We start from the raw sequence: 57,671 nt of genomic DNA on the forward strand, positions 1-57,671 counted from the left end.
AAAGCGCAATGATTTGAGAATTAGGCATATATTTATTGCCTGCTTTTCTCTTTATGCTGTGTACAATTTGGCGACAAATCCCCTCAACATTTGTGCTTTCAGTATCTAGATCAAAGTTGATGGCTTTTGGTCTTGGTATTCCCCATTCTTTAAACCAGTCATAAGTCACCGTTCCATCAGCATCTAGGACAGCTCCTTTAATGGCTCCTAATTGCATGTTTTCCCAAGTCATCTCAATTTCGCGAACGAGTTTATTTTGATATAAGCTTATAAGATTTATAGCTGTCTGTAATTCATTCGGTTTACCAAACGCTCGCATATTTTGAATTTCTGAGGCGTGGAGCGTTGCAGATTTTGCTATGCGCACCGTTTCAAAATTTCGCAAATTGCGTTTACCGACTTTAAGTGGAGTGCCTCTAGGAGAAGTTTTAATTAACTCCAACCCTATATCACGACGTTCAACAGTGGCTATAGTGGTGTCTGTTTCAACGTTTTCAAATATATTTAACGAACCGATCAAGTCTGGCTGAAATTCATAAAGCTCTAAGGCTTTAGTCATAGATGTATTGGAAAACGCTTCATTTTTAAAAATACTGAAATTCATAAAAAGCTTCCTTATCGCAAAATAATTTGACGTTCTGCCAAATCATTAATGGCTTTAATTTTTTGTTCAGGAGTTATATCTCTTGGGCAAATTAATGCTTCTGTACTGACAGCAGATATACGTGCTGTTAAGTGGCTGGCGTGTCATTTTCGCAAGAATCGACATTATCGTAGCAAATTGCACAAGCAACATCTGATCCGTCGCTTTTAGATGGTTCATCGTCCTTTGATGATTTTACTGATGGTTTAAGAGCTATATATTTTCCAGTAGTATGAAGCCGTGCCAACACGGTTTCTGCTTCTAATTCTTGTCCCTTTGCAATGATTACTTCTTCGCGAGAAATTGCAATAGAGTCTTCAATTAGATATTCGGCAATCCAAGATCCTTCAGTATATACATGCGACATTTTATTTTTTCCTTTTGGCTTTAGCCCACATATTGTTAATTTTAGAAGCACTTACAGACTGAGATGATGAAAAACGATCGCTCCTCTGTGGGGGAATGTTGGTAAGTGCGTAGCTTCCTCTGTTTTCACGAGCAGCCCGCATAATCGCTTTTGCAGCATTTTGTACACTCAACCCATCTGCAACAGCTTGCTTTACATTAAATGATACACCCATCCTGTTAGCGATTTTGCTAATATGGGTGAGTTTAAGGCATCGTTTCCGCTCTTTTAGCGTCGCATTTTTTGCCAAACTTTTTTTCAATTTGGCATCTTTTTTGCTTTTTGTCTGTTTTCTTTGTGGTTCGTCGTCATCGTCATTGTCAGTGTCTGTGGCTAAAATTTCTTCATCATCTTTCACGTTTATGTTTTCATTATCTTCGACCTCACTGGCTTCTTCATCATTATCGGAGTGACTCGCATCATCTATATCGGCTTCAGCTGCAATGCTCTTTAGCTCTTCTTCATTTTCGTCAAGTTCTTCGACGAATTCATCTTCGTTTTCATCGTCTTCTGCATTGATGTATGGATTGCTTTCGTCTTTTCTCTCGTCTTCTTCGAGGCGTTTTTTTCGTGCGTATTTGTTTTCTGCCATTTTGGATTATCCTCTTTATGTTGGTTTTTATTTATGAGCTTCATTAAGGCATGAAGCGCCATCATTTTGGTGCCAATACGGTCACATAGTCCAATATTTAGGGCTTCTTCACCCATAAAAATTTGTGCTTGGGTAGCGCGAATTTTGTTAGCTGTTAGCGGACGACAGCTTGCTACTAACTCAACAAATTTTTGATAAAGCGTGTCACAATTAGCTTGAATTTTTGAACGAGCATCATCAGACAAGGGTTGATGAGGGTTGGCATCAACTTTATTGGAGCCTGAGTAAATATATGTCCAATTTAAGCCAGCCTTTTCATCAGCTTTAGATTGGTCAACATGAGCAGATACTACACCAATAGAACCAAGATCAGCTGTTTGTGTTGCCCAAATTTCTTGTCCAATACAAGCAATTGCATAGGCTGCGGAACAGGCCTGTTCATTAGCAAGGGAGAAAACTGGTTTTTGATATTTTTGAGCCATAGTACGCAAATCAGTAACGAGATCGAATACACCGCCAGCTTCACCACCACCACTATCAACCTCTAATAGAACGCCTTTGACATCTTCATCGCGCGTAGCTTTGTAAAATCCTGCACGTAAATTTTGATAAGAAGTCAAACCTGATTGTGCCGCTAAAAAGCTATGTCGACGCACCAGTGTGCCAAATACGGGAATAACAGCGATACAGTGAGCCTTTTTGTATAGAACCGTGATTTTTTGTTCAATTTTATCAAATTTATGTTCTCCCAAAATGCGAGAACTCAAACTTGCTAAAACAACATCTAGCTTTGCTCTTGTTACCATGAGCGGATGATTAAACAGCATTTGATAAAGGTGAGGTACATCAATCATCTTTATCTCCGGTATTTTCTAGCTTTTTTTGTTCTTTATTTTTCCTATCATCTTCATTATTATTAGATATTGAGAAGGTTGGTGCAGTAAGCATATGTGGTGAAAAATCTAATCCTAAACGGTGTTCATTTTCCCTATCTGATGCTATTTGACTATCAATGTCGCTAATATCCATGCCTTGTTCGCTTAACAGCTTTCTACGACTGGTAAGACCAAGACGCAGAGCCATTTCATTTGCTGCCATGTCTTTAGATGGATCAATCATTTCTAAGGGAGGTGCATGACTTTCAGATTGTAACCAGGGCGTTGGATTTTCATAAAAATTAGGCAAATTAATAACGTTTGCCATCTGTGCTAATAGGACAAACCGCTCCCATACAATACGATTGAGCTGAAAAATCAAAACGTTAGCGCGCCATTGTCCAACGCGTCGTCTAAATTGAATAATAGATGTTCGCACATTTGAGAAATTACCACGTGTAACATCACCCGTGACAACAGAATAGGGGACTCCAAGCGCTGAGCAAATCTTTAACAAATTGCAATATTGGAAGGCATCATAAGAGCCCCCCACTTCTGCGGGATTTGAAAATTTAATATCACGGTCAGCTCCAACATCTGTTATTGTTCCTGGCTTCCAATTCGGAATGGACTTTTCATGATTTTCGCCTTTTTCTTTTTTTGCAGCATCTGAAAATGGACTTACGGTATCATGTGAAGGTTCGACTAAAAAACCAGCCAACAACGCTACTGTTTTTTTACGCTCTAATTCAGCTTCATCATAAAAATCGAGATTAAAGATTTTTGTAAGTACACGTGTTACCCTTGGAATGCCGCGCAATTGTCCGCTTTGGCGCATTTCTTTTATGTGGATTATATGATTTGCTGGAATCCTTACGCGTTCATTACTATTAAAATTTAATTTAAAGATTCCTGTTTCATCATAGGGATGTTCTTTAAAGAAATGATAAGCAACTCGATGCCCTTTTTGGTTAAACTCTATACCCATCCGGATATAATTTCCTGACTTTTCTGCGGGGCAATCATACTCGACATCAAGCATTTCGCAGGCTAAGACTTCAAGTTTTAGTGGAACATAATCTAAAGTTAAAGTACTTTGGTCGCTGTCTATTTTGTCTTGAGGAACCATCAACAAATGGATAAAACATTCACCTGTTAAAAATACTTCACGCGCGACCTCTTCTTGGATACCGTAAAAATCGTAATTTTGACGGTAATCGGCTTTATCACACCACTGCCACCATAAATCGTTCAAACGGTTGGTTTGCTTTGTAAATCCTTGGATGCGTGGGGAAGGCTTGACACCATCACCCACTGTGGCAGAAACCCACTCATCAACTGCGGATGAGTAAATAGGATCATTATCGTAAAGCCAGCGTGATCGAGCAACAACAGTAGCTCCTGCAGCTTCAATGACACGATTAAGATGCTCTTGTGGCGTTTCAAGTCCAGAGAGGCGCTCACTATGACTATCTGCACGTAATCGTGCTTCTTGGTCATTTGATTGTTTGGCAAATGGATTAAATTTATTAAAAAAAAATGCCATTAATAGCCACTTCTTATTTTAGGAGAGAAGTAGCGAGGATAACCACCTGTGTTATTCAAGGTAGCAATCTCTTCATCCAAAACGCAAAGTGCTTTTTTGAGATCATCAATAGAACGGTACATTACTTGTGTTTCACCGTGGCGAACCATCAGTTCGCCAGAAAAAATGGTTTCTTCAAGTTTTTTGCGTTTTTCTAATAATGTCGTCAGCTTTTCCTTAATAGAGTCTGCCATTTTTTCGATTTTCCCCATTTTTTATGAAAGAACTGACCCTTGACGGGTAGGGGTTCTTCTGTTTTTTCGTCGATACTTTATCAACTATAGCAGGGTTAATCGGGAGATGCCTTTGACTATTGTCCATTTCTTTTAATCTGTTTTCGAGCTTTTCTGCATCTCGGTTTAAATCTAATCCTAGAGCAATTAAGCCTTGCAGAGCAGCATAAGCGTATACGCGGCAATCAAGTGCTTCATTGCGATCTTTGGCTGCTTTTTCCCAACCAACGGTTTTGAGTCCTTTGTGATAACGGACAACTTTATATTCACTGGTCAATTGAGCAAAATATTCAAGATCACGATCTATATGGAAATGGCATGCACCAGATCCACTTACATTGGAACCCACTTTTTTGAGGCGTGCAGTTATAATCTCTTTTGCAGAGTCTACACCAACGATATAAAGATTAATTCCACCTTTGTTGTTTAACGAGGGAGCCTTTGGCCAAACAGGTTTTGACCCAGGGTTACCTTTAATTCCCCATATGGGATAATTTCGCTCACGCGCTGCTACGTATTTATAAACAGATTGGGTGTTTAGTCCTCCTGTATCAATGCAGGTAGCTGATACGGGAAATCCGTTTTTAAAAGCAGGATGAGGCCAAAGTCTTTTTAAATAAATATCTAATCTTTCCCATACCTCTTCACTTGAAGCATCTCCTTCAATGACTTGGTAATCAATATTCCAGCTTTCTTCACCAGCGCCCCATGCCACTAACTCTAATTCTAGACGATTTGGTTGGACATCTACACCACATGTTAATGCTAGCGTTTGTGGCGGTAAAATAGGGTATTCTTAGTGCAAAGCGTGAAGTGTGTCGGGTGGGATTGCTTCATCTTCACGTTCTGACCAGACTTCACCAAGAACGGTATTTACAAATGGCTGAATAAGGGCAGGGTCATGGCGCGCACTAAGAAAATCTCGTGCACATTCACTCCATTTAAACCAAGGGGAGTAAAGCGCTGAAATATGATAAGATCGTAAATTAGGGCGGCTGGATTCCTGTGTTGCTATCCAACAAGCACCATTCTCTTCCTTCATTAAGTGTCTTTTGCGATGTTCGGGATGCTCGTGTCCGCATTCACGGCAAACAAATACAGCTTTTTCAGGGTTTCCTTTTGGCCACTTGATACTCGTCCACACAATAGGCTGGAGTACTCCACATCCTTCACAGACAACATGATAAAGCCTCTTATCGCCTTTGTTGTATTCAGCATTAATACGACTAGTAGCTTGATTTGCTGGCGTTGAGAGAAGAAATATTTTTCGTCCAATAAAGTTTGCTGTACGCTTAATAGCAAGCTGAACGGGATCGCCTTCGTTATCGACGTTTGTTGGATAAGCATCAACTTCATCAAGGATCAAATATCTAATTGGCATAGAACGTAAGCCAGCAGCTGAATTTGCACCCGTTAAGAGCAATACACCGCCGTCAAATTCTTTAGACAACATGGTATTGCCTGAGTCACGCGAGCGGGGTGGTGCAATCCGTTCTGACAAAACTGGACTGTTTCGTATCATTGGCTCAAGTCGGGTTTTTGAGAGTTTTTTGACTGTATCAACGGTTGGCATCACATAGAGTGCAGAACCAGGTGCATGATGAATTGCATAGCCACAAAAATTCATTCCTGCTTCTGACATTCCAATTTGTGCACCTTTCATTACTACTGTCGTTTCAACAGGTGAATAGACAGACAAATTGTCCATGATCTCACGCAAATAAGGCGTCCGTGATGTTCTCCAGAGTCCAGGTTCAGGTGACGATACTGTAGCCAAATGACGGTTCTTGTCAGACCATTGCGATACTGTCCATGGTGGGTTTGGTTTTCTTGCCTCCAGCGCATATTCTAAAAATATATTATAGCCATCAGCTGTAATAGCGTCTAAACCGTCTACTTCCATTTAATCTTCCTCGTTCTCACGATCAAGAAATGGTTCAGGAATATTAAGTGCTTCCGTCAAAGATGAGCGCACAAATTTCTCTAAAACTGGAATTAAAATTGCAGGATCAATACTAACCTCGGCAGCAATCTCAGCACCATAACGGGCAGGGAAGGCTAATGCAGCATCACGATGACTACGAGCAAAGCTACGAGCCGCTTTTCGCACATCAGCAAGTTTTACAGTAGTTCTCTGTTTTTCGGTTAACTCAACTTTTGCTAATGCTATATCGATAAGCTTCTTTTTAAGATTAGCTGAACTAATAGTATTTTGGTCAAGCTCTTGATCAATAACACTATCAGTAGTGATAAGGTTAGGATTTGCGCGTTTTGCTTTAGCAATTGCATCAACAGAAGAGATTTGAAGCCATACTTTAGTGGCTATATCTTCATTGAGAGAACCGTCTGGATAAAGCGCTTCATCTAAGTAGCCTTTCTCAACACGTGAACGTACTGCATTAAAATGAACTCCCATCTTTTTGGCAAACGCATTGGTTGAAATACCTTTACGATCTTTAAGTTTTTTACCAGTTGTCCCTGAGCTTTTTTTCCGACCTATCATGTTTAAACTACTTAGGAGTGATGCTTATAGCTCTTTGATTTTATCTGGTCTAAATCCCGCCCAATGTTGAGATTCTGTTACAACAACAGGGAGGCGTGAATAACCAAGAGATTGGATATATTCGTAAGCCTTTTCATCCTTTGTTATGTCAATTATTTCAGAAGTTAGTTTACGTGCATTCAATGCCTTATAAGTCATCGTGCATTGCACACAATCTGGCTTACTATAGATTTTTATCATTTATTGCCCCTTTATTTTTTGGCAAAAATTCGAGCCAAAAAAATCAATAAAATAAATATTTTAGCAATATAAAAAATTTCTAAAGGTAGAAGAATATCGCGCTGCTCAACCGTGTTCGACCCTACCCCCTCGAGGAAGTACCTTTTTATTAAAAACTCTAAATAAAAATTGAAATTTATCGCTTTTCATACTTTATCGATTGCCTTATTCAGCTTGTTAACAACATTACGTTCAAGTATATTATAAGTATAATTACTTAGTTTTTCTTGTGATGTAATTTTTTCAAGTACATTAGTCACAGAAATTCCTTTAACTTTTCTTATACCATATCCTAAATATGTTCCATTTTTACTTTTAATTCTTCTAGTTTTACTTTCAGATTTCTTAAAAATATTTCCTCCTCCAACTTTAAGTGGCACTCTGTTTGGGAATTTTCCGCCCATATGGAAAGCCCCCCTATACATACGATCCTCTCCTGAAATTTTTATAATGGTACCGCTTTGGAGTTGTTCTTGATGCGGGAATATTCGCAATGGCAATCTGTTGGTATCACCGGTAACCGTGGCATTCATTTTATTGGCTGTGGCTTTTTTCGTTACACTGATTTCTTTTGCCACACGATATTTGTTTTCTTTAGGCACACCAAGTTTTTCAGCAACAAGGTTCGTAGATTTGCACTTTAAAGCGGTTGCAGTTGCATTAACAGCGTTAATCAACGTGTGTTGAAGTCTAGGTGTTTGAAGTTGGTACATCAAATCCTGAATGTCGTCATCATCGATTGTGAGAGTAATTTCCATACAGTGATCTCAGTCATGATTTCAAATAAGTAATTAATTTACGATATTGATAACAAAAAGTCAACAAAATAACCAAATGTATGAAATTTTTTTGTTGTATGAAACCAAAATCAATTTCATACACATTTCCATACATCAAAAAAATCCGGGTTTTATAGGTTTCTAGCCCTATATGTATAAAAATATATAAAATAAATAATATATATGAAAATGCGTATGAGATAAAATGTATAAAAATTTTAGCTATAATAGGGGGATAATAAAGATACTATGGGTAATAATTATCTTTATATGATATGAAATATAAAATAGGTAAAAATTTTGATTGCTAATTTTGTTATTAAATAGTAATCATTATATATGAAAAGATTACTTGAATTTATTCCATACCCTGATGTAGCAAATTGGTTTGCCTTTGATAATGAAGCCGAATGGTTAGAAAATCGTGCACACCATATTACTGCGACTGCAAGTTCTGCGCTGTTTGGTGTTTCACCTTATATGACGGAATTTGATTTATATCATCAGCTTGCTGGAAATGTGTTACCAAAATTTGTTGAAAATGAACGCATGTTATGGGGAAAGCGCTTACAAAAGGCCATTGCTCAAGGTATTTGTGATGATAATGATTGGATAATTGTTGGTGATGATCCCTTTCTTTATGCTGAAAGTATTGCACATCCGCGTGTTGCTTGCTCACCTGATTACATTATTTGGGATGACAAAAATCTAGAGCGTGGTTATGGATGCTTAGAAATAAAAAACGTCGATAATTTTATTGCCTATCAACAATGGGAAGATGAAGAAGCGCCAGCTCATATTGAATTCCAATTACAACATCAAATGGGGGTCTGTGGGTTTTCGTGGGGAGCTATTGGTGGATTAATTGGTGGCAATAAAGCAAGAGTGCTTATTCGTGAAGCAGACGAGGAGGCAATAGAGGCTATTTTTTTTCTGCATGTAATGCTATGTTGACGAGAGTAAAAGTCAGAAATCCTCCGTTGGCAGATTACTTAGCGGATCACGATACTATCCGTAACATTTATCGTCATAGCGAAAAAGGCAGATCAATTGATCTAGATATACCAGCCCAAAATATTGACGTTGATGAAATAGAAATATTGATAGCAAAAAAATATCAAGCAGATGCAGCTCTTAAGCTAGCAAAAAATGAACAAAAACACGCTAATGCCGCTTTGCTTAATGCCATTGAAGATGCTGAAACGGTTGTTGGGCGGGGGTGGAAAGTCAGCGCCCCAACGATATCCAAAGCTGTATATACAGTGAATTACCCAGAAACAACTTGTCGTTATTTACGTGTCTCTAAACTTAAGAAAAAAGGAATTTACGCATAATGAGTGTACAATCACGATCTGTCACTCTAATTTCACAAAATGAAGTTCAAACAATTGATCCCTTAGCTCCACCACAATTGAAAGGAGCAGGCATTTTTTCAGATATGCAATTTTTTGAAGATGCACAACGCATATGTAAAATGCTTGTAACTTCAGCTTTAGTTCCGAAGCAATATCAAGGAGCTGATAATCTTGGAAACGCCATGATTGCGCTTGATATAGCCAAACGTATAGGCATTTCGCCTCTTATGGTTATGCAGAATTTGCATATCATCAACGGTCGACCAAGTTGGTCATCAAGCTTTATTGTATCTGTCCTTAATGTTTCAGGACTTTTTTCGCCACTTCGTTTTCGAGTAAAGGATATTTGGGCATTTAAAAGTCATCAAGCTCAAAAAATTGCTCATGCAACCAATAAATCATACGTTGCTTATGCTGTTGAAAAAAGTACAGGTCGAGTTCTGGAGGGAACAGAAGTTACCCTAGAGATGGCTATTATGGAAGGGTGGTACGGTAAAGATGGTTCTAAATGGAAGACAATGCCAGATCAAATGGGCTGTTATCGTGCCGCAGCATTCTTTGGGCGTCTTTACGCACCGCATCTTCTAAATGGAGTATATGCAGAAGATGAAGTATTGGATATCTCAGATGATACATACCAGGTTGTTACAGTGGAAACGGAAGAAAATCACAAAAACAGTCAGCAGATAATTAAACGTTCTAAGGGTGTGCAGGCAGCTTTAAAAAAGAAAGATGCTTCCCAATATACACCGTCTATCCCATAAAATATTGTAGAAGCAACGGTGGAAGAGATTCTCCCCATTCAAAAACAGATTGCGCCTGAAGTATCTGTAACAGTGGTGAAAGATATCAACGATGACAAAAATGATATTTCATCTGATTTCATCATTGATGACTACTAGCTCTATAATGCTGATATTCTTTTTTAAGATATTAATACTGAATAAGAGATTTAAAAAGGCTAAAAGAGAAGGTTAATTGCAGCAGCAGTAAACTTGTCTACATTAAGCAATTACCAAATTCTATATTTAATTTTTTTAAAATGATGTTAAGAGAGCAAAATTTGAATAATCTTTCCATTAAAAATGAAAAGAGTTTTCAAGCATCATTAATCCAGCCAGTTTCACTAGTACCATTTTCTGATGTAAAAGAAATTAAACTGACTGATCGCCATGAAATTATGAAAGCCATTATGCAGGCACGCATCGAAAAGAGAATGACGCTTATAGATGTCGCGTGGACTTCAGGTGTATCATGGGATGCAGTACGCAGTTGGTATCATGGGCGCCGCGAGCCTAAAATGGGAAATCTCGTTGCAGTTGCGCAAACTCTTGGTTTGGAAATTATCTTACGCAAAAAACTTGAAGAAACTATTCTTTCTAAAATAACTTAACCATTATAACGAATCAAAGTCACAAATGATTATGCTCATCCTCATAACTATTGCCTAAAATTAGATATTGATTTGATACCTTAGTGAATCGACTATTCAGATATAGCCATCTTTATACACTTTCCAACAACCTTGCTCGGGTGACCCGTAGGGTACCCCGCAGCTAAAAAATCTTTTTTCATAATTGAAGAAAAGCCGCTAAGTCATTGATTTTATTGGTGCCCCCAGAGAGACTCGAACTCCCGACCCCCTGATTACAAATCAGGTGCTCTACCAACTGAGCTATAAGGGCACTCCCACACGGGAGATAACACAAACTTACAAAAAGGAAAATAAAAAATTATTAATTTTAATAGATATTTCAAAAAATATATGACAAATTAACAAAATAATCAGTTTCTTTATCATCTTATTATTTTTGCAGCCGTATTAATACCATTTCCGTAGAGTTATTTAATAAAAATGTTTTATTTGGTTTATCAAGCTATGCATCTGGAGAAAAAGATTGATCAGAAATATATTTTTCCAGCCAGTGAATGTTATAGTTACCATCTGCAATATCCTTATTGTTAATGAGATCTCGAAATAAAGGTAACGTAGTTTTAATTCCATCGACTACAAATTCATCTAAAGCACGCCGTAAACGCATCATGCACTCTAAGCGTGTACGCCCATGAACAATAAGTTTTCCAATCAAACTATCATAATAAGGGGGGATACGGTAACCTGAATAAGCACCTGAATCAATACGAACTCCTAAACCGCCAGGCGTATGAAAATGTGTAATAGTCCCTGGTGATGGCATAAAACTAACAGGATCTTCAGCATTAATACGGCATTCAATAGCATGACCAGAAAAGCATATATCGTCTTGTTTCACTGAAAGCCCTTGACCAGATGCAATATGAATTTGTTCATGTACTAAATCTATGCCAGTAATTGCTTCAGTTATAGGATGCTCGACTTGTAAACGAGTATTCATTTCGATGAAATAGAATTCACCATTTTCATAAAGAAATTCAACGGTTCCTGCTCCACGATACCCAAGTTTAGCACAAGAGCTCGCAACGATATTACCAATTTTTTCCCGTTCTATTTCATTGAGTGCAGGCGAACTAGCTTCTTCCCACACTTTTTGATGGCGTCGCTGTAGTGAACAATCACGTTCTCCTAAGTGGATAGCGTTTCCTTCTCCATCACCTACAACTTGAATTTCAATATGGCGTGGTTTCTCTAAATATTTTTCAATATAAACTGCATTATTTCCAAAAGCTGCTTCAGCTTCTGAACGGGTTATTTTTAAAGCTTTCGCAAATTCTTTTTCAGAGTAAACGACTTTCATACCGCGTCCACCGCCGCCTGCAGAAGCTTTAATAATAATGGGGTAACCAATTTCACTAACAACACGTAAAGCATCTGCTTCTTCAGTGATTTCTCCATCTGAGCCTGGTACTGTTGGAATTCCAAGCTTTTTAGCAGTTTTCTTTGCTTCAATTTTATCGCCCATCATTCGAATATGTGCAGCTGTTGGGCCTATAAATGTAATATCATGAGCTTCTAAAACATCTACAAATTTTGCATTTTCAGAAAGAAAACCATAGCCTGGATGAACAGCATCCGCTCCTGTAATTTCACAAGCAGCAATAATTTGATGGATACTTAAATAAGAATCGCGAGTTTCTGGGGGGCCAATACAGACACTTTCATCAGCAAGACGAACATGCATCGCATCTGCGTCAGCAGTTGAATGAACGGCTACAGTTTTTATCCCAAGTTCTTTGCAAGCTCGCAGAATGCGAAGAGCAATTTCTCCTCGATTAGCAATGAGAATTTTTTGAATCATAGCTGCGCCTCACTTTATTCAACAATGACAAGTGGTTCACCAAACTCAACTGGTTGACCATCTTGAACTAAAACAGCTGTCACTTTACCTGAGCGCGGTGATGGAATTTGATTCATCATTTTCATTGCTTCAATGATAAGTAATGTTTGTCCTTCAGAAACATTTTGGCCGACTTCTACAAAAAGTTGTGCACCTGGTGAAGGTGCAAGATATGCTGTACCAACCATTGGAGATGTTATCGCATTTTTTGATTTATCTTCTTGTCTAAGAGCTTCAGTTGTTGGGGTTGAAAGAGAAGTTAAATCTACGGAAACAGGAGGAGTGTAAATTGTTTGTTCAGAAGGAGTGATGGAGGTGTTTTGACGTGACACACAAATGCGCAGTTCACCTTGTTCAAGTTCAATATTGGTTAAATTTGTATCGTTTAAAATTTCAGCAAGGTCGCGAATGATCTTTGTGTCTATTGTCGTATGTTTTGTCGCGTCCATTTTTTTTGTGGTCATTTTATTTTTAACTCCCTGATCAATGAAGATCACCATTATTTTATTTTATGATTCAACATTTTTAGATTACCGATAACCTTATTTTGAAGCTTTTATGAAGACCTATTTATTTTCTGATAAGCTTACACTCACTAATGTAAATCCCCCAACCTAAACCAATTAATTGCTATAAAAATTGCACTTATAAGTCTATTAATAAAAAAGAGAAAGAAAAAAATAATTCATTCTGCACCATTTTTTATATGATACAATAGAGAAAATATTTTACTGCATATTTTGTATTTCCTCTTTCAGAACATCTTCACCCACAGCTCCAATAAATAATTTGTTTCCAATAATATAAGAAGGGGTGCCCGTCATATTTAGCATAGAAGCAATCTGAATATTTTGTTTAAAGGAGTTTTGCAGATTAGGATCTTTCATAGCATTGCGTAGTTTTTTTTCATCTGCTCCTAATGAAACCGCTATTTTTATAGCTGTAGATTCGTTTGCACGACTTTTATTTGTTAAAAGCATTTTATAAAATTGGGAATATTTTTCTGGAAATTGTTTTCTAAAAGCGTAGGCAACAGTGTGTGCTGCTGTAGAATCATGTCCCAAAATTGGCAAATCTTTAATAACTACTCGCAAATCTGGATATTCTTTTATTAAATTTTCTATGTGTGAATAAGATCTTTTACAGTAGCTGCAATTGTAATCAAAAAAATTAACAAGTACTATCTTTCCCTTTGGATTTCCCAAAACAACATCATGAGGAGATTGAAAAATTTCCTTTTGCAATGAGTTAATAATAAAAGCTTCTTCTTGAGCTTTTTTCTTTCTCTGTTCTTCTATTTTTTCTTGAAGAACAATCTGCATTTGAATCATAATTTCTGGGTTAGTAAGTAAATAGTCTCTTACAATGTTCCGAATATCATTATCATTGATATGCGGTGTAATTTTTTCTTTAAGTTTCGATAAAAAGACAGGATCCTCTAAGAGTTGTATTTTAAGGTTTTCTGAGTTCGAATAAGTTGGCGTATTTTCATTTGATAAAGAAGGAAAGCAGACTAAAATACTCAATACGGCTGCAGCTGAGAATTTTACAATTGACATTGTTTTTGAATATGGAGGCTGATAGGTCATCTGTATGCCTTCGTATTTTTATTGTGAGGTCGATTAAACTGGTTAGTTGATAAAATATATGAAAACCATTGCATATATGCAACAAAGCATTTAGCTGTAGTTGTAAATTTAGTTAATTACAGAAAAAACATCAATTTTATAAAACAAATTATGTAACGTATACTATGAGATGATTATGTTTTCTATGTATTTGAATTTTTTTCTTTGTTTATAAAGTATTGTTATAATTTATAATTATATAAAGTGTGTTTTTATGTGCATTTACTGTAAAAAAAACGATTTAATAATAAAGTTGATAACATTGATATTTATTTTTAGCTATAGCTTTATTAAGGACATAGGAAAAATAATAAACTTAATATGAAAAGTAAAATTATGAAAACCACAAAGCATTATGATCTGTTTATTATAGGAGGGGGAATAAATGGGTGTGGATTAGCAAGAGATGCATCTGGACGTGGGTTTAAAGTGGGGTTGGCTGAGATGAATGATCTTGCATCAGGTACGTCAAGTGCATCGACAAAACTTATCCATGGTGGTCTTCGTTATCTTGAATACTATGAATTTAGGCTTGTTCGTGAAGCATTGAAAGAACGAGAAATCATTTGGCGTATGGCGCCCCATATCGTACGTCCTTTGCGTTTTATACTTCCTTATCATAAAAAAATGCGTCCTGCTTGGATGTTACGGTTTGGACTTTTCATTTATGATTATCTCGGTGACTGGAATCAGAAATTATGGCGTAGTAAAACTGTTAATTTTTCAAGAAATTTTAAGAATACACTTAAAAAAAAGTATCATAAAGGTTTCGAATATTCCGATGCAAGAGTAGATGATGCACGTTTAGTAATTGCTAACGCACGCGATGCTCAAAAATTGGGTGCTGATATAAAAGTACGGACAGAGGTTCTATTCTTAAAGAGGAAAGAAAAAAAATGGTTTGTAACTCTTCGAGATAAATTAACTGGAAAGGAATATTGTATTACAGCTTCTTATATTGTGAATATGACGGGTCCTTGGATTAATCATGTTTTGACAAATTTATTAGATTGTAAAGAGTATTCACCAGTACGCCTTGTCAGAGGTTCTCATATTATAGTTCCTAAGCTTTATATCCATGATCGTGCTTACATTTTTCAAAATGGTGATGGGCGTATAATATTTTCTATTCCTTATCAAGAAGAATTCACACTGCTTGGAACAACAGATTGTGGCTACCAAGGTGATCCTGCTAATGTTCATATTACGGATGCGGAGATTGATTATATTTGTGCAGCAGCGAGTGAATATTTTATACAGCCGGTATTACGTGAAAATATTGTCTGGGCTTATTCTGGTGTTCGTCCGCTTTATGATGATGGAGCTACAAAAATACAAAAAATTACACGTGATTACGTTCTGAAAGAAATGGGTGAAGAAGATGAGCCTCGAGTTCTGAATCTTTATGGCGGTAAGATTACAATTTATCGTAAACTGGCTGAAGATGTGATGAAGTTTGTTGAAAAAACTCTTGGAAGGAAGGGAAGTCCGTGGACAGCTCATTCAACCCTTCCTGGAGGGGATTTTCCATATAATAAGCTAGATGTAATTGAAAATGAGATTGCTCTTTTGATTTCAGGTTTAGATACTTTTACGCATCGCAGGCTTGCTCGATCTTATGGTTCTGAAGCATTGGTGATATTTGAGAATGGTAAGGCAGATAAGGGACAAAATTTTGGGCATGGGCTTTATGAGATAGAAGTACAATGGTTAATGAAGAATGAATGGGCTAAGACGTGTGAAGATGTTTTATGGCGCCGTTCAAAACTTGGACTTTTGTTTAGTCAGGAAGAAGTTGATGTTCTTGCTGCTTATATGCAAAGTAAAAAAGAAACTGGACAAACTTTATAATGACGCGCTCTTTATGAAATCTATATTGGTTCATTACGGTGTTTATTCATATAATACATTGAAAGAGTTAGAAAAATATAAGCCATAATTTTACGATTGGTATATGTATTTATAGTTAATAGTATTCCAGTGATATGTTTGGTAAGTTTATACAATGTTAAAAGAGAAATATGATGAAAGTTAATATTTGTTTTAGTAAATAATTTATATTTATATTTGAATTTTATAAAGTATATTTAAAAGTAAGTTATTAAAATAGAATATTTATGCTTTTTTATTATTTAATTTTAGAGTAACTAAAAACAATTAAATATAAATTGTATTTTTATGTCCTCAATTTTTAACAAAAGCGAATAAAATTTTCTGTGAAATAAAAATATGGATCGTAGTATGTATGTATGGAAAACTATTAATAAAAATGTAGTGTTAATAATCCTATGATATCCTATAGTTTGCCATCACATGTAAAGTTTGCAGTAGCACCAATGTTGGATTGGACTGATAGACACTGTAGATTTTTTTATCGACTTTTAACAAAAAAAGCACTGCTTTACACTGAAATGATTGTAGCTGATGCTGTAATTCATGGTGTTCGAGAACAGCTATTAGCTTTAAATTCCAATGAGCATCCAATTGCACTGCAGTTAGGTGGATCAGATCCTCAAAAATTGGCAGAGGCTGCACGAATTGCAGAGGATTTTGGTTATGATGAAATAAATCTCAATGTTGGTTGTCCATCAAATCGTGTTCAGGCAGGTATATTTGGTGCTTGTTTAATGCACGATCCTGGTATCGTGGCAAATGCTGTGGAAGCGATAAAACGAGCTGTTACTGTATCTGTAACTGTAAAATGTCGAATTGGTGTGGATGATCAAGATGAAGAGTTAGCTTTAGATTTTTTTGCTGATCAAGTTTGGAATGCTGGCTGTGATGCACTTTGGGTACATGCGCGCAAAGCATGGTTACAAGGATTGAGTCCGAAAGAAAATCGCGATATTCCTCCACTTAATTACGAAAGAGTTTATAAATTAAAACAGAGATATTATAATAAATTTATAGGAATAAATGGTGGCATTAAATCTCTCAATGAGGTCAAAGAGCATCTGGGTTTTTGTGATGCTGTCATGATTGGTCGGCAAGTTTATCATAATCCCACCTTATTAATGCATATTGATTCTGAAATATATGGTGAAACACAGAATGACTTGAACTACTATGATCTTATTCAGGTCATGTGTGATTATGCTGCACAACATATAGCATCAGGAGGGAGGCTTTCTCACGTGACGCGTCATATGATTGGTTTGTTTTATGGTAAGGATGGAGCACGTAGATGGCGTCAAATCTTATCAAATGATGCCATAAAAAAAGATGCAGATGTGCATGTTTTGAAGGAAGCTTTTTCTGCTCTTATGTGACAGCAGCTTTACTACATTCATACACCCAAGTTAGAATTTCTTAAAGTTTGATTTTAAAAAACTTTAAAATAATTCAGATTTTATAAATTTCAGTAAGTTTTTACCTCGATCATGAATAAAATGTTCATTACATAAAAATAATATGCGGGTCAATGTTTATTCAATATAAAATGTAGATAAGCAATTGATAATATTGCTCATTTTAAATAAGTGAAAATGATAATTTTATTTTAAAATTTAATACACAAATAATTTTGTTAATAATCTTTAACCTGTTAACGTGTTAAAGGTTCTTAAAAAATAATGAATTATTTATATGACCAGGTTTTAATTATGCATTGTAGATTTAAAAGGTGTCTTAATGACCGTTAGTCCATTTGATGATTTTCGTGCTTTACTCACAAATTTACCTGTCGCTGATGAGTTCTCTATAATTTTGGCAAAAAAAAGACAAGAGGACTTACAAAAAGTGCGAGGATCGCTAGGAAGATTGGGAGATATTGCAGTTTGGTATGCAGGATGGAGGGGAGGAGAAAAGCCTATCGTAACGCGGCCTTTGGTTGCTATTTTTGCGGGGAATCACGGAATTACAGACGAGAGTGTTACACCATTTTTACAATCTATGACACAAAAGATGGTGCAAAATTTTACAGCTGGTGGTGCTGCTATTAATCAAATTTGCATGGCTTATGATCTTGGATTAAAAATATTTGATTTGGCACTGGAATATCCAACAATGAATATTACCAGAGATGCAGCAATGGATGAGCGTAGTGCTGCTGCTACAATGGCATTTGGAATGGAATCTATTGCCGGTGGAACAGATCTCCTATGTATAGGTGAAATGGGAATTGGAAATACAGCTATAGCTTCAGCTTTATGTTTAGCATTGTTTGGTGGAGAAGTTGAAGAGTGGCTGGAGAGTGGCGGTGTAGAATCTGAAAAAAAATTTTATGAACGTAGAATAAAAGCAGTGAAGACAGCCGTTTCTTTACATAAGGATCGTTTTGATGATCCTTTTGAAATAATGCGTTGCTTAGGAGGACGTGAAATTGCTGCTATCATAGGTGCTATTTTAGCTGCAAGAATGGAAAAAATTCCGGTTATTTTAGATGGTTTTGTGGCAACAGCAGCAGCAGCAATACTTTATAAAATGCATCCAAATGCTCTTGATCATACTATTGCTGGGCATGTTTCTTCTGAATTAGCACATCATAAACTTTTAAAAAAAATTGGGAAAAAACCGCTCTTAGATTTTGGGATGAATCTTGGTGAAGGAGCAGGTGCAGCTGTGGCTGCTGGTATTGTCAAGGCTGCTGTTTTAACTCATGCACAAATAGCTCCTCTTAAACAAGAAGATTTGATCGTTTAAAATAATGGCATAATGATAAAAGATTAAAAGTATTGTTAATTTGGTCTTTTTGTGCGGTTTATATCACTTAATCTATTGCATTGTAAAAGATGGGTGAGACGTTACGTAGGTCAGTTTTATGGTAATTTATTTTGTAAAAAGATTACAAATTAAGTATTGGGAATGCTAAGAAGCAGTAAATATTTTATACATCTATTTATTCGATAAAATTTTATTATTTTATGAAATTTCTGCATAATTTTTGAAAAGTGCTTAAATTATTTATGCTTTTATGTTGTGTAAGTGAAATAATATAAAAAATATAATGAGTATTGTAAAAAATGACGGTAATACATTGTTAAACGGCACTATTCTTATAAGTTTTTAGTTTATTGGTATTCTAAAAAAAATATTTTTTATTGAAATGGTTTTTAGTATAATTCGAAGCGGAACTCAAAACAGAATAGCAAAGATGGTTTTGTTTAATAAGATAAAGCTTATAGTTTAGTTGGGACTAAACAACTACTCTTTTAGACAATTACACAGTAATTGATAGCTCTGACAAAGGCACCTCTTGCCACAATGTGGATTGTTAGCTACATTTGGCTGATTACTGGCGAAAGGGGAATGTTGGCAGTCATGGATATAGCAAAGCAAAATTATCCAATGGATTGATATAAAAATCTTGGATGCATAGCTTAACAGATCTATCGCGATGCAAATAAAATTATCTCCTGAAGATATAGTTGAACTTGTCGCTGAGCTTTCTGAAAAGTTGCAAGAGCTCGCTCAAAGTGTCAACCAATGGAAGACGTTGAAGGGTACTACTTTATCCCTTGTAAAGTAAAGCTGCATTTGAAATGTCAAATTGAATCCGACAAAGTATGCCTAGACACTAGATAAGATATGATTGAACAATCTTCGCTAAAATAAAAAACGGAATGTGCAAATTTTTTACATTAAAAAAAACATTGAAGATCTTGATTTATATTTATAAAGTTACAATAGAAATAGATTATCATCAACAGCAAAAATTTTTTGTTTTATTTTAGCTTTACTCTTTTCTAATTTTAAAAAACACCTTTCAGAGCTAGCTTTCCGGGATTTTAAAAATTTTCAAAGACCCTTTCTTTTTTATTACCAAACTATCATGTTTATTGCTTTTAACATTTTTTTAATTTTGGTGCCGAAATCGTATTGGATAAAATGCTCATTGAATGGTAAAAATTGTTCATAAGACATGAAAAATTGATAGTATTTCATAACTTTACCTTTTCATACAGCATTTAATATAAAACATTGCCTTAAACTACATTTACTGTAAAAAAGCCATAAAAATTCAAACTTTTAACTCTTTCAACAATAGAAAATATTATACTTTTTGCAAAAGTTGAAAAAGAAAATTACTCCAAAATTTTTAGATTTAAACATCTATATTTTTCTTTTTTAATATTTAGTTGATAACAATTTACGCACTAGAATGCGAAGATAGATAATAAGCTCATCATTAAACCATGGATTTTTTTGTAACCAAGAAGTGTTCCTCCATGATGGATGGGGTAAAGGCATGACATTGTAGCCTCGAGGCTGACGTACGGAAAGAATGTTTTTCCAGTCACTGACGGTTTCTGAAACGGTTCTATGTTTTAATTTCGTGATATGCCATTTTTGTGCATAACTTCCAATAGCAAGAACAAGTTTTATCTGTGGCATAGCTCGAAATATATGTTCATGCCATATTTCTTGACATTCACGTCTTGGTGGTAAATCAGATTTATTTTTATCATAGCCTGGAAAACAAAATCCCATAGGAACAATGGCAAATAGAGATTTATTATAAAACTCATCACTCGTTACGTTGAGCCAACTACGCAACCTTTCTCCAGAGCGGTCATTAAAAGGGATAGAACTTTCATGCACACGCAACCCTGGTGCTTGGCCGGCAATCGCAATTGAAGCCGTATTGGATAAATAAACTACAGGTCTCGGTTCATGAAGAAGAGGGGGAAGATAATGGGGATGTTCATTACAAACACGACAAAAACAAATCTCTTTCTCAAGTCTAGCAATATTGTCCTCTTGTTTCATGAAAAAATAATAAACTCTAAAATACCTATAGAGGGGAAATATTCATCTTTTTAGATTCATTCTCCGCCATTCTCTCGGTTGTTGAAACTCTGATCGCCATATACCATTTTTTCTTTTTTTAGCTTCTTGCTCTTCTTTCGAATAATCATAATAACTTACAGCCCAGCCCTCTCGTACCATAGTTGCATTGATATTATGTACTTCCTTTGTTTGGCATGTTGCAAGAAGACGATTATACCTGTCTCTCTTTTCCCAATAACATGTAACAGGTTGGTTTGCTATAAGTTGTGTTAAATATTTTTTTGCCTCAAGTCCGCACGCATATTGCTCTTTTTTCGTTCCACAGAGTTGGCGAGTCTCAGGAGCATCAATTCCTATAAGCCGGATCTTAACAAAAGAAATCACTATTGTATCACCATCAGTAATTGATGCCTGTCCCCTGATGGATGCATGACCTTTAATAGATGTTTGAGATAAAGAGTCTCCTTCTTGAGAATATGCTTGAATACACTGAAAGTAAATTGCGCCAAAAACGAAAAGAGTAACAGATCTAAAAATGTTAAACTTAACCGTCTTTGTTTTAATTAGATCAAAATGAAAAAATTTTTTTGTCATGATATGTTGCTTTTTAATACCGAATGATAAAAACACACCTTGCGTGAGAAAATTCACCACCTCAATCCTTAATTCATCCCCCAAAAGCTCACATAGTGTGACATATAATGACGAAAATAGAATTGTGGAAAAACTAACCTCACAACCTCATTATGTTACGCATAACTTACGTACATATCTGCATAACAATGTGATAGATATATGACAAAAATACGGTATTATACTTAATTTTAAAAAGCAAAAAACGCCTTATGAAAGCAATCTTATGACAAAGCTATCTTCGGAAATATAATCTATTAAGTAAAGATAACTTATTATATCAATTATTTAATTTTTGTTTCTTTAAACTCAACATGCTTTTTTACAATTGGATCGTATTTGCGCTTGCTCATTTTATCCGTCATTGTACGACTATTTTTCTTTGTTACATAAAAAAAACCAGTATCCGCAGTCGATAAAAGCTTGATTTTAATGGTTGCTGCTTTGGCCATAATTAAGGAGTCCTATTTATGCTTTAAATGATATCATTTCACTATTAAAATTTCCGATACGATCAGACTTTATCGCACACTACGGATGTTCTAAAAAAAGTCAAGAGCTGATTAACCTGTTCGTGAACTGAACATGTGTAATAATGATCGATAAGTCAAAAAAAATTATTTTAGATTAAAAACTAAATAATTTAAAAATATCAACATCTTATATAAAAACATTTGTTTATATGATTAAATTAATTTTTCGTCAAAGATAAAGGAAGAACTAAATGTAGAAAATAAATATACTTTAACTGTGTAAGTTTTATCGTATAAAGGTAGGTTAAGCAACCTTTTAAGGGGAAACAAATGTTTAGTTAGTGCTGTATCATAAGAGTTTCAATTCAGCTTAAGATACACACTTCATAAGTGGATAGAATTGATCGTTTGAGCTTATTATAAAAATGAAAATATAAAATCATCCAGCATAAGCGTTATCATGAATGTGTTGTTTTATTTATATGCAAGAATCAGCTAAGGGGTATGAGTATTAATGTTTTCATTTAAAAGCGTTTTGAATATACTGCATCTCGTGATGGAGATGGTCAGAACAATAACGGGAGAGAAAATAGCGCGCTTTGGCTATTACAGTTTGGGTTATTTTATGCTTTGTGAATTTTGTATGGTGTAAATACACTATAGATGAGATAGCATAAAGTATATTTTGATATTGACAATAATTTTGTCTTCTTATTTACCAGCAAAAAACTTAAAAAATTAAATATACAATCATAATAAACAATATTGATTTAAATATATAAATAATTAATTGTTTAAATTAAACATTTGTTTATAATTATTTTATGAATTTTGCTAGTTAAGTGCATAATAAAAGTAATATTCTTTAAAAGATTTTTATAAATTACTGATATAATAATAAATTTTTATAATTTAAAAAGTATTTTTATTATATTATAAATTAATACATATAAAATAATTATAAAATATTACAATATGAGTTATTTATATCTATAATCATTTTATGAATATAAATTATAATATAAGAAAACCTTAAATATCTTAAACTAACTTTAAAGACATAAACAAAATTATTTTTGCTTATAGCAAAAAATTTCTGATAGAGTAGTAATTAATGATAAAAAACAAAAAGTTTAATATCTAGGTAAAAAAATGTGAAGCGAACGTTAGAGGAAAGGGTTTTGGTTAAGTTTATAGAAAAAAAATTTTATCAAACAGAAAGTATATCCAAATTTATCTCTTTCAAAAACAGACAACGTTTTCATCATACACGGCGGTGATTTTTATGGCAACATGGTTAGCTATCATTGAAACTCTGGAATTTACAGATTAGCTAGATAGGGTTTGATATCGTGCTTTCACTTGATGATGTTACTCGTTTTAAGAATAGAATTATTAACTTATGATATATGTGAAAAATGCTATTGTGGAAGAGAGATAAATTCTTTACATTTTTTAAGTATATATATTAAGTATATATATGCTGTTCACTTTAACTTTAGTTGGTATATAAATAGTTTTATTAGATTAAATTACCACTTATATTTAAATAAATAATTATCTATAATGTTGTTTTAATATTTTATATCGTAATAAAATTGTGATAATTAGTTTAAATTTACATAATTATTTCATATTATTTTTAATAATACTTCTTTTATAGCGTTTTTTTGTTATAAGTTTATTTTTATGATGCGATAAAGACGAAAAAGTTATTGGGCGAGGCTCTGTTAATATTTCAAAGCACAGAGATCCAGAAAAAGACTGTGCTTTTATAAGTTTTATTTCTACTGCATCACTGAGTTGATAACCTTTATGGCTACGGTTTCCTATGAGAGTGTGTTGTGCTTCATCATAGTAATAATAGTCATTTTTTAATTTAGAAATAGGCACAAAACCATCTGCACCTAATTTATCAAGTGAAATAAAAAGCCCTGCTTTTGTAACTCCGGAAATTCGACCTGTAAAGGTATAGCCAATTTTGTTCATTAAATATTGGGCAACAATACGATCAATAGTTTCTCTTTCAGCTATCATTGCACGACGTTCATATAAAGAAATTTGTTTAGAGATTTCTACAAGATTTTGTTCTTGTGCATCTATTAATTGGTCATTTCCTAATTTGAGTGCTTTAATGAGAGCTCGATGAATAATCAGATCAGCATAACGGCGGATTGGTGATGTGAAATGTGTATAATTACGCAGATTTAGACCAAAGTGACCGATATTTTTAGGATTATACTCCGCTTGAGATTGTGAGCGTAGAATTACTTGGTTAACTAATTCTTGTTGTTGGGTATTCGTAACTTTTGCTAAAATACTATTAAGATGTGCAGATGTAAGTTTTATTCCTCGAGAAAGTGATATTCCCAAACTTTTAAGAAAAGTTCGCAATATTTCTTGTTTTGCAAGGGAAGGTTGATCATGAACACGATAAATGAGAGGCTGATGATGTTCTTTTAATGTTTCAGAAGCTGCAATATTAGCTTGTATCATGAACTCTTCAATTAAGCGATGTGCTTCTAGGTGTGCTTCTATCACAACATCTTTGATACAACCATTTTTATCAAGAATAATCTTTTTTTCTGCTATTTCCAATTCTAGTGGTTGTCTACGATTACGTGCAGGTTTAAGGGTAAAGTAGGCACCCCACAATGGTTGTAAAACGGTTTTAAGAAGGGGAGCCATTTTTTCATTTATATTTCCATCAATGGCTGACTGTACTTCTTGATAAGATAATTTTGCTACTACGTGCACCATAACACGGTGAAAGCTATGTTTTTGTTTATTACCATTTGCATCAAAAATCATACGAACAGCTAAAGCTGGTCTGTCTTTTCCTTCACGCATAGAACATAAATTATTAGAAATACGTTCTGGAAGCATTGGTACAACGTAATCGGGAAAATAAACAGAATTTCCTCGTTTGAACGCTTCTTTATCTAAGGGACTACCCGTTTTAACATAGTAAGAAACATCTGCAATTGCTACGATAACAATCCACCCACCACTATTTGCAGGGTCTTCATCTCTTGTTGCATAAACCGCGTCATCGTGATCCTTTGCTTCTGGTGGGTCAATTGTAACAAGTGGTAATTGCCGCCAATCTTCACGATTGTCTATATTGGCAGGTTTTGTATTTTTTACCTGTTCAAGAACATCTTCAGGGAAAACATAAGGAATTCCTTTAGAAAGAAGAGCAATCAGTGAGAGTGTTTTTTCGTTATCAATATGTCCTAAAACATTCTTTATTTTTGCACTGCTCGGTTTATAACCAGTGTTTTTTTTAATTTCAACTTCAACGAGATCACCAGATTTTATATCAAATTCTAAAGGTGTATCAATAATCAGTTCGTTAATTTTACGTTCTATGGGTTCAAGCCTCCATTGGCCATTTTCTAATTTTTTGACTACACCAATTGTATTTTTGGGGGGTACATCGATTTTGCGAATAATCTGTCCTGTATAAAGAGCGTCTTGAGGAGATTTATTTCTAATAATTTTTGCAAGGATGTGATCTCCAACACCAATTTTTATTTCTTTTCCACGGGAGAAAGGGAGTATTTCAATTTTTGGTTTTGGCTCAGTTTTCCATTCAAGAGGTTGTGCAATAAGACTGCCATCTTTATCGCGTCCGCTAATTTTTACCAATGCAACAGGAGGTAACTTTTCTTTAGTTATTGTTTTCTTACGCTTTTTAGGGATTAAGCCATCATTTTTTAAATTGCGCAATATATCTTTTAACCAGATACGAGAATTGCTTTTTAAGTTAAAAGCTTTGGCAATTTCACGCTTATTTGAGCGGTCAGGGTTATCATTGATAAAGGCAAGAATCTCTGCTTTATCAGGTAGATATTCTATATTACGCAATTGAAAATATTTTGTTTTTTTTTCGCCTTTAGCCAAAACCTATGTCTCTTTTGTTTTAGAAGAATCTTTTTTCAAAGTAGCTTTTTTATCGGATGCTTTAGCTAATATAAGTCCTAATGCTTCTGAAAGAGTAAAACTAACGGGATCTCTATCTTTTGGCAATGTTACATTAATTTTATTCCAATTAATATACGGGCCGTAACGTCCATTACGTATAGTAATAGTTCCTCCATTTGGATGTTCTCCTAATGTTACTAATGCTGCAGATGCAGTCTTACTCCGCTTTGTTTTAGTTTCTTGTTTTTCGGCAAGCACTGTCACAGCTCTATTAATGCCAATATCAAAAATCTCATCCACATGAACAAGAGGTGCATATTGCCCATCATGACTAAGGTATGGACCATAGCGCCCAATTGTGGCTGTGATTATTTTACCTGTCTCAGTATGAATTCCAATTTCACGAGGCAGAGATATTAAGGCTAAAGCTTTATTAAAAGTGATATTTTCTGCTTGCCATTCTTTTGGTAATCCTGCACGCTTCGCTTCTTTTCCTTCACCAAGTTGAATATAGGGTCCAAATCGGCCACTACGAAGAGAGATATCCTTTCCTGTTTTAGGATCGACACCAAGTATGATAGGTTCATCATTACGAATGGCTTCATTCTCTTCTTCTGTATCTGTGCCAAGTTGGCGTGTATATTTGCAGTTGGGATAATTGGAACAGCCAACAAATGCACCATAACGACCTAGCTTTAATGATAGCTGCCCATCTGAGCAAAGAGGGCAAGAACGAGCATCACTTTTATCTTCACGTGAGGGAAATACAAGAGGTGCTAATGTCACATTTAAAACGTCAAGAACGTTTGTGATACGTAATTCTTGGATGTTAGCAATAGATGCATTAAACTCATCCCAAAAATCACGTAAAACATCTTTCCAGGAAAGCTTTCCATCCGATATAAGATCTAATTTTTCTTCGAGATCTGCTGTAAAACTATATTCTACATAACGATTAAAGAAATTTTCGAGAAATGCTGTGACAATACGTCCTTTTACATCAGGAATAAGCTTTCTTTTATCAATCATGATATACCCACGATCACAAAGCGTTGCCAATGTGGACGCATAAGTTGAAGGTCGGCCAATTCCTAATTCTTCGAGCTTTTTAATTAATGAGGCTTCAGAATAACGAGGAGGGGGTTCTGTGGTATGTTGTGTAGCTTCAACCTTATTTTTTTCAAGTGATTCGCCAGTATTAATTTGTGGTAGATGTGTTGATTCATTTTCTTCATCTTTTTCTTCATCTTTTTGGTCAGTATAGACAGAAATGAATCCATCAAAACGAATCACAGAGCCTATTGCACGTAAATTTGCGTGATTGTCTTCTTGTTGTGCTTCAATTTCTATAGTTGTACGTTCAATTTCAGCAGAACGCATCTGGCTAGCAATAGCTCGCTTCCATATCAATTCATACAGTTTTGCTTGATCGCTATCAAGAAAACTGCCTATTTCATTAGGTGTACGTTGAAAGTCTGTTGGGCGTATGGCTTCATGTGCTTCTTGTGCGTTCTTTGCTTTTGATGAATAAAAACGTGGTTTTTCAGGAACATAATTACTACCAAAAAATTCATTTATCATTTTTCGTGCTGAATCAATGGCCTCTGGTGCTATTTGTACACCATCCGTACGCATATAAGTAATAAGCCCTGCCATTTCTCCATTAATTTCTACCCCTTCATAAAGTTTTTGGGCAATCTGCATGGTACGAGAGGCAGAAAAACCTAATTTTGAAGAGGCTGCTTGCTGTAAAGTAGAGGTTGTAAATGGAGGAGCCGGATTTCTCTTTGTAGGCTTTGATTCAACGCTTAATATGCGATATTTCGCCTTCTCCAACGCAAGCAGAATCTGATCTGCTTGTTCTTGAGATTTAATATCAAGTCTGCCAATCTTTTTTTGATTGAACATTGTTAGTTTTGCTTGGAATCCGTCATTTCGAATAGTTTTTAAGTGTGCTATAAGCGACCAATAATCTTCTTTGATAAAGTGCTCTATTTCTAATTCACGGTCACAAATAATGCGTAAAGCAACTGATTGAACGCGGCCAGCTGAACGTGCACCAGGAAGTTTGCGCCATAAAACAGGTGAGAGCGTAAAGCCGACAAGATAATCGAGCGCGCGACGCGCAAGGTAAGCATCGACAAGTGATATATCAATATCACGTGGATTATTCATGGCATCAAGTACGGATTTTTTGGTGATTGCATTGAATACAACCCGTTTGACGGGTTTATCATTGAGAACTTTTTTTTGGTTAAGAACATCTAAAATATGCCATGAAATAGCTTCTCCCTCGCGGTCGGGGTCTGTTGCTAAGATAAGGCTATCAGCCTCTTTAACTGCTTTTGCTATTTCATTCAAACGTTTAGCAGCAGCAGTATTAATATCCCATTTCATAGCAAAGTTTTTATCAGGCAAAACGGAGCCATTTTTCGCAGATAAGTCACGCACATGTCCAAATGATGCAACTACCTTATATTTAGATCCAAGGTATTTATTAATTGTTTTTGCTTTTGCTGGCGATTCAACGATAACGATATTCATAATTTTACCTGAATGTTGAAATATAAACTTACTCTATAAATTCCTTTCACAGGAATAGCTAATAGCAATTGGTTAAGAGTACGTAATATTATACAACTTTTTGTTGTTATTATTTAAATACGCCCTATATGAGACTGTATAATTTATTTTCCACGGTTAATACAAAAAATACGGCGAAATAATAAGATGACGTCTATTGAGAGGTGGGGGGAAAATACTCAAGGATAGAGGATTATGTTTGTAAATCATTTAAAAGTTATCCAATATATCACGGATATGTCAAAACAAATGAACTTGATGGCACGTCAAACTCGTAGTCCACTTCTAGCGCTGCTTTTAGATATGGTGGCTAAAGAAGGACAGAGCATTATTAATAGTGCTGAGGCTCTTAGGGAGGATCCGAATTCGACAATGACACATAACCACCAGAGTGTCGAGTAAGCTTACCAGCGAGATCGAGTTCAACCAATAGGAGATAAAGGTTTTGTAATGAAACACCTGAATGGGTACTGAGTGTATCTAAATCTATTGGAGTTGTTGATAGGGATGAGAGGATAGCCGCGCGTTCTGCTTCATTGCCAATTGAGGAAGGATTATTGGTTTTTTGGTCGTGTGATTCCAAGTTCGCATTTTGAAGCTGAAACGGGGTTGATTCTGCAAAAAAATTGAGCTGAGGATTCACAGAATTTGGAATAAGTGGTGTAAGTGCTTCTACAATATCAGAGGGATGAGTTGTCAGAGAAGCACCATCTTTGATGAGGTTATTTGTTCCGACTGATCTTGGGTCAAGTGGAGAGCCGGGAATAGCGAAAATTAATCGTCCTATTTCGGCGGCTTGGCGCGCTGTGATTAAGGATCCTGATTTCATAGCAGCTTCTACAACTAAAAGACCAAGTGATAAACCTGCGATAATACGATTTCTTCTCGGAAAGTCGATTGCGCGCGGCTTCCAATTAATCGGCATTTCACTGATAATTGCTCCATCATTTGCGATAATATCTTCGTATAATTTTTTGTTTTCAGGAGGATAGATTTGATCAACTCCACCAGCCATAACTGCAACTGTACCTGTTGGCAGACTTGCTTGATGAGCAATGCTATCGATTCCACGAGCTAATCCAGAAATAATAGCAAAGCCGGCATTCCCAAGAAAATGAGCAAATTGAGCAGTTAATTTTTTACCAGCGGCTGAAGCGTTCCGAGAACCAACAATTCCAACAGAAGGTTTTTGAAAAGCTGAGACATTACCTTTTATGGCAATAAGTGGTGGTGAAGCTTCTGTTACCTTGAGAAGTGGTGGATAATCTGGTTCTCCTATACAGACAAATCGAATACCTAATCTTTCGGCTTCTTGCATTTCTTTTTCAGCGTCTTCTAATGTTGCGATGCGGATAGGTGTAGAAAGACCGCCATTTTTACTAAGCTCAGGAAGTGCAATTAGAGCATTTTCTGCTGTTTTATAATGATCAATTAAATTACGAAAACTAACTGCCCCAATATTTTGGCTACGCAACAATCTTAACCAATTTAGGCGTTGACGATCAGTGAGCAAGATCCCCTTCTTTATCCCCATTTCAAATGCCAATCTTACTTTCTTTTCCAGTTAATAACCTGCCAATATTAGCGTAATGTTTTATAATGACGAGCACACTCATCACTATCATCATACAACAGGTATAAAAATGAGTATAGGAAAAATAAAAAAATACGGGAGTTATAATAACCGCAACGAGTGCAGATAGTGAAGAATAGCGTGTAAGTAGAAAAAGCATCATCCACGTAATGACGAAAACAACTGCTGCTGGCCAGTAAATTCCCAAACACACGCCCAAATAAGTAGCAACACCTTTGCCACCTTTAAATTTAAGCCATATTGGAAAAATGTGTCCCAAAAAAGCACAAAATCCAGCTAAAATAATAAAGATATCATATTTTGCTGGATAAATTAAAGATTTTGCAATGAAAATAACAACAGTTCCCTTCAATACATCACAAATAAGAGTAAGAGCAGCTGCTTTTTTATTTTTTGTTCGCAAGACATTTGTTGCTCCAATATTTCCAGAACCAATTGTTCTCACATCGCCAAGTTTGCAAAACCGTGTAACAAGTAACCCAGATGGAATAGATCCAATGCAATAAGATATCAAAAAGATTAACCATATATTAGACTGAAAAAAGGTTATTGCTTCATTCATTAAAAATCTCATTTAATTTTATTGATCCAATTTAAAAACTGACTGCCCTTTAACAAAGGTTTGAAGAACTTTTCCCTGAAAGCGTGCATTATCAAAAGGTGTATTTTTTGAATGTGAATAAAGTTTATCTGCAGAGACTACCCATGGCTCATCAAGATCAACTAAAATAAGATCTGCATAAGCACCTTTTTTCAGTGTTCCTGCATTGAGTCCAAAAAGCTTTGCAGGTGCTGTTGACAAAAGTTCGGTTAATCGTAGCAAAGATATGCTTGTATCATGATAAAGGCGTAAGGCTGCACTCAATAAAGTTTCCATGCCAATAGCGCCTGTGGTTGTTTCACTAAACGGTAAATTTTTTTTATCAGCATTTTGAGGGTCATGGGAAGAAACGATAATATCTATCGTTCCATCTTTTATCGCTTCAATCATTGCGATACGATCTTCTTCTGCGCGTAATGGAGGCATTAAACGAAAAAGAGTACGGTATTCACCAATATCGTTTTCATTAAGAGATAAGTGGTTAATCGATACAGCTGCAGAAATTTTTGCATTACGTTTCTTTCCTAAACGAATGGCATCCGCAGACATAGCTGTCGATATTTGGGCAGCATGATAGCGCGTCTGTGTTAGTGCTGCCAGTCGCAAATCTCTTTCAAGAGGAATGACTTCTGCTTCACGAGGTATTCCAGAAAAACCAAGCCAGCTCGCTAACAAACCTTCATTCATAACACCTTGCCCTGTAAGGTCACTATCTTGCGTTTCGTGTATTAATGTAACGTCAAAATCGCGCGCATAAGTCATCGCACGTCGCATAACAGATGAACTTTGAAGTGTTTTCTTTCCTTCACTAAAAGCAATTGCTCCTGCGTCTTTTAATAATCCAAATTCGTTTATTTGCTGTCCATTAAAACCTTGAGTGATAGCAGCAGTAGGGTAAACATTGACCAATGATTTTTCATTTGCTGTGTAGGTAATGAATTTAATAAATGCAACATCATCTGTGATAGGATATGTATCTGGCATTATGAGGAAGGAAGTAATTCCGCCTGCTGCTGCAGATTGGCTTGCTGATGCAATTGCTTCACTGGGGTTTCCGCCTCCTTGCCCAATAAAGACGCGGGCATCAACAAGTCCAGGTAAAATTGCTTTGTTTTGTGCATTAACAACCTCTGCTCCTTCTGGAGCTCCTTGATTTTGGGCTTCTTTTCCAGCGGCTGTTATCAGTCCATTTTCAACAATAACTGTACCGATTTCATCAATTGTACGAGAAGGATCAACGATACGAGCATTTTTAAAAACGATTGGCTTGGTCATTTTTTTCTCTACTTCCGTTAAGGCGTGAATCCAATAAAGCTTCTATGACAGCCATACGCATAGAAACTCCCATCTCTACTTGAGTATGAATCATGCTTTGCAATCCATCTGCTATATCAGATGAGATTTCTACACCACGATTTATTGGGCCAGGGTGCAGAATAATGCAATCACTTTTAGCATAAGCTAAATTTTTTTTATGTAAGCCAAAATAATGGAAATATTCACGAATAGATGGAATAAAGGCTCCTGTCATGCGCTCATGTTGTAAACGCAACATCATAACGACATCAGCATCTTTAAGGCCTTCTTTCATTGTATTAAAAACTTCAACACTCATATTTTCGATTCCTGCAGGTAAAAGTGTTGAGGGAGCTACAACGCGTACACGTGCTCCTAAAGTATTGAGACAGAGGATATTGGAACGCGCGACACGTGAATGTAAAATATCACCACAAATTGCAACAGTTAGTCCTGCAAGATAACCCTTTGTTCTCTCAATGGTCAAAGCATCTAATAAAGCCTGTGTTGGATGTTCATGTGCACCATCACCAGCATTAATTACGCAACAATCAACTTTTTGAGTTAACAAAGCAGCTGCTCCAGCACAACTATGACGAATGACAAGTATGTCTGGCTTCATTGCATTGAGGGTTGTTGCTGTATCAATTAATGTTTCTCCTTTGTTTACAGATGAGTTGCTAATAGCAATATTTATAACGTTTATTCCTAACTGTTTTCCAGCTAATTCAAAAGAAGATTGTGTTCGCGTGGAAGCTTCAAAGAAAAGGTTAATTTGTGTGCGCCCACGTAGTGTAGATTTTCTTTTATCACTTTCTGTAGAAAGGATGACATTTGCATTTGCACGATCTAGTAATATGCGAAGATCTTGCACATTTAGATCTTTAATGCCTAAAAGGTGTTGGTAGGGAAAAATCGGAAAAAAATTATTTTGAGTCATAGCAGTCTTTTCTATCTCTGTTTAAAGAGATTAAGCAACATTTATCACATTGTTTGAGTGTGATAAATGTTTTTTAATTGCAAAAAAATGAATAATCTATGATATACGAATGATTTAAATAATAGGAATATGCCTATGAGTGCCGCGTCTGCGCAAAATATCCGCCGAAAAAATGCATTTCTTAGTGATACGCTTATGTTTCGTATTGCCTCTACTTTACCTTCATTTTTATTAGCAAGCTTTGAAGAAATGGGAGACTTTGTAGCTAGTCATGAAGCACGAGATCTTTCATATTTGGCAAATCGTTATCGGCCAATATTGCGTTATAATGATGGGTGGGGAAAGCTGACAGAACAATTGGAGATACACTCTTCTTATCGAGCACTACAACAATATTCCAGACAAGCTGGTTTAATCACTTCACTTTGGGAAAATACGGCATCAGAAAATGGGGTACGCTATCAAGCCCGTGCTATTCGTTTGGCTTTATCTGCTAGTTTAGAAACAGGGCATTTGAATGAGGCGATTATAACAAGTGCAGCTATTGCAGTATTAATTAGTGATGTTGAGTTATTCAAAAAGTGGCAAAATTCACTCCTATCACGTGAATATGATGTATCACCAAAACCTATTAATGACAAAAAGGCAGCTTCGCTTACCTGTGCTTTTGATAATGTTGAGAAGCATGAAAAATATTTTTTCAATTTTCCAAGTGTTCAAAAGGTTTCTTTTGATGAAAAAATGGGACGCGATCTATATCGTTTGAATGTCATAAAAACTAATGTTATTAACCCTATAGTTGATGGATATCTTGTTAGCGCGGAGTTAAAAGGTCATTTAAGCTGCTTTCTAGTTCCACGTTTTCAGGAAAATGGTGCATTAAATGGTGCCATATCGGTTCGCCATTTATTACAGCGTTCTGGAGAAACCTCAATGCCAGAAGGTGTTGTTGATTTTCAGGGAAGTTATGGCTGGCTTTTGGGGAATGCTGGAGAGGGCACTAAGGTCATTAAAGATATCGAAACTATGATGCGTTTTGATCAATCAGTAATATCAGCAGGTGTTTTGCGAGCAGCTTTACAATTTGGCATAGATTTTTTTCGACAAAAGATGCAGGATCAGCCTTTACCACCATTAACAGAACGTATTTTTGCAGATATTGCACTTGATATTGCCGCTTCACAAGCATTAGTTTTTCGTTTGGCGCGGGCGTTTGATAATGCTGCAAATGATCGATTTGAAGCGGCTTTTGCACGCATTATGACGCCTATCATTGCTTATCATGTGAGTCAGTTAGTTATACCTATTATTGGTGAAATTATTGCCCAGCTTGGGACAGAGGGCTTTATAGAGGGCAATCCGTTATCACAAATGTTGTGTAGTGGGCCTGCACGAATTGTTAGAAATAGCTCTGCTAATCAATTGGTAAAGGATGCAATCCTAATAGCTGAAAAAGCACCTGGGTTGTTCCAGAAATTATTAGAAAAAATTGCACTTGATATTGGACCAGCAGGGCCTCGGGCAATTGAAATTATCAAGTCTGCAGTAAATATGGCATCGACAAATGAGGGAGCAGGCAGGTTTTTTGTTGAACAAGTTGCGTACGCAGCTGCAGCTGCGTCGTTAAATAATGTCGATATAGAGCATGTTGCAAATGCCTATATGGAAAGTCGCCTTGGAGGGCAATGGAGATCTTCTTACGGTATGCTCATTGCACGATATAATGCAGGGCATTTGCTGAATGTCCTTTATCCTTCCGTTTGATGAATGGCTTTGATTCTATGAAGAGCACCCTGTAATATAAAAGCAGCTGCCGCTGAGTCTATACGGGCTGCTCTTTTTCTGCGCGATACATCCATTTCTAAAAGGTAGCGTTGTGCAGCAATCGTTGATAAGCGTTCGTCCCAAAAAATAAATGGAACTTTTGTGTAAGCAGCCATGTTACTGACAAACGTCTTGGTTGCTTGAACACGAGAACCGCTACTTCCATCCATGTTAAGGGGTAAACCAATAACAGCAACACCCACATTTTCTTTATTAAAAATTTGTACAAGTGCGTGAGCATCCAGTGTAAATTTTTTTCTGTGGAATGTAGGACGTGGATTTGAAAAAGTTAAACTGATATCAGAAATTGCAATTCCAATAGTCTTTGTGCCCAAATCCAAGCCTGCTATTGTTTGTTTAGGCAAAAGATATGTAGTAGCTTCATCTATGTTAATAATGGTCATGTGATTTATAATTTAAGTTTTTTAATATTGAAGATTTGAATTTATATTTTTTATTTGAGATATCAATGTTCTTGCGCTTGCAAACACAGCCTTGTATAGCCAAAGCATGAATATATAAACGTCGAAATAAGAAAGAAGAAAGGCGTAGTATGTCTGTTAATCAAGAAACAGTCAAGCGAGTGGCACATTTAGCACGTATTGCTGTCCATGATGATGAAGTAGAACGTATGACAAAGGAGTTCAATGTTCTGCTAGATTTTGTAAAACAACTTAATGAAGTTGATGTTAGTGGAGTTGAGCCGTTAATATCAATGATTCCGATGGTTTTGCGAATGCGTGAAGATAGTGTCACAGATGGTAATAAAGCGGAGGATATCGTGGCAAATGCGCCTGTTACCGAAGAACACTTCTTTCTCGTCTCAAAAGTTGTCGAGTAACTTTATTATATTTTAAAAATTTGAGAATCAATATGACTGATTTAACAACCTTAACAATTGCACAAGCCCGTGATTCTTTAACAAAAAAAGATTTTAAAGCAACTGAATTAACAGAGGCTTATTTAAAGGCTATTGATTTGGCCAACCCGACTTTGAATGCGTATGTGGCGATAACAGCAGAACAAGCAATAAAAATGGCTACCGAATCAGATAACCGCTTGACTAAAGGGCAGGGTGGTATCTTAGAGGGAATCCCATTGGGAATTAAGGATCTTTTTGCAACAAAAGGTGTTCATACTCAAGCCTGTTCATATATTCTTGATAATTTTAAACCAAAATATGAATCAACCGTGACTGCTAATTTATGGAAAGATGGAGCAGTTATGTTAGGTAAGCTCAATATGGATGAGTTTGCTATGGGCTCTGCCAATAAAACATCATGTTATGGTTCAGTTATTAATCCATGGAGAAAAAAAGGATCCGATGATAAGCTTGTTCCAGGTGGTTCTTCAGGAGGGTCTTCAGCTGCTGTTGCGGCGCGACTTTGTGCAGGTGCAACAGGAACTGATACTGGAGGATCAATCCGTCAGCCAGCAGCTTTCACTGGCAGTGTTGGGATAAAGCCAACCTATGGGCGGTGTTCACGATGGGGAATTGTAGCTTATGCTTCCTCACTTGATCAGGCAGGTCCTATAGGGCGTGATGTACGTGATTGTGCAATTATGCTTAAATCAATGGCATCTTTTGATGAAAAAGATTCAACTTCCGTTAATTTGCCAGTCCCTGATTATGAAAGTTATATTGGCCAATCTATCAAAGGAATGAAAATTGGTATTCCAAAAGAATGTTATATTGAAGGAATATCAAATGAAATTCTTGATCTGTGGAAAACAGGTATGAATTGGCTGAAAGAAGCAGGAGCAGAGATCGTCAATATTTCATTACCCTATATAAAATATGCTTTGCCCGCTTATCATATAGTAGCTTCTGCAGAAGCGTCTTCTAATTTAGCGCGCTATGATGGTGTTCGTTTTGGACTCCGTGTTCCAGGAAAAGATATCACTGAAATGTATGAAAATACTCGTTCGGTAGGTTTTGGTGATGAAGTTAAGCGGCGTATTTTAATTGGCACTTATGTTCTTTCGGAAGGGTGCTATGATGCATATTATCTTCAAGCTCAGAAAGTACGAACATTAATAAAACGTGACTTTGATCAATGTTTTGCAGATGGTATCGATGTTATTTTAACACCTATAACACCAACGCCAGCTTTTGGTATTTTTGATGAAAAAGTAAAAAATGGTACTGTAACAATGTATCTTAGTGATATTTTTACTGTGCCAGTTAATATGGCAGGTTTACCAGGAATTTCTGTTCCTGCAGGTTTGTCATTAGATGATTTACCCCTAGGATTACAATTAATTGGGAAGCCTTTTGCAGAGGAAGTTCTTTTCCAAATGGCTTATGTTATAGAACAGGCAGCAGGTACGTTAAGTGCTAAAAACTGGTGGGGATAAATTAAAAAGTCTGGTTTTTTGTCTTAAACAACTTGGTTTTGAGGAAGTATTTCCTTGAAAGTGCGAGGAGATGATGAATTAAAATCCTTAAATAAAATCCACGCTGCAATTTAATAAAAGCTTATTAGAATGTCATTTAGGTGCGTGATCCCTTATAAACTAATGCTGCACGCACATAAACTTTATGAAAATCATCAACCACCAAGATAAGCTTCTTTGACACGTGGATCAGAAAGCATGGCTTTTCCTTCGCCATGAAATAGAACTTGTCCGACCTCTAGAACATAGGCATAATCAGCAATGGAAAGTGCTGCAAATGCATTTTGTTCAATAAGAAGAACCGTCTTCCCCATATCATTAATTTTTCGAATAATTGAAAAAAGTTCCTGTACAAGAAGTGGTGCTAAACCGAGGGATGGTTCGTCTAAGATTACAGTATCAGGATTACTCATAAGTGCACGCCCTACAGCTAGCATTTGCTGCTCACCACCTGACATTGTTCCACTTAACTGCTTAGATCTCTCGCGCAAACGTGGAAACATATCAAATACCCATTCTATATCGCGAGCAATACCTTCTTTATCATTACGAATATAAGCTCCTAATTGCAAATTCTCCAAGACAGTAAAGTAAGGTATAATACGTCGTCCTTCAGGACTAAGGGCAATGCCTAATCTCAAAATTTCTTCTGACTTTTTTTTGATAATAGACTGATTTTTATATATGATGTCTCCAGTAACAGATCGGTTAAGTCCTACAATAGAGCGTGCAATACTACTTTTCCCAGCTCCATTAGCCCCGATTAAAGTGACTATGCTTCCCTTTTTGATGGACATAGAAAGATCATAAACAGCTTGAATGCTACCATAATGAACATGAAGGTTTTTTATTTCAAGAATATTCATGTATATCTCCACCAAGATAAGCTTCAATAACTTTAGGTTCATTGCGAATTTCATCGGGTGTTCCACCAGCTATGCAGCGTCCATAGTCTAGCACATAAATATACTCGCAAAGCCCCATAACAACTTTCATATCATGTTCAATGATTAGAATGGTAAGATTAAATTTTTCTCTTATTTTTTCTATAAATTGTCTTAATTCTTCGCTTTCTTGCGGATTCATACCTGCAGCAGGCTCATCAAGAAGAAGGAGTTTTGGTTTTGTTGCTAAAGCACGAGCAATTTCTAAACGCCGTTGCGCACCATAAGGCAGAGTAGTTGCTAACTGGTTAGAAAGGTGATCAAGTTGAAACCATTCAAGAAGTTCCATTGAGCTTTTATAAATCTCATTTTTCTCCTTAACAGCATTTGGTAAAAATAAGGCTGCAGCAAACCATGGCTGTTTTTGCCTAACGTGGGCACTCACCATAATATTTTGTAATACTGTTAATCCTGAAAAAAGCCGAATATTTTGAAATGTTCGTGCAATGCGGCGTTTACAAATGACATGCGGCGAAAGTCCACAAACCTCTTGTCCATTTAAAAGAATTTTTCCACTTGTAGGTACATAAAAACCAGAAATCATATTAAAAACAGTAGTTTTTCCTGCACCATTTGGACCAATTAACCCAGTAATTGTTCCTTGTTCAATTTTCATATTAACATTATTTACAGCAATTAATCCATCAAAATTCATTACGATATCATGAAGAGAAAGGATAGTATTTTTCATGGCTTTTCCTTATTAAGAATTTTTCTCTTTGTTAAAAAACAGTAAATCCCATTCCATGAAAATTCACGTTGACCTAATAACCCCTTTCGCCAAAATAAGATAATTGCTAACAACAAAAGTGAAAAAATAACCATACGCAGACCTGGAACTCCCGGAATATGTATGAAGCCTAAGTCTATTGGGTTTTCGATGGCGCGAAACCATTCAAGCGTTATTGTAATAACAATACTTCCTATAACACTGCCTGTGATAGAACCAAGGCCACCAGCAACGACAATCATCAAAATATTAAAAGTTAATAAGAAATTAAACATTTTAGGATCTATAGATGAAATAAGGGCAGCCATCAATGCGCCCCCGACACCTGCAAAGAACGCACCAACAGTAAAAGACATGATACGATAGAAAAAAGCATTGATTCCCATTGTTTTTGCAGCAATTTCATCATCGCGAATAGCACATAATACATTGCCAGTATTACTTCGTAATAAAAGAACAATAAAAACGATTGTAAATGCCAACCAACCATAGTTCCACCATAGTGTAGCGCTTTGAGGTATACCCTTGACCCCCAAGGCACCATTCGTTAGGGAAGCAGCATTGACAATAACGATACGAATAATTTCCGCAAAGCCTAATGTTGCAATTGCGAGATAATCACCACCGAGACGTAATATTGGGAGAGCAATTAATAAACTTACAACTGCTGCACATAAACCGCTTACAATAACAGCGGCAAAAAACGGTAATTGCATATAATGCAATGGTGCAGCTATAGGCTCGAGAATCCACATTATCTCTTTTTGCTCAGGAGAGAGAAGTAAAATTGCACATGTGTAAGCGCCGATAGCAATAAAGCCAGCATGTCCAAGAGAAAGCATGCCTGTAAAGCCATAAATCAAATTAAGTGAAATAGCGAGTATAGCATTGATAGCTATAAGATTGATGATACGAAGCGTATAGTCATTGAAATGACTATCAGCATAAAATAAAAAACCTATAAATGCTACAATACTGATAAATGATAAAAAAATCTCTGCTGACTTGGGCATCAAACTTTCTCCTGATTTTTTTTGCCCATTAAACCATTAGGCATAAACAATAGGATAAGAATTAATAAAACGAAAGCGAAAGCATCTCTATATCCGGATAAAACGGGAAAGAAGGCAACAATCATAATTTCAATAAAGCCTAACAGTAGCCCTCCAAACATTGCTCCTGGAATTGATCCAATGCCTCCGACAACAGCAGCTATAAACGCCTTCAATCCAGGAAAAACACCCATATAAGGCTGAACCTGAGGATAGCGTAAAGCCCACATAATTCCAGCAACAGCTGCCAACCCTGAACCTATAGCAAATGTGAACGCAATAACCTTATCGACTGAAACACCCATTAAGCGAGTAACTTCAATGTTATGAGAGATCGCTCGCATGGCAAGACCGGGCTTTGTATTATTAACAATCCATAATAATAAAGCAACAAGAATGAATGAAACAATAGGAACAATAATAGACATGGGAACGATACGAACTATACTATCTGGATCTTGCCCTAAATGCCATTCAATTGGTATTACAAAAAAACTTGGCTGTTTCACACTCTTAGGAACACCGCTAAAGAGAACTGTTGCTAAATTTTCAATGAGGAAAGAAACACCAATGCTACCAACAAGCGCTGAAATACGAGGGGCATCACGTAAAGGTTTATAAGCAAATCGATCTATAGAAATACCTATCGCACTTGTAATAAAAACTGAAAAACAAACTGCCACAATCCAAATAGGCGCAAAATCTTGAGGGGAGATTTTAAAATAATAAATAAACCCCAAAATAAGAATAAGAAAAACACCAACCCAATGAATTTGGGGGCGTTTTTTGAATCCTATAAATATCGAATAATAAATGAGAACGGCCAATGATAGAAGAAGGACAGCAGTCCACGCAGGCATAAAGCTAACTGTAGAGAAAAAAACAAAATATGCGCCTAGCATAAAAATATCGCCATGGGCAAAGTTAATGAGCCTCAAGATACCATAAACCATGGTATAACCAATTGCAATAAGCCCATAAAGCGATCCTAATGCAAGCGCATTAAAAAAATACTGGATGAACATTTCAGTGCTCATCTCTCATCCTTCCATATTTCACATTATCAAGATGGAATGCTATGTTTTTGCTTAATTTGTTTTTTTATAATTCTTAAAATACATAGCATGTTTTTATCTAAATGATTGTTTTCCCAAAATATCTTTTAGCCGTCAGATTCCACTTCGCCTAAATAGACACGTTTTCCACCTTTTATTTCAATCACACCAACAGGCATTATAGGATTGTGGTTTTTATCAATAGATATTTTACCAAAAGGTGTTTGAAAATCTTTCAATTTTGCAAGTTCCCTAGTAATGTCTTCCCGATTAGCACTGCCTGCATTTTCAATGGCCTTCATAATCATCGTATAGCTTACATAGCCAGCAACGGAATTCATATTTGTTTTTTGATTAGGGTAAAGCTCTTTCCATGCTTCAGTAAATTCTTGTGCGGCTTTCGACATATTTGGCATATCCTCATCGTAGGCGAGTGTTGTGTGTAAAAAACCTTCTGCAGAATCCCCCGCTATTGTAACAGTTTCCGGATTATCCATAGCGTCGGCTCCCATAATACGGAATTTCACTCCCAATTCACGTGCTTGCTTCAAGATAATAGCACCCTCAGAAAAATAAGATGTGATAAATAAGATATCGGGTTTTTGTGCTATAATTTGCATCAGAGCGGCTGAGAAATCTTGATCTCCAGAATTATAGTTTAAATTTGCTACAATTTCTCCACCCAATTGTTTGAATGATTTACTGAAGTAATTCGCTAGACCAACACCATAATCACTCGATATATCTTTTAGTATAGCTGCTTTCTTTGCATGCAAAGTCCGAATCGCATAAGTTGCAGCACTTTCACCTTGGTAAGTATCAGTGAAAGATGCTCTAAAATAATACTTTTTACCTAATGTTATTAATGGGTTTGTTGCTGAAGATGCAACAACGGGAGTCTTAGCCTTTTCAGCTACTTCTCCACCAGCTAAAGATAATGAAGAGCCATAACTTCCGATGATAGCGCTAACTTTATCATTAGCAGTTAAACGCATGATGGCATTAGCAGCTTCTACCTTATCAGATTTGTTATCAACTACAATGAGTTCAACCTTACGTCCTAATACTTCTGGAATTTTTCTGTGTGCTACCTCTATACCTGCACCTTCAAGTTCTCCTCCAAACGCAAACGGACCCGTTAAAGGCAAGTAAACGCCAATTTTAATAGGCTCATTTGTTTTAACAGACTCACTCGCATGAACATTTGCTCCAAGTATCATTATAGCAGCGACTATAGAAAAAAATTTCCTCAATTGCATTGAACGCTTCCCTTATTAGTTGCATTTTTTTCACTTTATCTTGAACTTATTCATTATGCAAGTTTCATTCATGAAAATATCACAGTGTAAAAATATTTCGTATCATCTCTCTGTTAATAAGAATGTAAAACATATTCTAAAATGTTTTTATGGATCTATATAAATATTCGAGATGATTAAACACACGAGATGCGACAATATGGGGAAATCTTATCTTGGGACTTGCGTGTTAATGTAGGAACGATATTTACTTACACGAAAGAATCAATGTGGTGTAATTTAGACCTAACAGGATCACGTTTTATTATGACGAGTAAGGATGCATTAAAAGATCATTTCATGTCCGAAGACAGCTTAGGCGCTTGTGGTGAAATTATTGAGATTAGTGGCGTCATTAAGTGGTTTGATGGAAGTAAAGGCTATGGGTTTATTTTACCTGATTTGCCTGGATTCTCAGATATATTATTGCATGTTACTGTGATGCGAAGAGATGGCTTTCAGACAGCATTGGAAGGGGCGAAGATTGTTTGTGCTGTTGAAAAAACTGAGCGAGGGTTGAAGTGTGTTCAAGTGAAGTCTATAGATTGCTCATCAGCTGTTCATCCATCAGAAATTCCAGCACGTACGCATGTTATTGTGACTCCAGAGAGTGGTTTAGAGCGTGCAATTGTTAAGTGGTTTAATCGCGATAAAGGATTCGGTTTTCTTAGCCGAGGACAAGGAACAGAAGATATTTTTATACATATGGAGACGTTGCGTCGTTTTGGTTTGGCAGAGCTTCGTTCTGGTCAGGTCGTTCTTATCCGTTTTGGTAAAGGGGAGAAAGGCTTGATGACAGCAGAAATTTATCCAGATATTGGGATTCCTTTTGCTACACACTGAATTGTCTATCTTATTTTGATTTAGCTTTTAAAAGTCTTTGGGTTTTGTTTTATTTAAAGGCAGTGTGTGGGTGAAGATGAAAATGTTGAGGATTCTAAAAAAAGGAAAAATTCTTCAGTTGGCACTGCTTTTTATACTAATAACTGGTGTGGCTATGATAAAAAAGCCTATAAATATTCCTGTTCACCCAGTTCTATTAGTAATACAAACAAAAGAAGATATTTTTTCGTATAAAGTAGAACTTGCTTTTACCGCATCTCAATCAGCAGCTGGTTTAATGTATCGTACTAATTTTCCACGTGACCGTGCCATGCTTTTTAGGAATCAGGTCAATGATAATTTAAGGGATGAGAGGGAAATGCTTATGTGGATGGCGAATACACCTTTACCCTTAGATATGATTTTTTTGAACGCTGAAGGATTAATCGTTTCGATTGTTGAGAATACTTCCCCATTTTCGAAAGATATAATTTCGTCAAAAGTTCCTGCTGCTTTTGTTATTGAAGTTAATGCTGGTGAAGTTTCTGAAAAAAAGATAAAAAGGGGGCAACGAGTTCTTCATCCCGTTATTTGTGGAGAGTGTGAAAGTAATAAGAATGACAGCTGAAAATGTTTGTTTTTTTGAATACGATGGTTTGCGCTTTGCTTACCGAGAAGAAGGAGAGGGTTCTCCTGTTTTATTAATTCACGGTTTTGCTTCTTCTGCACGTATAAATTGGTATGCGACGAGTTGGTTTCGTACTCTTACTGAAGCAGGATATCGTGTTATTGCTCTTGATAATCGTGGGCATGGAGATTCAGATAAGAGCTATGATCCTTCTTTTTATACACCTCAAGCTATGGCTGGCGATGCGGTTAAATTGCTACAACATTTAAAATTATCTCAAGCTCATGTTATGGGATATTCTATGGGTGCTAGAATCAGTGCATTTATGGCTCTTTTGTATCCAACATATGTACATAGTGTTATTTTTGGTGGTTTAGGTATTGGTATGGTAACAGGGGCAGGGGATTGGAGACCTGTCTCTGAGGCTCTTTTAGCAAAAGATATTTCTACTATTACAGATCCGCGCGGTTTAATGTTTCGTAAATTTGCAGATAAAACTAAAAGTGATAAACGTGCTCTTGCTGCGTGTGTTATCACATCAAAACAAGAATTAACGGCAGATGAAGTCTACAAAATTAAGCAACCTACACTTGTTGCTGTTGGTTCATCGGATGAGATCGGTGGTGCGCCAGAGCCGTTAGCTGCATTATTGCCCCATGGCGAATCGCTATCAATACCTGGTCGAGATCATATGCTTGCTGTGGGAGATAAAGTCTATAAAAAAGGCGTTATTGATTTTCTTTCTCGTTATCCTATTGTTTGAAAATTATTGAGTTTGGATCGGTAATAAAAATAATCTGGTATTTTTATTTTGAAAACGCCTATTTAAAACTTTTATTGTATCTAAATAACTTTAAAAGTTTTAACTATCTCACTTCGTGGAAAGTAGCTTTTACATATTAATTTATGTTTAGCGCAGTCACTGAAAGAGCAGTTTAAAAATTATAGTGATTGGTATTCACTGTTTTATTTTTAGAATTATCCGAGTATATTTTAAAATAATTGGCTTTTCAATAAAGGATATTTCATAAAAGGTTAAGTTGATTTTAATCTTAGTATAATAAAATCAAGGTTTTTATGATCTTTATAAAATTTATGAATGCATTTTATGTGCCAAAAAGAAATTCGTTGATAATTTAAAAGATAGGAGAGTGTAGTGAATGCTGATGAAATAAAAAAACTCGACAATTATTTTAAAAATACATTCCAAAATTCAACATTACAGGTAAGAGAACGACCTAAAAAGGATGATTCTTGTGAAGTTTATATTAGGGATGAATTTTTGGGTATCATCTATCGAGATGAAGATGAGGACGGATTATCATACAACTTTTCAATGGCTATATTAGATATAGATTTAGAAAATTAAAAAACTACAAGTAACTGAATGAAGTTTATTTACATGACCAGAACTCTTCTAATGTCTTGTTCATAATTTATACTACAAGAATCTTTTGAAAAAAATTGGGTGGGAGATATTAGTGGTATCTAATAGGTTGGATGGGTTAGAAAACTTCATATAAGTTTCAATGCTTTAAAGCTTGTGTAGTTGTTACGACCGATAATAAGATGATCATGAATAACAATGCCTAATGCATTTGCGGCATCTTTTAGTCTATATGTCATTGATATATCTGCTTGAGAAGGTGTAGATTCACCAGAGGGGTGATTGTGAACTAAAATGAGTCCTGATGCTGACAATTGCAAAGCTCGAGAAATTACTTCACGAGGATAGACAGGAGTATGATCAATAGTTCCAGTTTGTTGTACTTCGTCAGCAAGTAATCCATTTTTCTTATCAAGAAATAAGATACGAAACTGTTCGCGTGTTTCATGAGCCATGACAGCTTTACAATAAGCTAATACTTTATCCCACGATGAAAAAATATCACGTTTAAACAATTGCGCGCGAGCAAGACGTCCAGCGACATCTGAAATAATTTTTAAATCGATTGCAGTCGCTGGGCCACATCCATGAACTTCTTGAAGCAGGTGAATATCAGCACCCAACACATCAGCTAATGAACCAAAACGTTTTATCAAGTTCTTAGCTATTGGTTTTGTGTTTGCTCGAGGGATAGTACGAAAAAGCAATAATTCAAGATATTCATAATCTTCAATTGCATCTCCTTTTGTCTTTAAATAACGTTTTCGCAGACGTTCACGATGTCCCTGATAATGCTTATGTGTCTGCGAATTCTTTTGAATCTTCGCATTTTTCTTTTCTGGTATTGAGCTAAGTGGGGAATCCAGTGTTAGCGCAATGTTGCTGCTTTGGCTGTTCTCCTTATTATTTCCTTTTTTAGCCATAATATTTCTACATTTATTTAGGCATATGAATTTGAAATATAAAAAATGTCTTTAGGAGATTGGGTAAATATCTCACACCCTTCATTTGTTACACCAATTGTATGTTCGTATTGTGCTGTAAGAGATCTATCACGCGTAACAGCCGTCCAGCCATCAGATAAAATTTTAACTTGTGGTTTTCCAAGGTTGATCATGGGTTCAATTGTAAACATCATGCCTTGTTTAAGTTCTATCCCTTCCCCAGGGTTTCCATAATGTAGAATATTGGGTACATCATGAAAAAGTTGACCGATACCATGTCCGCAGAAATCTCTCACGATTGAGCAACGTTCAGATTCTGCATAGCGTTGAATTGCTGCGCCAATGTCACCTGTAGTTGCTCCAGGTTTAACTACAGCAATTCCTCTCATAAGACATTCATGGGTTATTTTTAGTAAACGTTCTGCAGCTCGTCTAATTTTTCCAACAGGATACATGCGGCTTGAATCTCCATGCCAACCATCGAGAATAAAAGTTACATCAACATTAACAATATCACCTTCTTGTAATGGTCTTTTATTAGGAATGCCATGACAAACAACATGATTGATCGATGTACAGCAAGAATGGTTGTATCCATGATAATTCAAGTCAGCCGGAAGAGCTCCTCGCTCAACACCAAAAACAAATACAAAATCATCAATTTCTTGTGTGGTAACACCAGGCTTAATGATATCTGTAAGAGCATCAAGACATTCTGCAGCAATGCGACCAACCTCACGCATTTTATTAAAAACGTGGTCGTCGAAAATGCGGATTTGTCCATTAAAACTTAAGGGTATTTTGTTATATTCAATATAATTAACCATTATTTTTTCTATTTTCTATTTTTACGCGATGAATCGGAAAAATACCTTCTACACTTACGTGACATTTTACAGCATAAAATTCTACCCCTGATTTTAGTGCTAAATCAAATTTGCTTCCATAAGTAGGATCGATGTCATGGCAGATTGCAAAAGCGGAGCAGTCTTCACGTTGAATTATGTAGAGCATAGCGGCTCGTTTTCCTTGTTGCACGATTTTTATAAGCTCATCAAGATGACGCGTTCCGCGTTTTGTTTCAGTATCAGGAAATTCTGCTAATCCTTTTGTGCGAATGAAATGGACATTTTTGATTTCTAGGTAACAATCAGGAAGGATGCTATCACGCAAGAGAAAGTCAATACGTGACTTTGTGCCATAGCGTTGTTCCTTCAAAATCGTTTTATATCCACTTAATTCTGGTAATAGCCCATTTTGAATTGCTTCCAATGCAAGTTTATTGGGTAAAGCCGTATTAATACCAACCAAGGTATTATTAGCTTCAACGATCTCTAATTGATATGAATATTTTCTCTTGGGATTATTGTTATATGAAAGAAAAACATTCGAGTTGAAAGTTGTTAATCCAAGCATTGATCCTGTATTAGGAACAAAAACAGTAAAGATATGTTGATCATCTTGTTTAACATCCGCAAGAAAACGTTTATAACGGCGAATAAGTTTTGCAGGAAAAAGTTGAGGAGTAAAGAGCATGTTTCTTTTTAAAGTGCATGATGTCATAATTCAACACAAATTATGACTTGTAACAATCATATAGTGTGTTACTGAGGCTATGTGGATGTCAGAAAATATTACAGCAATTTATATAATTGCTATAAACACAAGTGCTTATTTTAAGTCTTTTTGAATTTTTTGTTTCAACTCATCAGTACTGAGTACAAAAATACAATTGATTATAATTTTTTTAAAGAGCTGCTTTTAAAAAACAGCAATAAAAGCATAATTGATGAAATCAGGTGAGATCGATGGCCGGAACAAATAAGAATCGTAAAAATTTAATAGATGGCCCAGTTATTATTTTAGTTGAGCCGCAATTACCAGAAAATATTGGTATGGTGGCAAGAGCAATGGCAAATTTTGGGCTTTCTAAGCTTCGATTAGTCAAACCACGAGAAGTATTTCCAAATGAAAAAGCTAAAGCTGCAGCGAGTAAAGCAGATCATGTTATTAATGATGCAATGATTTTTGAGACTTTGCGTGATGCAATTGCAGATTTACATTATGTTTTGGCTACAACAGCACGTGAAAGATGTGGTTTTAAACCTGTAAAAAGTGCTGTTGAAGCAGCAAGTATATTACGTCAACGTGAAAATATTGGGCATAAGACAGGTATTTTATTTGGAAGAGAAAGATGGGGATTGGAAAATGATGAGATTAGCCTTATTGATGAAATTGTTACTTTTCCAGTTAATCCTGCTTTTGCATCACTTAATATAGCACAAGCAGTTTTACTTATGTCGTATGAATGGATGAAATCGGGTTTGTTAGATATAAACGATACAGCTTTTCGTGCAGCAAAGATGAAGCCAGCTAATAAAACAACATTTCACGGTTTTTTATCTCAATTAGAAGATGCTTTGGATGTCCGTGGATATTTTAGACCCAGAGAACGCAAAGAAGTGATGGTTGCAAACATGCGCTCTGTTTTTACACGCGCTAATTTTAGCGAATCTGAAGTTTGTTTGCTACGGGGAATTATATCTTCATTGGATCATTTTTCTCCTCAGTTTCCGCGAGGAAGTGGAGCACCAGAAGGTCGTGATCGTCGAAAAATTAAAATAAGTGTACACACTGATGGTTAAGAAGCCTATCCTTTTTTTTGATAGTGGAATTGGTGGCTTAACTGTTCTGAAGGAAATGCGCGTTCTTATCCCTGAGGCTCAGTTTGTTTATGTTGCTGACGATGCAGGTTTTCCTTATGGAAGTTGGGAAGAAGATGTTTTGAAAAATCGCATTTTTAGAATTTTTACAAATATTTTAAAACGTTATAATCCTGCTTTGTGTGTAATTGCTTGCAATACCGTTTCTACATTGATGATTGGGGATTTACGGCAAAATTTTCCACATATAGTTTTTGTTGGGACGGTTCCTGCAATAAAGTCAGCGGCTAAACAAACAAAATCGGGGTTTATTTCCGTTTTAGGAACTCCCGGAACAGTTAAACGTGCATATACACATGAATTAATCAATTCATTTGCTGGTCAGTGCCATGTTCAACTTGTTGGAAGTAAGAAACTTGCTGAATTTGCTGAAGATTATTTGCGTCGCAAACCTATCAATTCTGAAAAATTACGTCATGAAATTTTGCCATGTTTTGTTGAAAAAGATGGCAAATATACTGATATTGTTGTTTTAGCCTGCACGCATTATCCCTTTTTGATTAACCTATTTCGTAAACAGGCTTTATGGCCAGTTAAATGGATTGATTCAGCAAAAGCTGTAGCGAAACATGCGAGATCTTTGTTACCAGAAAAAATGCATCATCAAGATATAAATCAACATAAAAATTTTGCTTTATTTACATCACAAAATATAACGGCTTCAACCGAACATTTGTTTAAAAGATTTGGCTTAGACGTTATGAAAGGAGTTGACTTTTTGATATAAGATCAATAAAGCTAACTCAAATTTTCTTTCGAGAAAATGGCATTCATTGACGTGTCCCGTGGATAACTTTGCATATTATATATTGAGGGGTGTCCTGTCAGTCTTTAATACTTGAAGACAGAGGAGGGTGCGTTTCCTTGAGATCTGTAGGGTCTTGTGTTTTATTTTGTTAAGGAAATGCGATGAGTAAACGCGAAACAACGAAGTATAAAATTGATCGACGTATGGGGGAAAATATTTGGGGTCGCCCTAAGTCTCCAGTTAATCGTCGCGATTATGGTCCAGGTCAACATGGACAACGTCGTAAAGGAAAACTTTCTGATTACGGTGTGCAATTGCGTGCTAAACAGAAATTAAAAGGATTTTATGGTGATATTTCAGAAAAGCAGTTCCGTAAAATTTATGAGGAAGCTGCTCGTCGACGTGGTGATACTGGTGAGAATTTCATCGGACTTTTGGAATCGCGTTTAGATGCTATTGTCTATCGGGCAAAATTTGTTCCTACAATTTTTGCTTCTCGCCAATTCATAAATCATGGTCATATCAATGTAAATGGTCGGCGTACGAATATTCAGTCATATCGCTGTAAACCAGGTGATGTTATTGAAGTTCGTGAAAAGTCAAAACAGCTCGTTTTGCTTTTGGAATCTGTACAATTAGCAGAACGTGATGTGCCTGAATATATTGAAGCAGATCATAATCAGATGAAGGCAACATTTACTCGTGTTCCTGCTTTTATGGATGTTCCTTATGCTGTGCAAATGGAGCCTAATTTGGTTGTTGAATTTTATTCTCGTTAAACTTTTGTAGGGAAAAATATTTCTCTATTTTGTATATATTTAAAGGAACTTTGTTACTTTATATTTTGTGAAGTTGCGGGTATTTTGATAAACGGTGCTGTATTATATTTATCGTTATGATTTATAACGATATAAAATTTATGCAGCTCTGTTTTTTATTTTTGTATTATAGTTCAAGTAAGCACCAGTCTATGCTGTCTTTATATCCGATGTACTTTATCATTATCATTGCATGATAAGTTTTTGTTTTTATTATGCAGGTATATGGTATTATAAACACTCTTTCAGTTACGTATCAGGCAATGAAAAAGAATATAAGTGAAGTTGATCCTTTCGTGGAAGAAATTGGTGATTGTCATCCGATATTTCGGGTTGCGCCTTCAACTGTTGAGTTTAATAAATTGCGTAAACGACTTTTACGCCATATGCGACAGGCGTTAGATGATTTTTCGATGTTTTCTTCAGGAAAAAAATGGCTTGTTGCTTTGTCAGGTGGAAAAGATTCTTATGGTTTATTGGCGCTGCTTTTAGACTTAAAATGGCGTGGCCTTTTGCCTGTTGAAATTTTAGCTTGTAATCTTGATCAAGGACAACCAGGATTTCCAAAACATATTCTTCCAAACTTTTTAAAATCTTATCAAATTCCACATCGTATTGAATACCAAGATACTTATTCAATTGTTACAGATAAATTGGAATATACACAAACATATTGTTCGCTTTGCTCTCGATTGCGACGTGGTCATTTATATCGTATTGCGCGTGAAGAAGGATGCTCGGCATTAGTTCTTGGGCATCATCGAGATGACATTTTAGAAACGTTTTTTATGAATTTGTTTCATGGTGGCCGATTAGCGGCTATGCCAGGAAAGCTTATAAACGATGAGGGAGATCTTTTTGTTTTGCGTCCCCTTGTTTATGCTGCTGAGGAAGATATGGAAAAATTTTCTCAAGCAATGCGATTTCCCATTATTCCTTGTAGACTTTGTGGTAGTCAGGATGGTTTACAACGCAATGTAATGAAGGAAATGCTACAAGATATCGAAAAAAGAATGCCCGGACGTAAAGACACTATGATCCGTGCCTTAACGAATGTACGTCCAAGCCATTTGCTTGATAACAAAATTTTTGATTTTAAAAGTTTATTGAAATGTTAAACACTAACAAAAAGATACGCCTAAAATTTTCTTTATAATTTTAAACAGTGATTCTATAAATATTATAAGCATCATACTACTAATTTAGTAAAAATAAATTGCTCTATATGTAATAATCATAGTAGTATTGTGTGAATATAATATTTTTATATATTAGTTTTATAGTTATTTTGATAAATATATTATTTATCATAAATACATTTTTTGTTTATAATAAAATAATTTTATTTATATTAGATGCAAATAAATATTAAATTTTTACTTTCTTTAAAACAAACATAATAACTTTCATTTATTTTTTTTGAACAAACAATGAAAGTTGGCAAAAAATAATATTTGGATAAATTACCTGATATCTTTTAATTTTATAGTTTATTTTTTCATAAGAGAAAGCAGTTTTATGTTACGCAAAATGGGTTAATAGTAGTATTAAAAAAGGAAAATACATAGCTTTCAAAGCCTTATCAAAATGAGGGTAAAAAATATAATGCTGCAATTAATATTATACGCCCATATTATCTGCTTAAGTTATAAAAGTATTCCAAAATTTAATTTTTATTTGTAATAATTTCATACTATTTGACCTTTATCATAAGCATTTATGATTTTTTAAATCAAGGTTCTTTTATAATTTTCTGTATAATATTTTAGATTTGCAAATAATATCGCTAATGAAATATAGAATACAATTCATGCTCATCTAAAAGCTATACCGATTAGAATATTGTTAAAAACTTTTAATAAGCATCATGCATGGTCTTAGAAAAATATTTTATAGAAATTGAATCAATAAAAAAATCATAGCTGTAAAGAGATTGCTTTATAAACTACTTGTATATGTTTGTTATCTGATAATAATCAATGCACTCAATGTGTTTGGTGAATAAGACTATTTTTATGATTATTGCAGCTATTTTAAAATAATAGAGTTTTATTTTTTACGTTCTTTTAATAAAATTGAAAATAAAATTTATGTATTTTTTCTACAGTATTTTATTAATGTACATAGTAACATATAAATATTACTAAATAATATTTTATCATATGAAGTATATATATAATTAATTATGTTCATTTTTTAATATTTTCGAATAAGTCCAATAAGTTTACCTTGTATTTGTATACGTTCAGGCTCGTATATACGTGTTTCGTAATAAGAGTTTGCAGCTTCTAATGTAATTAAAGCTCCTTTGCGCCGATAACGTTTTAAAGTTGCTTCTTTTTTATCAATGAATGCAACAACAATTTCACCGGATATTGCTGTACTTTGAGATTTAATAATAATAGTATCTTTATCAAGAATACCAGCTTCAATCATAAAATCACCTTTAACTTCTAAAGCATAATGTTCTCCCGAGCTGATCATGTTTTGTGGCAAAGAAAGTGTATTTGTTTGTTGTAATATGGCAGAAATAGGGACATCAGAAGCAATACGACCCATAATGGGAATGGTAACATTTTTTTCATCTTCTGAATCAAAATTACTAAAATTTTTTGATAGTTTTCTTTTATTTTTTTCCATTACACTAGGAAAAATTTTACGTGCTGAAGAGAGATTGAATGTTATTTTATCGGGGAAGCGGATAACCTCCATTGCACGAGCACGGTTGGGCAAACGATGTATAAAGCCCCGTTCTTCTAAGGCAGTAACAAGCCTATGAATTCCAGATTTTGAAGCAAGCTCCAACGCAGTTCTCATTTCATCAAAAGAGGGAGGAATTCCAGTTTCTTTTGTATGATTGTGAATGAACAAGAGTAGCTCATATTGTTTACATGTAAGCATTCAACATTCCAATCAAAAAATTGAAAAATAAATAAAAATATATTTTACTTTAAAATTTATAATTAAAATAAAATTTTTTATTTTAATTAATTATATTATTGATAATTTTACAATAAATTTTAATAAGAAAAGTTTGCATTTCTTAAAAATGCAATTGCATATTTTATAATATATATCATACATAGATCAATGAAATAGAATTTTCATTATTATATAATACATTTTTATAATAACTTTATTATTATTTATTATTTAAATGATGTATTTTATAATATTATAACTATAATTATTGCTAAATTATATAATAATAAAGATGTATTCTTCTATAATAGCATAGAAAAGCACTTAAATTACGTATTAATGTTAAAAATTAGTGTATAAATACTACTAAATATGAGAATAATTTTTTTAGGAAAAGGGTAATATTGGTATTTCTCAAATGTCCTCTTGTGATGAGCTGTAATTTTTGTTTAAATTTGGACAAGATAAAAATTGTATCTAATGATGAAAAGGGGAAACTAGTCAGAAAAATATTGATAACTTAAATAAAGAGCAATATTTTTTTTAAAAGGTGTTGACCAAATCAAAAGTCGACCGTATGTTTCACTCACTTTCTACAAGCGATATAGTTTGTTAGGGAGCGCGTAGCTCAGCTGGTAGAGCAACTGACTTTTAATCAGTAGGTCCAGGGTTCGAATCCCTGCGCGCTCACCAAAGTGTCATAAGATATCCTATAAAATAGCATATAAGTATTTGAATTGTGTTTTTTTCTGCACTAATAAAAGCAGCTTTTTACTGTTTCATAAAATATATTTTATTTATTCACAATTTATATTCCCTTTCTTTATTTTATTAACACATTGATTTTTTTATATTTTAGTGTGTTTGGACGTCTTACGAGATAACATTTACTTTTTTCTGCATATAATAAAAAATTAATATGTATTAATCTCTTGATAAAAAGTAAATTTTAAGGATACCATTGGTGTTTAAAGAGACGTAATTTATGAATAGATTTTCTTAGCGCGTGTAGAAGTATGATTCGTCTTTTTGTTATAAATAGTCAACGAAAATAAGCGGGATGACAAATGCTTAACAGCACAAAAAAAATTATTTCAATTATTAATATTAAATCGACATTTCAATTTGTTTCTGTAGCAGCTGTTTCTCAGATATTAATATCCTGCAGCACAATTAATACAGCACACTTTGCAACAAAAAAATCTGACCATAATAAAACAACGAATGAAAAAACTGTCTCTTTACCTAAAAAAGTTTCAAATGTGCAAAACAAATCCAAAAAAAGGGTAGCTAATTTGCAACCTTATCAAATAAAAGGAAAATGGTACTATCCTAAAGATGATCCAACTTATAAGCGTATTGGACAAGCATCATGGTATGGCTCATATTTTCATGGACGTTTAACTGCAAATGGTGAAATCTATAACATGAACCTTTTGACTGCCGCTCATCCTACGATGCCTTTGCCTAGTTATGCTCGTGTTACTAACCTGGAAAATGGATCTTCTATAATTGTTAGAGTGAACGATCGCGGTCCTTTTATGAAGGATAGAATCATTGATTTATCAAAACAAGCAGCGATAATGCTTGGTTATGTAAATGAGGGTTTAGCAAATGTTAAAGTAGAATATGTTTCTGCAGCACCAGCTGGCTATTATGATGGTGCTTATTTAATGGCTTCTTATACGATTTGGAATAATGCTCAGTCCTCATTGGCATTGGCAGATCTTCATAAAAAAAGAGAAAGTAGTATTTTAAGTAAGTTTGGTGCGAACAATCAGAATCACTCGGCTCAGGATATACATAAACAAAAACAATTGAATAATATTGTATCAGTAGAATTACCAGAAATTGGTCCTGTTTTGGTTAATAAACCTATAGTGTTTGATCAAGTAGCTTTCATGAACGAAGCGAACAAAAAGATAAAGTAGAGTAATTAGCTATTGGTTTTGAAAAAAGGTAGTACTATTTTTAATTATGCAAATATTATAATAGTCACAGCTGCTTGAAAATGACAGGTTGTAGTGAAAATCTTATTCATGATACAGGAATTAAGTGCTGTTATAAATAGAGAGTTCCTAAAGTTTTTATTGTATTTTGAGTGCGTTTGTAAAATTTGAATAAGTTTTATGCTAAAAACAGAGAGTAATGCATTATTTGGGTCTCTATAAACGAAAATGGTCATAAGTTTATATGTCGATTCTTAGTTTATAGAAAATAAACAAGTCTTTTCTTATGAATGAAGATTCTTTATGCTGATCCTTTAGGAGGGTCAGCTATGTGTGTAATGTTAAGGGTTTTATTGACCTTATCTTTAGTGTTGGCCTCGAATGGAAGAGGAGGGGCGGCAAATTTTCAAACTTCTGCTCCACAATTATTATTACTAGATGATAATACGGGTACAGTACTGTTTGACAAACGGAGTGATATTACTTTTTTTCCAGCTTCATTAACAAAATTGATGACAGCTGAGGTGGTGTTTCACCAATTAAAGGAAGGAATATTAAGCAGCACACAGATATTTAAAGTTAGTGAAAATGCTTGGCGTAAAGGTGGAGCGCCTTCTGGTACAACCACTATGTTTGCAAAAGTAAAGACAGGAATTAGTGTTTCTGATCTGTTAAGGGGCTTAATTGTTGTCAATGGAAATGATGCAGCTATTATCCTTGCTGAGGGAATATCAGGGAGTGAGGCTAATTTTGCAAAATTAATGAATCAGCGAGCAAAGGTGCTTGGGTTGTCACATAGTCACTTTGTTAATGCAACAGGATTTCCTGCAAAAGGGCAGTTTGTGACATTGCGCGATATGATTACATTAGCACGTCATATTGCTCATGAATATCCTCGTTATTATGCAATGTACCATGAACCCAATTTTACTTGGAATAAAATTTTTCAACGCAATAAAAATCCGCTTATTTTAAAGACAACAGGTGTCGAGGGATTTGGTTTTGGCTACAGTGAAAAGGAGGGCTTTTCAATGGTTGTAGCAGTTTGTAAGAATCATCGACGTCTTTTTTTAGCGATAAATGGTTTGCAAAATGATAAAAGGCGCACAGAGGAAATAGAACGTATTCTTCAATGGGCAATGATGTCTTTTGATTTTAAAACAGTTTTTACAAAGGGGGAGACAGTTGGTTATGCTCCTGTTTACGGTGGATCACAAAATCTTGTTCCACTTATTATTAAAAAGCCGATAAATTTTATGCTTTCCAACGAAAAAGAAAATGATATTAAAGCAAAAATTAAATATCAAGGCCCATTGAAAGCTCCCGTTTTTTCAGGACAACAAGTTGGTGTTATCCAAATTTTGGAAAATCGCAAAATTCTTCTTGAAAAACCAATTTTTGCTGGAGTTAATGTTCAGGAAGGAAACTTTTTTGCCAAATTAAAAGATGCATTATATGAAATAACAATTGGATGGTTACGGAAATATTTGTAACAGATGCTTCAATTTAATGGTTAAGGCTTATACGTGTCAGGTTATTTTATCACATTTGAAGGGGGCGAAGGAGCAGGGAAAACAACCCAAATATCTTTGCTTGCTCAGTACCTTTGTAGCAAAGGCTATGATGTTGTTACAACACGAGAACCTGGAGGAACAGCAGGTGCAGAAGCAATACGCCATATTTTATTGTCGGGTCAAGCACAACGTTATGGTTCTTTAGTTGAAGCAGTTTTATTTACAGCAGCACGTGTTGATCACGTTACCGAAGTCATTGCTCCTTCTTTGCAAAAAGGTAAAGTCGTTTTATGTGATCGCTTTATTGATTCTACACGTGTTTATCAGGGACTCAATGGTATGGTAACTCCCTGTACTCTTTCTGTTTTAGAATGTATTGCTGTAAATGGGATAATGCCTAATTTAACATTTTTGTTAGATATATCAGCAGCATGTGGTATGAAACGTGCAAATTTGAGACGAAAAAAAGCAGACATAATTGATTATTTTGAAAAAAGTGAACTAGAAATTCAAGAACAAAGACGCCAAGCTTTTCTCCAATTAGCAAAACAAGAGCCTCATAGATTTCGTGTAATTGATGCAACACAAGCAGTGGAAGTTATTTCACATCAAATAAAAGACATTTGTCATCAGGTAATGTTGGATCATATTAATGAATAATATAAATTTTTTGCGTCAATATGACTCCATAGATACGGTTTTATTGCCTTCACAGAATAATGTTATTTTTGGACATGAGGATGCTCGTCATTTTTTGGCAGAAATGCAAAAAGAAGGGCGTTTACATCACGCTTTATTGTTTGAAGGAGAATATGGAATTGGAAAGGCCACATTGGCTTTTCATTTTGCTTGGAATATTTTAAGTTCTCAAAAAGAAAATTTTCTGCAACCACAGTGTAATTCAGTTGTATGGCACCAAATTATGCAAGGCTGCCATCCTGGCCTTTTATATATTTCACGTCGTTTTGATATTAAAACCCAAAAATT

At 35.2% G+C, this 57,671-nt stretch carries 54 protein-coding genes, 2 tRNA genes and 1 pseudogene (2 of these 57 cut by a window edge); 25 read left to right on the forward strand and 32 right to left on the reverse strand.

The features are described 5' to 3' along the window. From WCP78_RS03985 to WCP78_RS04025, 9 genes and pseudogenes are all read right to left on the reverse strand, one after another. On the reverse strand, window positions 1-604 hold the 5' portion of the coding sequence (locus WCP78_RS03985; protein ID WP_336279223.1) for a major capsid protein. 467 nt of this gene lie to the left of the window's left edge; 604 of the gene's 1,071 nt are visible here — the first part of the coding sequence; its start codon is at window positions 602-604; its stop codon lies off the left edge, out of view. A gap of 127 nt (window positions 605-731) precedes the next feature. Further along, a complete protein-coding gene (locus tag WCP78_RS03990; RefSeq protein WP_336279224.1) occupies window positions 732-1,010 on the reverse strand; it encodes a head decoration protein in 279 nt (92 codons plus the stop codon). A 489-nt stretch (window positions 1,011-1,499) separates the two neighbouring features. Beyond that, window positions 1,500-2,495 (reverse strand): S49 family peptidase, encoded by a 996-nt coding sequence (locus WCP78_RS03995; RefSeq protein WP_336279225.1) that lies wholly within the window; start codon window positions 2,493-2,495, stop codon window positions 1,500-1,502. Next, a complete protein-coding gene (locus WCP78_RS04000) occupies window positions 2,488-4,062 on the reverse strand; it encodes a phage portal protein (protein ID WP_336279226.1) in 1,575 nt (524 codons plus the stop codon). Before WCP78_RS04000 ends, WCP78_RS03995 begins: the two co-directional genes overlap by 8 nt. Next, complete coding sequence (locus WCP78_RS04005) at window positions 4,062-4,295, reverse strand: phage head-tail joining protein (RefSeq protein WP_336279227.1); 234 nt, start codon at window positions 4,293-4,295, stop codon at window positions 4,062-4,064. The genes WCP78_RS04000 and WCP78_RS04005 overlap by 1 nt, the downstream gene beginning before the upstream one ends. Further along, a pseudogene (locus tag WCP78_RS04010) lies at window positions 4,279-6,237 on the reverse strand (phage terminase large subunit family protein). The gene WCP78_RS04005 and the pseudogene WCP78_RS04010 overlap by 17 nt, the downstream one beginning before the upstream one ends. Further along, on the reverse strand, window positions 6,238-6,837 hold the full coding sequence (locus WCP78_RS04015) for a hypothetical protein (protein ID WP_336279228.1): 600 nt from the start codon (window positions 6,835-6,837) through the stop codon (window positions 6,238-6,240). A 24-nt stretch (window positions 6,838-6,861) separates the two neighbouring features. Then, on the reverse strand, window positions 6,862-7,077 hold the full coding sequence (nrdH, locus tag WCP78_RS04020; RefSeq protein WP_336279229.1) for a glutaredoxin-like protein NrdH: 216 nt from the start codon (window positions 7,075-7,077) through the stop codon (window positions 6,862-6,864). A 185-nt stretch (window positions 7,078-7,262) separates the two neighbouring features. Continuing rightward, entirely contained in the window at window positions 7,263-7,874 is a 612-nt protein-coding gene (locus WCP78_RS04025) for a hypothetical protein (RefSeq protein WP_336279230.1), read from the reverse strand. A 360-nt stretch (window positions 7,875-8,234) separates the two neighbouring features. On the opposite strand from WCP78_RS04025, the gene WCP78_RS04030 reads away from it, so the two are divergent. The 4 genes from WCP78_RS04030 to WCP78_RS04045 all read left to right on the forward strand — a co-directional run bounded on the left by WCP78_RS04030 (window position 8,235) and on the right by WCP78_RS04045 (window position 10,643). Continuing rightward, complete coding sequence (locus WCP78_RS04030; protein WP_336279231.1) at window positions 8,235-8,849, forward strand: YqaJ viral recombinase family protein; 615 nt, start codon at window positions 8,235-8,237, stop codon at window positions 8,847-8,849. Further along, window positions 8,843-9,229 (forward strand): hypothetical protein, encoded by a 387-nt coding sequence (locus WCP78_RS04035; protein ID WP_336279232.1) that lies wholly within the window; start codon window positions 8,843-8,845, stop codon window positions 9,227-9,229. Before WCP78_RS04030 ends, WCP78_RS04035 begins: the two co-directional genes overlap by 7 nt. Beyond that, the gene (locus WCP78_RS04040) at window positions 9,229-10,014 is read left to right on the forward strand and encodes a recombinase family protein (RefSeq protein WP_336279233.1); all 786 of its coding nucleotides are present in this window, start codon (window positions 9,229-9,231) and stop codon (window positions 10,012-10,014) included. Before WCP78_RS04035 ends, WCP78_RS04040 begins: the two co-directional genes overlap by 1 nt. A gap of 299 nt (window positions 10,015-10,313) precedes the next feature. After that, window positions 10,314-10,643: a helix-turn-helix domain-containing protein gene (locus tag WCP78_RS04045; RefSeq protein WP_336279234.1), complete on the forward strand. Its 330-nt coding sequence runs from the start codon at window positions 10,314-10,316 to the stop codon at window positions 10,641-10,643. 216 nt (window positions 10,644-10,859) lie between these two features. On the opposite strand, the gene WCP78_RS04050 is transcribed toward WCP78_RS04045, so the two are convergent. From WCP78_RS04050 to WCP78_RS04065, 4 genes are all read right to left on the reverse strand, one after another. Next, window positions 10,860-10,935: transfer RNA gene (locus tag WCP78_RS04050), tRNA-Thr, on the reverse strand. Between the two features lie 192 nt (window positions 10,936-11,127). Further along, window positions 11,128-12,486, reverse strand: a complete 1,359-nt coding sequence (gene accC, locus WCP78_RS04055) for an acetyl-CoA carboxylase biotin carboxylase subunit (protein WP_336279235.1) — start codon at window positions 12,484-12,486, stop codon at window positions 11,128-11,130. Between the two features lie 14 nt (window positions 12,487-12,500). Next, window positions 12,501-12,989 (reverse strand): acetyl-CoA carboxylase biotin carboxyl carrier protein, encoded by a 489-nt coding sequence (accB, locus tag WCP78_RS04060; protein ID WP_336279236.1) that lies wholly within the window; start codon window positions 12,987-12,989, stop codon window positions 12,501-12,503. 264 nt (window positions 12,990-13,253) lie between these two features. Continuing rightward, the gene (locus tag WCP78_RS04065; RefSeq protein ID WP_336279237.1) at window positions 13,254-14,114 is read right to left on the reverse strand and encodes a DsbA family protein; all 861 of its coding nucleotides are present in this window, start codon (window positions 14,112-14,114) and stop codon (window positions 13,254-13,256) included. Between the two features lie 375 nt (window positions 14,115-14,489). Here WCP78_RS04065 and glpD point away from each other — a divergent pair, with 375 nt between their 5' ends. The 4 genes from glpD to WCP78_RS04085 all read left to right on the forward strand — a co-directional run bounded on the left by glpD (window position 14,490) and on the right by WCP78_RS04085 (window position 19,620). Beyond that, window positions 14,490-16,004: a glycerol-3-phosphate dehydrogenase gene (gene glpD, locus WCP78_RS04070; protein WP_336279238.1), complete on the forward strand. Its 1,515-nt coding sequence runs from the start codon at window positions 14,490-14,492 to the stop codon at window positions 16,002-16,004. Window positions 16,005-16,441: 437 nt separating this feature from the next. After that, window positions 16,442-17,422 carry a tRNA dihydrouridine(20/20a) synthase DusA gene (gene dusA / locus WCP78_RS04075; RefSeq protein WP_336279239.1) on the forward strand — a complete coding sequence of 327 codons (981 nt, stop codon included), beginning with the start codon at window positions 16,442-16,444 and terminating at the stop codon, window positions 17,420-17,422. A 361-nt stretch (window positions 17,423-17,783) separates the two neighbouring features. Further along, window positions 17,784-18,794: a nicotinate-nucleotide--dimethylbenzimidazole phosphoribosyltransferase gene (locus WCP78_RS04080; RefSeq protein ID WP_336279240.1), complete on the forward strand. Its 1,011-nt coding sequence runs from the start codon at window positions 17,784-17,786 to the stop codon at window positions 18,792-18,794. 694 nt (window positions 18,795-19,488) lie between these two features. Continuing rightward, a complete protein-coding gene (locus WCP78_RS04085) occupies window positions 19,489-19,620 on the forward strand; it encodes a hypothetical protein (protein ID WP_336279241.1) in 132 nt (43 codons plus the stop codon). Window positions 19,621-20,219: 599 nt separating this feature from the next. Here the strand turns inward: WCP78_RS04085 and WCP78_RS04090 are convergent. From WCP78_RS04090 to topA, 5 genes are all read right to left on the reverse strand, one after another. Further along, entirely contained in the window at window positions 20,220-20,861 is a 642-nt protein-coding gene (locus tag WCP78_RS04090) for a uracil-DNA glycosylase family protein (protein ID WP_336279242.1), read from the reverse strand. Window positions 20,862-20,903: 42 nt separating this feature from the next. Next, window positions 20,904-21,476, reverse strand: coding sequence for a thermonuclease family protein (locus WCP78_RS04095; RefSeq protein WP_336279243.1), 573 nt, complete (start codon window positions 21,474-21,476; stop codon window positions 20,904-20,906). A 323-nt stretch (window positions 21,477-21,799) separates the two neighbouring features. After that, the gene (gene rpmG / locus WCP78_RS04100) at window positions 21,800-21,967 is read right to left on the reverse strand and encodes a 50S ribosomal protein L33 (RefSeq protein WP_005767215.1); all 168 of its coding nucleotides are present in this window, start codon (window positions 21,965-21,967) and stop codon (window positions 21,800-21,802) included. A 1,647-nt stretch (window positions 21,968-23,614) separates the two neighbouring features. Then, window positions 23,615-25,894, reverse strand: coding sequence for a ribonuclease R (gene rnr, locus WCP78_RS04105; protein ID WP_336279244.1), 2,280 nt, complete (start codon window positions 25,892-25,894; stop codon window positions 23,615-23,617). A 3-nt stretch (window positions 25,895-25,897) separates the two neighbouring features. Then, on the reverse strand, window positions 25,898-28,459 hold the full coding sequence (topA, locus tag WCP78_RS04110) for a type I DNA topoisomerase (RefSeq protein ID WP_336279245.1): 2,562 nt from the start codon (window positions 28,457-28,459) through the stop codon (window positions 25,898-25,900). A 234-nt stretch (window positions 28,460-28,693) separates the two neighbouring features. On the opposite strand from topA, the gene WCP78_RS04115 reads away from it, so the two are divergent. Then, entirely contained in the window at window positions 28,694-28,900 is a 207-nt protein-coding gene (locus WCP78_RS04115) for a hypothetical protein (RefSeq protein ID WP_336279246.1), read from the forward strand. Here the strand turns inward: WCP78_RS04115 and dprA are convergent. From dprA to WCP78_RS04135, 4 genes are read right to left on the reverse strand one after another with little or no spacing between them, the layout of a single operon-like run. Further along, a complete protein-coding gene (gene dprA / locus WCP78_RS04120) occupies window positions 28,848-30,044 on the reverse strand; it encodes a DNA-processing protein DprA (RefSeq protein WP_336279247.1) in 1,197 nt (398 codons plus the stop codon). The genes WCP78_RS04115 and dprA overlap by 53 nt on opposite strands. After that, window positions 30,034-30,654 (reverse strand): glycerol-3-phosphate 1-O-acyltransferase PlsY, encoded by a 621-nt coding sequence (gene plsY, locus WCP78_RS04125; protein ID WP_336279248.1) that lies wholly within the window; start codon window positions 30,652-30,654, stop codon window positions 30,034-30,036. Before plsY ends, dprA begins: the two co-directional genes overlap by 11 nt. An 18-nt stretch (window positions 30,655-30,672) precedes the next feature. After that, entirely contained in the window at window positions 30,673-31,968 is a 1,296-nt protein-coding gene (locus WCP78_RS04130) for a dihydroorotase (RefSeq protein ID WP_336279249.1), read from the reverse strand. Then, the gene (locus WCP78_RS04135; protein ID WP_336279250.1) at window positions 31,946-32,929 is read right to left on the reverse strand and encodes an aspartate carbamoyltransferase catalytic subunit; all 984 of its coding nucleotides are present in this window, start codon (window positions 32,927-32,929) and stop codon (window positions 31,946-31,948) included. Before WCP78_RS04135 ends, WCP78_RS04130 begins: the two co-directional genes overlap by 23 nt. Before the next feature lie 135 nt (window positions 32,930-33,064). Here WCP78_RS04135 and WCP78_RS04140 point away from each other — a divergent pair, with 135 nt between their 5' ends. After that, window positions 33,065-34,693 (forward strand): acyl-CoA dehydrogenase family protein, encoded by a 1,629-nt coding sequence (locus tag WCP78_RS04140; RefSeq protein WP_336279251.1) that lies wholly within the window; start codon window positions 33,065-33,067, stop codon window positions 34,691-34,693. Here the strand turns inward: WCP78_RS04140 and ruvX are convergent. Further along, window positions 34,678-35,157 carry a Holliday junction resolvase RuvX gene (gene ruvX, locus WCP78_RS04145; protein ID WP_336279252.1) on the reverse strand — a complete coding sequence of 160 codons (480 nt, stop codon included), beginning with the start codon at window positions 35,155-35,157 and terminating at the stop codon, window positions 34,678-34,680. The two genes, WCP78_RS04140 and ruvX, sit on opposite strands and share 16 nt — an antisense overlap. 149 nt (window positions 35,158-35,306) lie before the next feature. On the opposite strand from ruvX, the gene gatC reads away from it, so the two are divergent. Both gatC and gatA read left to right on the forward strand, forming a co-directional pair. Then, window positions 35,307-35,594, forward strand: coding sequence for an Asp-tRNA(Asn)/Glu-tRNA(Gln) amidotransferase subunit GatC (gene gatC, locus WCP78_RS04150; RefSeq protein ID WP_336279253.1), 288 nt, complete (start codon window positions 35,307-35,309; stop codon window positions 35,592-35,594). A 32-nt stretch (window positions 35,595-35,626) separates the two neighbouring features. Beyond that, a complete protein-coding gene (gene gatA, locus WCP78_RS04155) occupies window positions 35,627-37,111 on the forward strand; it encodes an Asp-tRNA(Asn)/Glu-tRNA(Gln) amidotransferase subunit GatA (protein ID WP_336279254.1) in 1,485 nt (494 codons plus the stop codon). Window positions 37,112-37,305: 194 nt separating this feature from the next. On the opposite strand, the gene WCP78_RS04160 is transcribed toward gatA, so the two are convergent. The 5 genes from WCP78_RS04160 to WCP78_RS04180 form a co-directional block, all read right to left on the reverse strand. Beyond that, on the reverse strand, window positions 37,306-38,016 hold the full coding sequence (locus WCP78_RS04160) for an ABC transporter ATP-binding protein (RefSeq protein WP_336279255.1): 711 nt from the start codon (window positions 38,014-38,016) through the stop codon (window positions 37,306-37,308). After that, window positions 38,003-38,785: an ABC transporter ATP-binding protein gene (locus tag WCP78_RS04165; protein WP_336279256.1), complete on the reverse strand. Its 783-nt coding sequence runs from the start codon at window positions 38,783-38,785 to the stop codon at window positions 38,003-38,005. The genes WCP78_RS04160 and WCP78_RS04165 overlap by 14 nt, the downstream gene beginning before the upstream one ends. After that, entirely contained in the window at window positions 38,782-39,837 is a 1,056-nt protein-coding gene (locus WCP78_RS04170; RefSeq protein ID WP_336279257.1) for a branched-chain amino acid ABC transporter permease, read from the reverse strand. Before WCP78_RS04170 ends, WCP78_RS04165 begins: the two co-directional genes overlap by 4 nt. Continuing rightward, window positions 39,837-40,913 (reverse strand): branched-chain amino acid ABC transporter permease, encoded by a 1,077-nt coding sequence (locus WCP78_RS04175; protein ID WP_336279258.1) that lies wholly within the window; start codon window positions 40,911-40,913, stop codon window positions 39,837-39,839. The genes WCP78_RS04170 and WCP78_RS04175 overlap by 1 nt, the downstream gene beginning before the upstream one ends. A gap of 125 nt (window positions 40,914-41,038) precedes the next feature. Then, window positions 41,039-42,190 carry an ABC transporter substrate-binding protein gene (locus WCP78_RS04180; protein ID WP_336279259.1) on the reverse strand — a complete coding sequence of 384 codons (1,152 nt, stop codon included), beginning with the start codon at window positions 42,188-42,190 and terminating at the stop codon, window positions 41,039-41,041. A gap of 306 nt (window positions 42,191-42,496) precedes the next feature. On the opposite strand from WCP78_RS04180, the gene WCP78_RS04185 reads away from it, so the two are divergent. The 4 genes from WCP78_RS04185 to WCP78_RS04200 all read left to right on the forward strand — a co-directional run bounded on the left by WCP78_RS04185 (window position 42,497) and on the right by WCP78_RS04200 (window position 45,048). After that, window positions 42,497-43,072, forward strand: a complete 576-nt coding sequence (locus WCP78_RS04185) for a cold-shock protein (RefSeq protein WP_336279260.1) — start codon at window positions 42,497-42,499, stop codon at window positions 43,070-43,072. A gap of 82 nt (window positions 43,073-43,154) precedes the next feature. After that, window positions 43,155-43,679, forward strand: coding sequence for a DUF192 domain-containing protein (locus WCP78_RS04190; protein ID WP_336279261.1), 525 nt, complete (start codon window positions 43,155-43,157; stop codon window positions 43,677-43,679). Then, window positions 43,669-44,442 (forward strand): alpha/beta fold hydrolase, encoded by a 774-nt coding sequence (locus tag WCP78_RS04195; protein WP_336279262.1) that lies wholly within the window; start codon window positions 43,669-43,671, stop codon window positions 44,440-44,442. Before WCP78_RS04190 ends, WCP78_RS04195 begins: the two co-directional genes overlap by 11 nt. A gap of 393 nt (window positions 44,443-44,835) precedes the next feature. Continuing rightward, window positions 44,836-45,048, forward strand: a complete 213-nt coding sequence (locus WCP78_RS04200) for a DUF3126 family protein (RefSeq protein WP_336279263.1) — start codon at window positions 44,836-44,838, stop codon at window positions 45,046-45,048. 146 nt (window positions 45,049-45,194) lie between these two features. Here WCP78_RS04200 and radC read toward each other — a convergent pair whose 3' ends face one another. The 3 genes from radC to sfsA are packed head-to-tail and all read right to left on the reverse strand — an operon-like array spanning window position 45,195 to window position 47,546. Further along, window positions 45,195-45,989, reverse strand: a complete 795-nt coding sequence (radC, locus tag WCP78_RS04205) for a RadC family protein (RefSeq protein WP_336279264.1) — start codon at window positions 45,987-45,989, stop codon at window positions 45,195-45,197. A gap of 17 nt (window positions 45,990-46,006) precedes the next feature. Beyond that, window positions 46,007-46,837: a type I methionyl aminopeptidase gene (gene map / locus WCP78_RS04210; protein WP_336279265.1), complete on the reverse strand. Its 831-nt coding sequence runs from the start codon at window positions 46,835-46,837 to the stop codon at window positions 46,007-46,009. Then, on the reverse strand, window positions 46,830-47,546 hold the full coding sequence (gene sfsA, locus WCP78_RS04215) for a DNA/RNA nuclease SfsA (RefSeq protein WP_336279266.1): 717 nt from the start codon (window positions 47,544-47,546) through the stop codon (window positions 46,830-46,832). Before sfsA ends, map begins: the two co-directional genes overlap by 8 nt. A 272-nt stretch (window positions 47,547-47,818) precedes the next feature. Between sfsA and WCP78_RS04220 the strand changes: the two genes are divergently transcribed. The 4 genes from WCP78_RS04220 to ttcA all read left to right on the forward strand — a co-directional run bounded on the left by WCP78_RS04220 (window position 47,819) and on the right by ttcA (window position 51,417). Then, window positions 47,819-48,655 (forward strand): RNA methyltransferase, encoded by an 837-nt coding sequence (locus tag WCP78_RS04220; protein WP_336279267.1) that lies wholly within the window; start codon window positions 47,819-47,821, stop codon window positions 48,653-48,655. After that, window positions 48,648-49,460 carry a glutamate racemase gene (gene murI / locus WCP78_RS04225; protein ID WP_336279268.1) on the forward strand — a complete coding sequence of 271 codons (813 nt, stop codon included), beginning with the start codon at window positions 48,648-48,650 and terminating at the stop codon, window positions 49,458-49,460. Before WCP78_RS04220 ends, murI begins: the two co-directional genes overlap by 8 nt. A gap of 182 nt (window positions 49,461-49,642) precedes the next feature. Beyond that, window positions 49,643-50,260, forward strand: a complete 618-nt coding sequence (gene rpsD, locus WCP78_RS04230) for a 30S ribosomal protein S4 (RefSeq protein ID WP_336279269.1) — start codon at window positions 49,643-49,645, stop codon at window positions 50,258-50,260. A 302-nt stretch (window positions 50,261-50,562) separates the two neighbouring features. Next, window positions 50,563-51,417 carry a tRNA 2-thiocytidine(32) synthetase TtcA gene (gene ttcA / locus WCP78_RS04235; RefSeq protein WP_336279270.1) on the forward strand — a complete coding sequence of 285 codons (855 nt, stop codon included), beginning with the start codon at window positions 50,563-50,565 and terminating at the stop codon, window positions 51,415-51,417. 1,078 nt (window positions 51,418-52,495) lie between these two features. Here ttcA and lexA read toward each other — a convergent pair. Then, entirely contained in the window at window positions 52,496-53,200 is a 705-nt protein-coding gene (lexA, locus tag WCP78_RS04240; protein WP_336279271.1) for a transcriptional repressor LexA, read from the reverse strand. Between the two features lie 638 nt (window positions 53,201-53,838). Here lexA and WCP78_RS04245 point away from each other — a divergent pair. The 5 genes from WCP78_RS04245 to WCP78_RS04265 all read left to right on the forward strand — a co-directional run. Then, window positions 53,839-53,914 (forward strand) — tRNA-Lys (locus WCP78_RS04245). A gap of 374 nt (window positions 53,915-54,288) precedes the next feature. Next, window positions 54,289-55,152 carry a septal ring lytic transglycosylase RlpA family protein gene (locus WCP78_RS04250; protein WP_336279272.1) on the forward strand — a complete coding sequence of 288 codons (864 nt, stop codon included), beginning with the start codon at window positions 54,289-54,291 and terminating at the stop codon, window positions 55,150-55,152. A gap of 347 nt (window positions 55,153-55,499) precedes the next feature. Then, window positions 55,500-56,663: a D-alanyl-D-alanine carboxypeptidase family protein gene (locus WCP78_RS04255; RefSeq protein WP_336279410.1), complete on the forward strand. Its 1,164-nt coding sequence runs from the start codon at window positions 55,500-55,502 to the stop codon at window positions 56,661-56,663. Between the two features lie 33 nt (window positions 56,664-56,696). Beyond that, on the forward strand, window positions 56,697-57,344 hold the full coding sequence (gene tmk, locus WCP78_RS04260; protein WP_336279273.1) for a dTMP kinase: 648 nt from the start codon (window positions 56,697-56,699) through the stop codon (window positions 57,342-57,344). After that, a protein-coding gene (locus tag WCP78_RS04265) for a DNA polymerase III subunit delta' (RefSeq protein WP_336279274.1) crosses the window boundary here: on the forward strand, window positions 57,337-57,671 show its start. 721 nt of this gene lie beyond the right edge of the window; only the first 335 of its 1,056 coding nucleotides appear in the window; the start codon lies at window positions 57,337-57,339; its stop codon lies off the right edge, out of view. Before tmk ends, WCP78_RS04265 begins: the two co-directional genes overlap by 8 nt.

This window comes from Bartonella occidentalis (assembly GCF_037070875.1).
In the GTDB taxonomy this organism is placed as follows: domain Bacteria; phylum Pseudomonadota; class Alphaproteobacteria; order Rhizobiales; family Rhizobiaceae; genus Bartonella.

Coding starts and splice junctions, on each gene's coding strand:
- sfsA (WP_336279266.1), bottom strand. CDS start 47,546: ATGCTCTTTACTCCTCAACTTTTTCCTGCAAAACTTATTCGCCGTTAT.
- WCP78_RS04130 (WP_336279249.1), bottom strand. CDS start 31,968: ATGACCAAGCCAATCGTTTTTAAAAATGCTCGTATCGTTGATCCTTCT.
- plsY (WP_336279248.1), bottom strand. CDS start 30,654: ATGAATGAAGCAATAACCTTTTTTCAGTCTAATATATGGTTAATCTTT.
- WCP78_RS04190 (WP_336279261.1), top strand. CDS start 43,155: ATGTTGAGGATTCTAAAAAAAGGAAAAATTCTTCAGTTGGCACTGCTT.
- WCP78_RS04080 (WP_336279240.1), top strand. CDS start 17,784: ATGACCGTTAGTCCATTTGATGATTTTCGTGCTTTACTCACAAATTTA.
- nrdH (WP_336279229.1), bottom strand. CDS start 7,077: ATGATAAAAATCTATAGTAAGCCAGATTGTGTGCAATGCACGATGACT.
- dusA (WP_336279239.1), top strand. CDS start 16,442: ATGATATCCTATAGTTTGCCATCACATGTAAAGTTTGCAGTAGCACCA.
- WCP78_RS04255 (WP_336279410.1), top strand. CDS start 55,500: ATGTGTGTAATGTTAAGGGTTTTATTGACCTTATCTTTAGTGTTGGCC.
- glpD (WP_336279238.1), top strand. CDS start 14,490: ATGAAAACCACAAAGCATTATGATCTGTTTATTATAGGAGGGGGAATA.
- WCP78_RS04140 (WP_336279251.1), top strand. CDS start 33,065: ATGAGTGCCGCGTCTGCGCAAAATATCCGCCGAAAAAATGCATTTCTT.
- rpsD (WP_336279269.1), top strand. CDS start 49,643: ATGAGTAAACGCGAAACAACGAAGTATAAAATTGATCGACGTATGGGG.
- ttcA (WP_336279270.1), top strand. CDS start 50,563: ATGAAAAAGAATATAAGTGAAGTTGATCCTTTCGTGGAAGAAATTGGT.
- WCP78_RS04175 (WP_336279258.1), bottom strand. CDS start 40,913: ATGAGCACTGAAATGTTCATCCAGTATTTTTTTAATGCGCTTGCATTA.
- WCP78_RS04040 (WP_336279233.1), top strand. CDS start 9,229: ATGAGTGTACAATCACGATCTGTCACTCTAATTTCACAAAATGAAGTT.
- lexA (WP_336279271.1), bottom strand. CDS start 53,200: ATGCTTACATGTAAACAATATGAGCTACTCTTGTTCATTCACAATCAT.
- WCP78_RS04195 (WP_336279262.1), top strand. CDS start 43,669: ATGACAGCTGAAAATGTTTGTTTTTTTGAATACGATGGTTTGCGCTTT.
- accB (WP_336279236.1), bottom strand. CDS start 12,989: ATGACCACAAAAAAAATGGACGCGACAAAACATACGACAATAGACACA.
- WCP78_RS04185 (WP_336279260.1), top strand. CDS start 42,497: ATGACGAGTAAGGATGCATTAAAAGATCATTTCATGTCCGAAGACAGC.
- WCP78_RS04035 (WP_336279232.1), top strand. CDS start 8,843: ATGTTGACGAGAGTAAAAGTCAGAAATCCTCCGTTGGCAGATTACTTA.
- WCP78_RS04250 (WP_336279272.1), top strand. CDS start 54,289: ATGCTTAACAGCACAAAAAAAATTATTTCAATTATTAATATTAAATCG.
- map (WP_336279265.1), bottom strand. CDS start 46,837: ATGGTTAATTATATTGAATATAACAAAATACCCTTAAGTTTTAATGGA.
- radC (WP_336279264.1), bottom strand. CDS start 45,989: ATGGCTAAAAAAGGAAATAATAAGGAGAACAGCCAAAGCAGCAACATT.
- accC (WP_336279235.1), bottom strand. CDS start 12,486: ATGATTCAAAAAATTCTCATTGCTAATCGAGGAGAAATTGCTCTTCGC.
- WCP78_RS04015 (WP_336279228.1), bottom strand. CDS start 6,837: ATGATAGGTCGGAAAAAAAGCTCAGGGACAACTGGTAAAAAACTTAAA.
- topA (WP_336279245.1), bottom strand. CDS start 28,459: ATGAATATCGTTATCGTTGAATCGCCAGCAAAAGCAAAAACAATTAAT.
- WCP78_RS04160 (WP_336279255.1), bottom strand. CDS start 38,016: ATGAATATTCTTGAAATAAAAAACCTTCATGTTCATTATGGTAGCATT.
- WCP78_RS04115 (WP_336279246.1), top strand. CDS start 28,694: ATGTTTGTAAATCATTTAAAAGTTATCCAATATATCACGGATATGTCA.
- WCP78_RS04165 (WP_336279256.1), bottom strand. CDS start 38,785: ATGAAAAATACTATCCTTTCTCTTCATGATATCGTAATGAATTTTGAT.
- WCP78_RS04000 (WP_336279226.1), bottom strand. CDS start 4,062: ATGGCATTTTTTTTTAATAAATTTAATCCATTTGCCAAACAATCAAAT.
- WCP78_RS04135 (WP_336279250.1), bottom strand. CDS start 32,929: ATGACTCAAAATAATTTTTTTCCGATTTTTCCCTACCAACACCTTTTA.
- WCP78_RS04180 (WP_336279259.1), bottom strand. CDS start 42,190: ATGCAATTGAGGAAATTTTTTTCTATAGTCGCTGCTATAATGATACTT.
- WCP78_RS04085 (WP_336279241.1), top strand. CDS start 19,489: ATGCAAATAAAATTATCTCCTGAAGATATAGTTGAACTTGTCGCTGAG.
- gatA (WP_336279254.1), top strand. CDS start 35,627: ATGACTGATTTAACAACCTTAACAATTGCACAAGCCCGTGATTCTTTA.
- rpmG (WP_005767215.1), bottom strand. CDS start 21,967: ATGGCCAAAGCAGCAACCATTAAAATCAAGCTTTTATCGACTGCGGAT.
- WCP78_RS04065 (WP_336279237.1), bottom strand. CDS start 14,114: ATGACCTATCAGCCTCCATATTCAAAAACAATGTCAATTGTAAAATTC.
- WCP78_RS03990 (WP_336279224.1), bottom strand. CDS start 1,010: ATGTCGCATGTATATACTGAAGGATCTTGGATTGCCGAATATCTAATT.
- WCP78_RS04025 (WP_336279230.1), bottom strand. CDS start 7,874: ATGGAAATTACTCTCACAATCGATGATGACGACATTCAGGATTTGATG.
- WCP78_RS04170 (WP_336279257.1), bottom strand. CDS start 39,837: ATGCCCAAGTCAGCAGAGATTTTTTTATCATTTATCAGTATTGTAGCA.
- WCP78_RS04005 (WP_336279227.1), bottom strand. CDS start 4,295: ATGGCAGACTCTATTAAGGAAAAGCTGACGACATTATTAGAAAAACGC.
- gatC (WP_336279253.1), top strand. CDS start 35,307: ATGTCTGTTAATCAAGAAACAGTCAAGCGAGTGGCACATTTAGCACGT.
- WCP78_RS04095 (WP_336279243.1), bottom strand. CDS start 21,476: ATGACAAAAAAATTTTTTCATTTTGATCTAATTAAAACAAAGACGGTT.
- murI (WP_336279268.1), top strand. CDS start 48,648: ATGGTTAAGAAGCCTATCCTTTTTTTTGATAGTGGAATTGGTGGCTTA.
- WCP78_RS04220 (WP_336279267.1), top strand. CDS start 47,819: ATGGCCGGAACAAATAAGAATCGTAAAAATTTAATAGATGGCCCAGTT.
- ruvX (WP_336279252.1), bottom strand. CDS start 35,157: ATGACCATTATTAACATAGATGAAGCTACTACATATCTTTTGCCTAAA.
- WCP78_RS04030 (WP_336279231.1), top strand. CDS start 8,235: ATGAAAAGATTACTTGAATTTATTCCATACCCTGATGTAGCAAATTGG.
- WCP78_RS04090 (WP_336279242.1), bottom strand. CDS start 20,861: ATGAAACAAGAGGACAATATTGCTAGACTTGAGAAAGAGATTTGTTTT.
- WCP78_RS03995 (WP_336279225.1), bottom strand. CDS start 2,495: ATGATTGATGTACCTCACCTTTATCAAATGCTGTTTAATCATCCGCTC.